The 57,671-nt window shown below is 33.2% G+C and carries 42 protein-coding genes and 3 pseudogenes (2 of these 45 cut by a window edge); 11 read left to right on the top strand and 34 right to left on the bottom strand.

The genetic code is table 11. The features are described from left to right. The 6 genes from AST99_RS02550 to AST99_RS02575 all read right to left on the bottom strand — a co-directional run. Positions 1-443, bottom strand: partial view of a hypothetical protein gene (locus AST99_RS02550; RefSeq protein ID WP_057778920.1) — the 5' end (the start) only. It extends 3,004 nt beyond the left edge of the window; only the first 443 of its 3,447 coding nucleotides appear in the window; it begins with the start codon at positions 441-443; its stop codon lies beyond the left edge, outside the window. 193 nt (positions 444-636) lie between these two features. Then, positions 637-2,310 carry a glycoside hydrolase family 16 protein gene (locus AST99_RS02555; RefSeq protein ID WP_370875282.1) on the bottom strand — a complete coding sequence of 558 codons (1,674 nt, stop codon included), beginning with the start codon at positions 2,308-2,310 and terminating at the stop codon, positions 637-639. Positions 2,311-2,322: 12 nt separating this feature from the next. Then, positions 2,323-4,416 carry a PKD domain-containing protein gene (locus AST99_RS02560; RefSeq protein ID WP_157486282.1) on the bottom strand — a complete coding sequence of 698 codons (2,094 nt, stop codon included), beginning with the start codon at positions 4,414-4,416 and terminating at the stop codon, positions 2,323-2,325. Between the two features lie 12 nt (positions 4,417-4,428). Next, complete coding sequence (locus AST99_RS02565; RefSeq protein WP_057778807.1) at positions 4,429-5,901, bottom strand: RagB/SusD family nutrient uptake outer membrane protein; 1,473 nt, start codon at positions 5,899-5,901, stop codon at positions 4,429-4,431. Between the two features lie 11 nt (positions 5,902-5,912). Next, the gene (locus AST99_RS02570) at positions 5,913-8,927 is read right to left on the bottom strand and encodes a SusC/RagA family TonB-linked outer membrane protein (protein WP_057778809.1); all 3,015 of its coding nucleotides are present in this window, start codon (positions 8,925-8,927) and stop codon (positions 5,913-5,915) included. A gap of 227 nt (positions 8,928-9,154) precedes the next feature. Beyond that, positions 9,155-11,962 (bottom strand): helix-turn-helix and ligand-binding sensor domain-containing protein, encoded by a 2,808-nt coding sequence (locus AST99_RS02575; RefSeq protein WP_057778811.1) that lies wholly within the window; start codon positions 11,960-11,962, stop codon positions 9,155-9,157. Between the two features lie 313 nt (positions 11,963-12,275). Here AST99_RS02575 and AST99_RS02580 point away from each other — a divergent pair, with 313 nt between their 5' ends. From AST99_RS02580 to AST99_RS02605, 6 genes are all read left to right on the top strand, one after another. Then, positions 12,276-13,373: an acyltransferase family protein gene (locus AST99_RS02580; protein ID WP_057778814.1), complete on the top strand. Its 1,098-nt coding sequence runs from the start codon at positions 12,276-12,278 to the stop codon at positions 13,371-13,373. Positions 13,374-13,581: 208 nt separating this feature from the next. Continuing rightward, on the top strand, positions 13,582-15,042 hold the full coding sequence (locus AST99_RS02585; protein WP_198151376.1) for an aldo/keto reductase: 1,461 nt from the start codon (positions 13,582-13,584) through the stop codon (positions 15,040-15,042). Between the two features lie 48 nt (positions 15,043-15,090). Continuing rightward, positions 15,091-15,888 (top strand): ATP-dependent sacrificial sulfur transferase LarE, encoded by a 798-nt coding sequence (larE, locus tag AST99_RS02590; RefSeq protein WP_057778922.1) that lies wholly within the window; start codon positions 15,091-15,093, stop codon positions 15,886-15,888. After that, positions 15,881-16,540: a nickel pincer cofactor biosynthesis protein LarB gene (gene larB, locus AST99_RS02595; protein ID WP_057778817.1), complete on the top strand. Its 660-nt coding sequence runs from the start codon at positions 15,881-15,883 to the stop codon at positions 16,538-16,540. Before larE ends, larB begins: the two co-directional genes overlap by 8 nt. After that, complete coding sequence (gene larC, locus AST99_RS02600; RefSeq protein ID WP_057778819.1) at positions 16,540-17,823, top strand: nickel pincer cofactor biosynthesis protein LarC; 1,284 nt, start codon at positions 16,540-16,542, stop codon at positions 17,821-17,823. Before larB ends, larC begins: the two co-directional genes overlap by 1 nt. A gap of 13 nt (positions 17,824-17,836) precedes the next feature. Further along, positions 17,837-18,022, top strand: coding sequence for a hypothetical protein (locus AST99_RS02605; RefSeq protein WP_057778821.1), 186 nt, complete (start codon positions 17,837-17,839; stop codon positions 18,020-18,022). A gap of 95 nt (positions 18,023-18,117) precedes the next feature. Here AST99_RS02605 and AST99_RS02610 read toward each other — a convergent pair whose 3' ends face one another. The 6 genes from AST99_RS02610 to AST99_RS02635 all read right to left on the bottom strand — a co-directional run bounded on the left by AST99_RS02610 (position 18,118) and on the right by AST99_RS02635 (position 22,517). Then, positions 18,118-20,190, bottom strand: coding sequence for a hypothetical protein (locus AST99_RS02610; RefSeq protein ID WP_057778823.1), 2,073 nt, complete (start codon positions 20,188-20,190; stop codon positions 18,118-18,120). A 239-nt stretch (positions 20,191-20,429) separates the two neighbouring features. Continuing rightward, positions 20,430-20,852 carry an acyl-CoA thioesterase gene (locus AST99_RS02615; RefSeq protein ID WP_057778825.1) on the bottom strand — a complete coding sequence of 141 codons (423 nt, stop codon included), beginning with the start codon at positions 20,850-20,852 and terminating at the stop codon, positions 20,430-20,432. Beyond that, positions 20,842-21,480, bottom strand: coding sequence for a GTP cyclohydrolase II (gene ribA / locus AST99_RS02620; protein ID WP_057778827.1), 639 nt, complete (start codon positions 21,478-21,480; stop codon positions 20,842-20,844). Before ribA ends, AST99_RS02615 begins: the two co-directional genes overlap by 11 nt. A gap of 70 nt (positions 21,481-21,550) precedes the next feature. Further along, positions 21,551-21,931, bottom strand: coding sequence for a NifB/NifX family molybdenum-iron cluster-binding protein (locus AST99_RS02625; RefSeq protein ID WP_057778829.1), 381 nt, complete (start codon positions 21,929-21,931; stop codon positions 21,551-21,553). Next, entirely contained in the window at positions 21,928-22,107 is a 180-nt protein-coding gene (locus AST99_RS02630; protein WP_057778832.1) for a DUF5320 domain-containing protein, read from the bottom strand. The genes AST99_RS02625 and AST99_RS02630 overlap by 4 nt, the downstream gene beginning before the upstream one ends. A 2-nt stretch (positions 22,108-22,109) precedes the next feature. Next, positions 22,110-22,517, bottom strand: coding sequence for a DUF134 domain-containing protein (locus AST99_RS02635; protein ID WP_057778834.1), 408 nt, complete (start codon positions 22,515-22,517; stop codon positions 22,110-22,112). A 169-nt stretch (positions 22,518-22,686) separates the two neighbouring features. Here AST99_RS02635 and AST99_RS02640 point away from each other — a divergent pair, with 169 nt between their 5' ends. Beyond that, positions 22,687-23,412: a metallophosphoesterase family protein gene (locus AST99_RS02640; protein WP_057778836.1), complete on the top strand. Its 726-nt coding sequence runs from the start codon at positions 22,687-22,689 to the stop codon at positions 23,410-23,412. A gap of 56 nt (positions 23,413-23,468) precedes the next feature. Here AST99_RS02640 and AST99_RS02645 read toward each other — a convergent pair whose 3' ends face one another. The 11 genes from AST99_RS02645 to AST99_RS02700 all read right to left on the bottom strand — a co-directional run bounded on the left by AST99_RS02645 (position 23,469) and on the right by AST99_RS02700 (position 39,999). Beyond that, on the bottom strand, positions 23,469-25,451 hold the full coding sequence (locus AST99_RS02645) for a tetratricopeptide repeat protein (protein ID WP_057778838.1): 1,983 nt from the start codon (positions 25,449-25,451) through the stop codon (positions 23,469-23,471). A gap of 135 nt (positions 25,452-25,586) precedes the next feature. Continuing rightward, complete coding sequence (locus AST99_RS02650) at positions 25,587-26,093, bottom strand: YqiA/YcfP family alpha/beta fold hydrolase (RefSeq protein ID WP_057778840.1); 507 nt, start codon at positions 26,091-26,093, stop codon at positions 25,587-25,589. Positions 26,094-26,411: 318 nt separating this feature from the next. Continuing rightward, positions 26,412-29,030, bottom strand: coding sequence for an exo-rhamnogalacturonan lyase family protein (locus tag AST99_RS02660; RefSeq protein WP_057778844.1), 2,619 nt, complete (start codon positions 29,028-29,030; stop codon positions 26,412-26,414). A 15-nt stretch (positions 29,031-29,045) separates the two neighbouring features. Then, entirely contained in the window at positions 29,046-29,894 is an 849-nt protein-coding gene (locus AST99_RS02665) for an ROK family protein (RefSeq protein ID WP_057778846.1), read from the bottom strand. Position 29,895: 1 nt separating this feature from the next. Beyond that, positions 29,896-31,158, bottom strand: a complete 1,263-nt coding sequence (locus tag AST99_RS02670; protein ID WP_057778848.1) for an MFS transporter — start codon at positions 31,156-31,158, stop codon at positions 29,896-29,898. A gap of 43 nt (positions 31,159-31,201) precedes the next feature. Further along, entirely contained in the window at positions 31,202-32,089 is an 888-nt protein-coding gene (locus AST99_RS02675; RefSeq protein ID WP_057778850.1) for a PIG-L deacetylase family protein, read from the bottom strand. Between the two features lie 14 nt (positions 32,090-32,103). Continuing rightward, positions 32,104-32,991, bottom strand: coding sequence for a PIG-L deacetylase family protein (locus AST99_RS02680; protein WP_057778852.1), 888 nt, complete (start codon positions 32,989-32,991; stop codon positions 32,104-32,106). A 78-nt stretch (positions 32,992-33,069) separates the two neighbouring features. Continuing rightward, complete coding sequence (locus AST99_RS02685; RefSeq protein ID WP_057778854.1) at positions 33,070-34,464, bottom strand: RagB/SusD family nutrient uptake outer membrane protein; 1,395 nt, start codon at positions 34,462-34,464, stop codon at positions 33,070-33,072. 17 nt (positions 34,465-34,481) lie between these two features. After that, positions 34,482-38,006: a TonB-dependent receptor gene (locus tag AST99_RS02690; RefSeq protein ID WP_057778856.1), complete on the bottom strand. Its 3,525-nt coding sequence runs from the start codon at positions 38,004-38,006 to the stop codon at positions 34,482-34,484. Between the two features lie 146 nt (positions 38,007-38,152). Further along, entirely contained in the window at positions 38,153-39,301 is a 1,149-nt protein-coding gene (locus tag AST99_RS02695) for a FecR family protein (protein WP_057778858.1), read from the bottom strand. A gap of 92 nt (positions 39,302-39,393) precedes the next feature. Further along, positions 39,394-39,999 carry an RNA polymerase sigma factor gene (locus AST99_RS02700; RefSeq protein ID WP_057778860.1) on the bottom strand — a complete coding sequence of 202 codons (606 nt, stop codon included), beginning with the start codon at positions 39,997-39,999 and terminating at the stop codon, positions 39,394-39,396. A 567-nt stretch (positions 40,000-40,566) separates the two neighbouring features. Here AST99_RS02700 and AST99_RS02705 point away from each other — a divergent pair. After that, positions 40,567-41,313 carry a hypothetical protein gene (locus AST99_RS02705; RefSeq protein WP_057778862.1) on the top strand — a complete coding sequence of 249 codons (747 nt, stop codon included), beginning with the start codon at positions 40,567-40,569 and terminating at the stop codon, positions 41,311-41,313. A gap of 180 nt (positions 41,314-41,493) precedes the next feature. Here AST99_RS02705 and uxaC read toward each other — a convergent pair whose 3' ends face one another. The 3 genes from uxaC to AST99_RS02720 are packed head-to-tail and all read right to left on the bottom strand — an operon-like array spanning position 41,494 to position 44,934. Next, positions 41,494-42,894: a glucuronate isomerase gene (gene uxaC, locus AST99_RS02710; protein WP_057778864.1), complete on the bottom strand. Its 1,401-nt coding sequence runs from the start codon at positions 42,892-42,894 to the stop codon at positions 41,494-41,496. A gap of 19 nt (positions 42,895-42,913) precedes the next feature. After that, positions 42,914-44,089 carry a mannonate dehydratase gene (gene uxuA / locus AST99_RS02715; protein WP_057778866.1) on the bottom strand — a complete coding sequence of 392 codons (1,176 nt, stop codon included), beginning with the start codon at positions 44,087-44,089 and terminating at the stop codon, positions 42,914-42,916. 17 nt (positions 44,090-44,106) lie between these two features. Next, entirely contained in the window at positions 44,107-44,934 is an 828-nt protein-coding gene (locus AST99_RS02720; protein WP_057778868.1) for an SDR family oxidoreductase, read from the bottom strand. A 185-nt stretch (positions 44,935-45,119) separates the two neighbouring features. Between AST99_RS02720 and AST99_RS02725 the strand changes: the two genes are divergently transcribed. Next, complete coding sequence (locus AST99_RS02725) at positions 45,120-46,172, top strand: LacI family DNA-binding transcriptional regulator (protein ID WP_057778870.1); 1,053 nt, start codon at positions 45,120-45,122, stop codon at positions 46,170-46,172. 74 nt (positions 46,173-46,246) lie between these two features. Here AST99_RS02725 and AST99_RS02730 read toward each other — a convergent pair. The 8 genes and pseudogenes from AST99_RS02730 to AST99_RS02770 all read right to left on the bottom strand — a co-directional run. After that, positions 46,247-46,486 (bottom strand): annotated as a pseudogene (locus AST99_RS02730) (DUF4861 family protein); the annotation flags it as partial. Between the two features lie 31 nt (positions 46,487-46,517). Further along, positions 46,518-46,790: pseudogene (locus AST99_RS02735) on the bottom strand (5-dehydro-4-deoxy-D-glucuronate isomerase); the annotation flags it as partial. A gap of 433 nt (positions 46,791-47,223) precedes the next feature. Further along, the gene (locus tag AST99_RS02740) at positions 47,224-48,078 is read right to left on the bottom strand and encodes a glycerophosphodiester phosphodiesterase family protein (protein ID WP_057778876.1); all 855 of its coding nucleotides are present in this window, start codon (positions 48,076-48,078) and stop codon (positions 47,224-47,226) included. A gap of 1 nt (position 48,079) precedes the next feature. Next, positions 48,080-49,624: a RagB/SusD family nutrient uptake outer membrane protein gene (locus AST99_RS02745; protein WP_057778879.1), complete on the bottom strand. Its 1,545-nt coding sequence runs from the start codon at positions 49,622-49,624 to the stop codon at positions 48,080-48,082. Between the two features lie 11 nt (positions 49,625-49,635). Continuing rightward, positions 49,636-52,896 (bottom strand): annotated as a pseudogene (locus AST99_RS18825) (SusC/RagA family TonB-linked outer membrane protein). A gap of 110 nt (positions 52,897-53,006) precedes the next feature. After that, a complete protein-coding gene (locus AST99_RS02760; RefSeq protein WP_057778885.1) occupies positions 53,007-53,945 on the bottom strand; it encodes a FecR family protein in 939 nt (312 codons plus the stop codon). Positions 53,946-54,043: 98 nt separating this feature from the next. Then, on the bottom strand, positions 54,044-54,622 hold the full coding sequence (locus AST99_RS02765) for an RNA polymerase sigma factor (protein ID WP_157486283.1): 579 nt from the start codon (positions 54,620-54,622) through the stop codon (positions 54,044-54,046). 177 nt (positions 54,623-54,799) lie between these two features. After that, positions 54,800-55,567: a DeoR/GlpR family DNA-binding transcription regulator gene (locus tag AST99_RS02770; RefSeq protein WP_057778890.1), complete on the bottom strand. Its 768-nt coding sequence runs from the start codon at positions 55,565-55,567 to the stop codon at positions 54,800-54,802. A 284-nt stretch (positions 55,568-55,851) separates the two neighbouring features. On the opposite strand from AST99_RS02770, the gene AST99_RS02775 reads away from it, so the two are divergent. Together AST99_RS02775 and glpK are read left to right on the top strand one after the other, a co-directional pair. After that, entirely contained in the window at positions 55,852-57,411 is a 1,560-nt protein-coding gene (locus AST99_RS02775) for a glycerol-3-phosphate dehydrogenase/oxidase (RefSeq protein ID WP_057778892.1), read from the top strand. A 28-nt stretch (positions 57,412-57,439) separates the two neighbouring features. Beyond that, a protein-coding gene (glpK, locus tag AST99_RS02780) for a glycerol kinase GlpK (protein ID WP_057778894.1) crosses the window boundary here: on the top strand, positions 57,440-57,671 show its 5' portion. It continues 1,265 nt past the right edge of the window; 232 of the gene's 1,497 nt are visible here — the first part of the coding sequence; it begins with the start codon at positions 57,440-57,442; its stop codon lies off the right edge, out of view.

A 57,671-nucleotide genomic window follows, 5' to 3' on the forward strand; every position in this document is an offset into this window, starting at 1 on the left:
TTCCACTCGTACTTAAATGTTAATTTTAAATCGTGATTAATTTCTTCAAACACGACTTTATTTCCGTAGCTGTTTTTATAAACATTTCTAGTGGTTTTGTATAATCCGCTTTGTCTTTCAGAGAACGGTTCCCAAATAATAGATTGTCCTTTAATATGGATTTGAAAAATAGTTTTGCTTCCTGTAATGTCTGCAAGTTCTGTAATTTTATCATCTGTATAATACGGAAACAATGATGATTCTGCATTTTTACGTCCTGCTGTCAATCCGCCATTACTTGAAATAAACATCCAATGGTTGGAATCGCTTACAATACTCATAAAAAATGGACGCATATTATCGCTGTTCGAAATTTTATAAAATGTTTCGCCATTAAGAGTTACTAATTTTGTGTCGGAATTAGTAGTGTTAGAACTATTGTTTGTTTTAGATTCTTTATGCATTGTATTTTTCATTACTCTTTTTATTTATAGGTGCTACTTAGAAATATTCAAAATTGTATATTGATGATGATGTGACTTATTTATAATCACATATTATCATGTCTTTCGTGAATGTTTTGGGGTTAAGTTTTAGTTTTTAAAGGGGCAGGCTCTGTGCAAAACACTGCCCCTAATTAAAAAACTACAAACAATATTATTGGTAAACTCTTACGTAATCAATTTCCATAGAGTCTTGCGTAAAGTCGGGATCTACATCGCCTCCTAAACTACCACCCATGGCTACGTTTAGTATCATAAAAAAGTTTTTATCATAGAATGGTAAATCGTCACTATTAGTTAACGTTACTACTTCTACATTATCTACAAGAATGATTAAATGTTCTTCAGACCATTCTAGAGTATATAAATGAAATTCTGAAGTCATGTCGCTTACTGCTAAAGTTTCTCCATAACTCGCATTTGTACTTGAACTCACATCTAGCCAATGAAATGTACCAAGAGAAGTTTCTTTATCTGCTCCAGTTTGCTCCATAATATCTATTTCTCCACAAGACGGCCATCCTACCGTATCGAAGTTAGAACCTAACATCCAAATTGCTGGCCATGTCCCTTGAGACGCTGGTAATTTTGCATACGCTTCTACGCGTCCGTATTTAAAAGATTGTAAGCCTTGAGACTTTAATCTTGTAGACGTATAGGTATCACCATCTTTAATTGCTGTAATTTTTAGTACACCATCTTCTACAATTACATTGCTAGCATCGTCTGTATAGGTTTGTAACTCTTGGTTTCCCCATCCACCTGCACCTGTATCGTAGGTCCAGTTTGTAGCATCTGGTGCGCCATCTGTATCAAATTCGTCTGACCATACTAAGTCGTTAAATTCTGACTCAAAATCTACTTCACCTTCAACTGGTTTACTTGATGTAAATACTTGGTACCAAGCCCCAAATCCAGGTTGAATGATTCTTACTCGTAACGTATTTTCTGTAACCGAAATAATATCGTAAGAACTTGCGCCAACATACCATCCCATAAATCCGCCATCAGAAATTTCAAAAGCTGTACCTCTATACGCTTCATCATTATATGAACCTTCTAAAGCTGCTTTAGATGTAGATGGTAAAAAGGATACGGTTTTAACACCATACATTGTTGTTGCTACGGTTTCATCGTAACAGGTATCTCCTGTCACTCCAATTTCATCTCCGTAAGCTCCAGGAATAAAAGCAAGACCTGCAGTTTGCTCGAATGTTAATCCTTCTTCGGTACGTGTAAATACAAACTCATCGCTGTACATACAATACTTTTCTTCATCCCAAGCTAAAATAGAACCCCACCAAGCTTCATATGCAAATTCTCCATTTCCGTAATCATCTTCAATAGGACCTAATCCTACATGTAAAGGAATATCTGCTGCCCAATACCATGTTTTAGAATCTCCTACTAATTCTCCAGACAGAAAATCTTCTGCTTCTACATCAGAAAAAGAACTATACACTTCAACTTCCATTGCTGTGCTAGATTTTACACCTCCTGTACCTACAGCATTAACCACTACGGTATAGGTATTAATACCTGTAGTTGTAAATCTGTGTTCTATTTCTCCAGATGGAGCAACATCTGTTTTACCATCACCAAAATTGAATTGGTAGGTGATTTCATTATCGGCAGTAGATGTGAAATTTACTACTCCACTTCCATCACCGTAAGGATTATCGGCATCTACACCCACAATTTCGGCTGATATAGTCACGTTTGTAGGTGTTACTATATCTCCAATACTTGTGTCGTCTTCTTGACAGCTAGTAAACAATACTGCAACTGCAAGAACAAGTCCTATATAATATTTTATGTTATTCATCATGTTTTAGTTTTTTTAGATTCTTTCCAGTTTAAATTGCCAGAATGTTCCTGAACCTGTTCCGGTTTCAATAGACACGCTAATGGTGTTATTATCTATAAAAGATAAGATATAGCTCACAGAGTCTGCTGCATCTGCTGCATCTGAAATCTCTGCAGCATTGGTTGCTTTAGCTAGTCCGATAAATGCACCTTGACCATTTAAGGTTAATACCCCATCACTGTAAGTATATGTTGCAGCATTAGATCCGTCGAATGGTGCTACTGGTGTTCCACAACCATTAAATCCGCTTTGCCATTCTTCTAACCAAGTTGATCCTCCGAATTCATTTTTAAATGTTCCATCTGCACTAAATACATAGGCATCGTCGTAATAACATGCGCGTTCTGTAACACAAGCATCGTCGCAATTCCACCAAGAGATATCGCCTATACTAGGGCCTACTCCTAAAGCTCCTGCCTCTTGAGACATTTGCCAAGTCCCCGTTAATGGAGAACTTACAACACCTTCTCTGACTAAAGTAAATTGCCAGAATGTTCCAGAACCTGTTCCCGTTTCAATAACCACCGCTAAAGTGTTTGGATCTGAGAATGTTGCAGAATAAATAATTGAATCTGGTGCATCTGCAGGATTTGTTAACTCTCCTGTATTTGTCCCTTTGGATAGTCCGATAAAAGCCCCTTGCCCATTAAGTGTAATGGTATTGGTATCGTCATCATATACATATGTTGCTGCGTTAGAACCATCGTGTGGGGCAACTGGAGTACCACAACCGTTAGATCCGCCTTGCCATTCTTCTACCCATGTTTCTCCTCCAAATTCATTTTGAAACGTTCCATCTTCATTAAACACATACGTATCGTCATAGAAACAAGCACGTTCTGTAACACAAGCATCGTCGCAATTCCACCAAGACACATCGCCTACAGCTGGCCCCACACCTAATGCACCTGCTACTGAAGCTAATTTCCAAGTCCCAACAATTCCTGTTTCAACTCCTGAAGGCACTTTGTAAAAGAATAGGTTATCTATAAATATGGTACCTGCTCCAGATTCTACACCTTCAAACTTAAATTGAATCATATTTGAGAAATCTAAAGCTCCATTTTGTTCTATAAACATAGATACAGGAATATCGAACGATGTCCACTCATCTTGAGTTAATTCTAACTCGACTGCAGTTTCGTTAGGTCCTGCACTAATTGGTGACATTTTCGCATTAAAATCGGCATTTGCTGTCCACACATCTACGTGAATAAATTCCATTGCAGACGCATCTACACTTGTTCCGCTAAAATCAATTCCTTGATATGTAATGTCTCCATATTGTATCATGTTATTTCCATTAACATTTATTTGCGTATAGGTAGTTGTTTGTCCCCAGTTTGGATTATAATCTATCCCTTCAGGGTTTGTATACGTATCGCTATAGATAGAAATAACATCTGCCTGATCTCTAATTGGCACTGGTGCCGCTTCTAAAGGCTGAAGAATTGCAGTAACTTCAAAATCTTCTGAATATTCTGTAGTTGCAATTGCAGCACTCATAGCAACCACTTTAATGGTATATGTTCCTGCTTCTTGATATTGATAAGAAATAGTCTCTTCTACATTAAGTGGCATTGGCTCTGCGTCATCATCTTCTCCAAAATATACTTCAAAACCAATTGCATAATCTGCTGTAGCCGATACATTAACTTGTTTAGAAATGGCTGCATCATTTTCTATAGTTACAACCAAGTTTTCTGGTTGTTTAAACGATACAATCACACTCTGATCTGCTGAAGTTGTTAAACCGTTTAAAGACACTGCTGTAATTGTAGCGGTATAAGTTCCTTCTTCGTATGTATGTGTTGCGCCATCACCAGGTGTAATGCTTAATTCTGGATCTGATCCATCTCCAAAACTCACATCGTAACTTACTGCGCCATCTGCTAGAGGTGTAATGGTAACTAAACCTGTATTATCTTGAGTCACACTCACTGATGCAGACACATTTTCTGGTGCAGTTATGTCGTTTACATAATCTGTATTATCGTCTTCAGCACAACTTATTGCGATAAGCACAACAAGACCTAAACTGAATGCGTATTTTATAAATTTCATCATAGTTTCTTAGTTTTAATAGTTTGCATTTTGCTCCCAGTTTCCATTAGAAAATTGAATTTCTTCAATTGGAATTGGGAATACCTCGTTTTTACCAGCGGTAAATCCGTCTATTTCTGCACCTCTTCCTGTTCTTACTAAATCAAAGAAGCGGTGTCCTTCTCCAACTAATTCTACACGTCTTTCATGCGCAATAGCAGCTGTAAGTGTAGTCCCTGTAGATGTTACATCGTTAGCTTCGCCAAAGGCTCTTTCACGTACACGGTTTAAATATACTTGTGCTTGGCTATCGCTAATTCCGCCTCGGTTATAAGCTTCTGCAGCCATAAGTAATACATCTGCAAAACGAATGGCTCTGTAGTTGTTAGGGTTTGTAAGGTTTTGATCTCCTGTGTTTAAATCGCCTTCTCTTGGTAAATATTTTCTGTTATAATATCCTGTATGATTATACCCTTCTGTATAAGTTGCATCATAAGTTGCAGCCCAAGCCACAATATCTAATATAGCCACATCTTTACGTAAATCGCCATCTTCAAACTCATCTACAACCTCTTGAGTTGGTACGTTAAAACTAAATCCTGATTCGAAAACTGGACCAGAATAATTTCTAATTCCGTTAAATCCTACAGCTACATTACCTTCACTACATTCTAAACATTCGAATCCTGCACCTTCTGCATCTGAATATTGTACTTCGAATACAGATTCTATATTGTTTTCAGTATCATTTTCAAAAATGGCATCGTAATCTTCTACCAATTGGTAAGGTCCGTTAGCGATTAAATCGTCAAACACTTCTGCCGCTTCTGTAAATTTTTCTTGATATAAATATGCTTTTCCTAAAAGCGCTTGTGCAGACCCTTTAGTCGCTCTACCAGTTTGTGGCGCTGTATAACTTAAGTTTTCGATAGCATAAGTTAAATCTGCTTCAATTAAAGCATACACATCTGTAACTGGAGAACGTGGAATTACGGTTTCGTCTCCTAATTCAAATCGTGTTTCTTTTAACGGAATAGGTCCAAACCATTTTACCAATTCGAAATAGTAATATGCTCTTAAAAAGTGTGTTTCACCAAGGATAACTTCTTTTCCGTCGAAATCTGTTTTATCTTGAAATTCTAAAATAAAATTAGCTCTGTTTACACCTGCATACATCCAATCCCATAAGTTTTTTAATTCACTATTTACGGGCGTATGAATCATCTCATCAATTTGTTGCCAAGACGTTACATCTGTAGCACTCTCTCCTCCTGCCAAGGTATTATCTGAAGCGATTTCGCCTAATATGACATTTAAGTAAGTTGATTGTAATAAATCGTAAGCACCAACTAAGGCATTATAATAATCGTCTTCTGAGTTAAAGTAACTTTCTGAATCTATGCTGTATCTATCTACTTCTTCTAAATACTCATCGCTACACGAATGAATGGCAAATAGAAATAGACATGCAAAAGCACTTATTGTTATTTTGTTTATATATTTTTTCATATTGCTAGTTTTTAAATAGATAGGTTTAATCCTAAAATAAATTGTCTTGAAATTGGGTAAAAACCATAGTCAATTCCACCTCCGATAGCATCTCCACTTGTAGCAGATGGATCGTAACCATTATATTCAGTAAATGTGAATGCATTATTTACAGACACATATAAACGGAATCTGCTGATTCCTAATTTCTGAATTACTTCATCTGATAAAGAGTATCCTAATTGTATATTTTGGATTCTTAAAAATGAAGAGTCTTCAACATAAAAGTCTGAGAATAATTTATTTGAAGTTCCACCTGTAGTTGTTCTAGGCACACTATTGCTAGTCCCTTCTCCTGTCCATCTGTCTAAATACAGACTTAAACGGTTTACATTATTTTGATCACGCTCGTAGTTACGCACGGTTTCTTTTCCTAATTCTGCATACATATAGGTACTGAAATCGAAGTTTTTATAATCGAAACTTAAATTTAATCCCATAATATAGTCCGCTTGAGGTTTACCTAAATACGTTCTATCATCTAAAGTAATTTCGCCATCGCCATTAACATCTACAAATCTGATATCTCCAGGCTGAGCTGTTGCTCCTAAATCTGATTGTGATGGATGCGCATCTACTTCTGCTTGATTTTGAAACAATCCATCTGTTTTAAGTCCGTAGAAATATCCTATTGGTTGTCCAACTTCCATTCTTGCAATGGCTGGTTGCCCCACACTAAACGAACCACCTTCTGAAACTGCTCCACTACTAACCGCAATAACTTCACTACTAATATTAGTTACATTATAACTAACACCAAAAGAAAAATTGTCTGATACCAATTGCTTATAATTTAAGAACAGTTCAATCCCTTTATTACGTGTTGTACCAGCATTTACAGTTGGTAAACCTGCACCAGGAGCACCTGCACCTAAAATACCAGATACTGGGAAGTCTTCTATTAATAAATCATTTCTGTCTTCAATAAAATAATCGGCTACTACTTCTAATTTATTATTGAATAAATTAACATCTAAACCAATATCTAATTTTTCTGCAGTTTCCCATGTCGCATCTGGATTAGGAATTCTTCCATTTGCAACACCAGTTACTAATGCATCGTCTAACACATAAGTTGCTTCCCCGCTTAATTCAGATCTATATAAATCGTCTCCAACATTATTTCCAAGAATACCATAACTGGCTCTAAGTTTTAATAAGTCGATAATACTAGAGTCTTTTAAGAAGTCTTCGTCTGAAATTTTCCAACCTGCCGTTGCCGAAGAGAAGTAATCGAATCTATTATCTGATGCGAAATCTGAAGACCCATCACGACGAATCATCCCTGAAATTAAATACTTGCTTTTATAATCGTATTGCACACGACCAAAGAAAGATGTTAATCTAGAATCGTAAATATAAGAACTCGTAGATTTAGCTTCAGAAATTCCGTTGGCTAAAGAAATGTCTGCAAATTCCCAAGAATTGTTAGGAACATCGTAACCAGTTGCACTTAAATTGTCTCCCCAAGCACGTTGTGCACTTGTTCCCAATGTAAATGAAGTGTTATGGTCTTCTGCAAATACTTTGCTATAGGTTGCAAAAGTATCCCATGTGTATGAGTTGTTGGTGTTTTTAGTTTGAGTGACACTACTTCTATCTGTATTAAACACTTTACCAGAACCGTAATCTACTATAGGAGAAAATGTTTTTCCATTATCTGAATACGATTTCACACCTATACGAGATGTAATTGTTAAACCATCTATAGGCTTATATTCTAATTGAAATGTACCTTCTATAGAGTTCCCTGAATATTTATTGTAGGTATTATTTATTTGCGAAATCGGATTTACCACTTCATTTCCTAAAAATCCAGAAGTATCTTCTTGATCTAAACTATATGTAGGTGCGTAGTTTAAGGCATTAAATAAAGGTGTTCCTAACGCATTCTCTCCAATACTTTTTCTGTTATTGTTGAAATAGTTTGCAGAGGTTGTAAACTTTAATTTATCGAAAATATCGAAGGTTAATTTTATTTTAGCGTTTGCTCTTTGGTAATTAGATTTATCGCTAGCTACAATACCATCTTGCTCCAAAATAGAAGCTCCAAAATAGTAAGTGTTCGTTTCTCCCCCACCTGAAGCAGAAATGTTGTGGTTGGTTATTGGAGCTGTATTAAAAAGCTCTTCTTGCCAATCTACACCTGTACCTAAACCACTAACATTTGGAAATGGTAAATCTTCCCCGTTAGCAGCATAACTTTCGTTTAAAAGTAAAGCGTATTCTGTTGCGTTTAAATATGGGAGTTTACGAGTTGTTTCTTGAAAACCAGTATATCCATCGTAACTAATTTTTACTTTAGTATTGTTTTTCCCTGATTTGGTTGTTACTAAGACTACACCGTTTGCACCTTCTATACCATAAATTGCAGCTTGTGCATCTTTAAGTATAGAAAACGTTTCGATATCGCTTGGGTTAATGGTATTTAAGTCTCCTTTATATCCATCTATAATAACTAAAGGACCGTTATCACCATTTGAGCTTACACCACGAATTAAAATATTATACCCTCCTCCTGGCGAACCTGAAGGTGCAGTAACAGAAACTCCGGCTGTAGTTCCTTGTAAGGCTTGAGTAGCATCAATTGGTTTTAATGCTTCAATAGTTTCAGAACTGACTACAGCAACAGCACCAGTTACATCATTCTTTTTCTGAGTACCGTATCCTACTACGATTACCTCATCTAATTCTGCTAGATCTTCTTGTAATTGAATGGTTAGTTCGTTATCACCAGAAATCACTACTTCTTTAGTTACATATCCTATATAACTAATTGAAATTGTCGAACCCATTTCAACCCCAGTTAAGGTAAAATTACCATCAAAATCTGTGGTAGTACCAGTAGATGTATTCTTAATAATGACGTTTGCTCCAGGAATAGAGAAACCAGTTTCATCTTGAACATTACCAGTAACATCTATATTTTGTGCACTAGCAAACGTTATAAAGAATAGGGTTAAAATTTTGAATAGCGTGTGTCTCATAAATATTAGTTTTTGTTTAAAGTAAAACTAACACTTAAGATTAATAAATTAATAAATCACACCGCTACAAAAAACATACATGATAATTAAAAAGCATAAATATTACGAAAACCTCAATAATAACAAGGTGTTACGCCTTAACTTTTATTTAACTTAAATCTTAAATAACCTTAACTTTTACCCTATGTTGTGGTGTTGTATAGGTGTTTTTTTTAGTTGTAGTGGTATTACAATTCTAAAATATAGTCTGTTAGGTTTGCTTCGTGAGGGAGATTCATTTTTTTACGTAAACGATATCGTTTCACCTCTACGCTTCGTGGTGAGATATTTAAGAGTGGTGCGATTTCTTTAGAACTTAGATTTAATCGTAAATAAGCACACAATCTCAAATCGTTTGATGTAAGCTCCGGATGAACCGATTTTATTTTCTTAAGGAAGTCTTTATCGGCATTATTAAAAGCTTCTTCAAACACCTGCCAATCGTCTGTATTGTTTATATTAGTGTCTATAATATGTATAACCGACTTAATATTTTTAACATCTTTTACTTTTAGTAACTCTTTTTTAAGACTGTTTAACAATTCATTCTTTTTAATAAGCGTCATGGTAGACATGCCCAATTCTCTGTTTTTACTCTCAATATCCTGACGTAATTTATCGTTATTAAATCGCATGAGTTGCTGTTTATTTTCTAGTTCTTTTAAAACCAGTTCACGATGATTATCCACCAACAGTTTTTCTCGCTGTTTTTTATAGTGACGTTTATAAGTATTGTGCATAATAAAAGAAAAAAGCAATAGTAATAAAACATATACCACTATCATGCCATTTGAAAAATACCAAGGTCTTTCAATTTGAAAACTATAAGTTTCTATATTGTCTGATAAAGTATTTCCTATGCGTGCTTTTACATGAAAGGTATATGTGCCATAAGATAAGTTTTCGAAGAGTACAGACGATTTTTTTAACCACGGACTCCATTCATTATACATACCATCCAATTTATATTGAAACTCGGGCACCAAGTATTTTTTATACTCGGGTATGTTATAATTAAACTCTACATTATTTTCTCGATTTTTGAAGGTTGCAAAACTATGTTTGTCATGCAACTTAATGGTATCGTTATTTTTAGAAGCCGTACTAGAAATGGCATTTAAATTAATTTTGAAAGCTTTATTTTCTAGTTTATCTAAATCTAATATAATATAACCGTTAGAGGTACCGTAGAGGTATTTATTGTTAAACAAATAGGTTATATTTTCGTAACCTGGAATATAACTCCTCACAAAACTAGGAAGCGGAATTTGATGAATTAAAGGCGTATTGCTTAACTTCCCTGGTGCTAAATAAGCGATACCTGATTTAGAAAACGACCATAAACGATTATTATGCTTATCGTGTATTAATTTTCCAGAAGAATATTCGTTTTCATTATACAATTCGCTAAACAAAGAATCTTTAACAAACTCCTGTGTTTTGGTTTTATAAACAGAAACTCCAGATTTATTCGCGTAAAAAATTTTATGTTGATATTTACTGAGGCTAGAATTTAAACCTTTTTCCATTCCTGGGACTTCTGCAACTTTAATGGCCTTGGTTAAATTTTTATCTAGAGTAAGCTTAAAGACACCTTTATATTCGTGATTGACTAAAACCTCATTGCTGTTTAAAAATTCAAAAGAGCGGCTAGACACATTAAATCCTTCAATTTTATTTCTCAATTGCCATGTACCTTCACGTTTTTCAAGCACATACAATCCTGAATAATTTCCTTGAAGCATAAGGTTTTCATGCACAGGTTTTATATCCCACGTTCCTAACACATCTACAATAAGATTTGCTTTATTTTTTGTAATAATAAATGTCCCTGAATTATGACCACAAAACAAAGTATCGTTAATCTTAGTTAAAGACCAAACAGCACCATGTGTACCTTCTATAAAACGAAACCCTTCATCTGTACCAAATGCTTTATAAAATAAACCCTGATTTGTTCCTAAATACAAATAGCCATTATATAAGATAGAAGAATTTACAGAACCCAACATGCCTGCAACATCATTATACACTGTAAATGGCGAATCTATATTTACACAATTAATTCCGTTTTCTAAACCTAACCAAATATTACGTTCTGTATCTTCAAATACAGAAAGAATGGTATTATTACTTAATCCATTTTTTTGATTTAAATGCTTAATTAATTCCCCTCTTCCATCAATATGAAAAATTCCATTAGAGATACTTCCTAAAATATAGCTATCATCTTTAAGTTGAAGACTTCTGTAAATCCTACTTTGAGATAAAATGCTATCTGAAGAGATATTCCATTTTTTTAAGGCATTATCCTCGAAACGATAAAATCCATGATCTTCAGTATGAAATAAAATAAGTCCATTCTGATTATAAATGTTAACTAATAAATTATTTTTTAGGATAGGATCGTTAGAGATTAATTTGGATGTGCCATTTACAATTTCATAAACGCCATCATTCACTTTCTGAAAGTAAACACTCGCATTTACTTTTACCATTTTATAAATGGTTGTGTCCGAATTTATAATGGATACAGAAGCTTTTGTTTTATTGTAAATATATATGCGGTTTAACGATTGAAACAATACCCAATCATCTATGGTTATAATATTCCAAATGTCTTCATCTTCTAAAAAAGAAACATCTAACTTGGTTGATAAAGACACATAATCCAATCGCCCTAAAGTATTACGTTCCCAATATCCAAACTCTTTATAACTCCCCGTATATATACGATTATCTTCTACCGTAACAGACCTAATTATGGTTTGGTTTGGAGATAAATACAGCTCCCATTTTGCGCCGTTAAATTCCAAAAGTCCTTTGTTATTGGCTATATAAATGTATTTATTTTTATCCTGAGAAATATCCCAGTTCTGATTATCGGCACCATAATCTGATGGAAAATACTTTTGAATAGGAGGATATTCCTGAGCATAATAGTTAGTAACTACACTAAAGAAAATGAAGAAAACTATAAATTTAATTAGTTTCAATGGTAAAGAGTTAGTTGTTTAGAACTAATATAGTGAAAACAGACACAATCAACAATAAGTTTTAGCCCTGTAAACACAGAAAAGACCTTAGATTCTAGGTGTAAGCAAATTAGCTTTATCATTCAATTTAACACTAAAAATGCTATCGTTTTTAAAGGTCTCTATTCAAATCTTAACCAAATTAATGGCACACACTATATATTATTACTAAATTTAAGGTTTTTAATATTTTTTAAACGTTGAAGTTTTAGTGGTTTCTTATGTTATTTAACTCTATTTCTGACAATTAAATTTTAATTTAAAATTATAGTCAATGAAAAGGATTGAATGGATAGATACAACCAAAGCTATTGGTATGTTCTTAGTTTTTTATGGTCATTATATTGAAGATTTAATCGAACTAGATTACAGTCAAGATATAGCTCAATTACAATTTAACTTTATTTACGCTTTTCACATGCCCATGTTTTTTGCATTATCTGGCTTTTTTGCTAAAAAAGTGACAGACAAGAAAGCGTATACTAAAAAGTTATTTTTACAACGTATCGTACCCGTTTTTTCGTTTGCTATTCTATTCTTTCCATTATGGATGGTCTATAATGCCTTAGATACAGGACAAGTATTATGGGCTAATATTTTAGAAAAAGCAGCAATGTATGCCGTTGGTAATCCGCAATTAGATTTTATTACATGGTTTCTTATCTGTTTATTTACTACAGAACTTATTGCAGCATTTTTAAACCTCGTGTCTGAAAAAAAATGGGTAAACTTGTTGTCTGGAGTGTTTTTTATAATTTTCGGATATTATAGTATTCAATACACCGATGGATTTACAGTCTTCCCTGGTTTACATTTAAACTTTTGGTATATTCAAGAAAGTATAATTGCTTTAGGATTTTACCTTATTGGAAATTGGATATTCTACAGCATAAAAAAAATAAAACATTGGGTGTTCTATATCTCTACACCTCTAGCATTAGCACTATTAATACTTTCTTTTACCTATATAGATCATACCAATAAGGTGGTAATGGCTACTTCAGATCATGGACAAATCATACCATTTTTACTCAATGCCTTCTTAGGTATCGTATTTATGATCAGTTTAGGCCATATTATTCCTCCAAACAGAGTTTTTAAATTTATTGGTGCTAACACTTTAATTCTATTAGGATTAAATGGTGTGTTTTATCATTTTATTAATGCAAAACTAGCCGCATTTATACCTAGTCATGATTCATTCTTATTTATAACATTGCAATGCATAATTGTTTCTGTTTTTTCTATTTTAATCTGTTACCCTGGTATTACGCTTTTAAATAAATATGTTCCTCAGCTTTTTGGTAAACCTTTTGCAGATGGTCCGCTATTAAAACCTATACATATTTCAATATTTAATAAACACACATAGGATATTATATTTGTCTTTTATAGTGATTCATTTGAGTTAAAAAATATTTCAAAAAAACACACTAATTATTTGCTTTTCTTACAAACAGTGTGAGAAAAGAATTACAAGGTTTTCAATCCTTAAATTCGTGTTAAAAATTTCGGTTTTCTGTTAAAAGACAGAGTCTTAAATGATAGATTTTTTAACTTCAACAAAAAAACCACAAGCTATGAAAAGTAAATATCCAGTAACAAGACGAGATTTTTTGCGGTTAACGACTACAGCGGCAGCCGGAGCCGTAATTCTACCTTTAGGAATGAGTTTTTCTGACAAAGCTCCTGCTCCAATGTTAAGACCTTTCGGGCGCATGAAAAATAAAGTGACAACATTAGGACTTGGCGGACAAGCATCCATTCAATGGACGCCAGATGATGTAGATCCAGTTTCAATTATCACAAAAGCTTTTGATCTAGGTATAAATTATTTCGACACGTCTAATGTATATGATTTAAGTCAATTACATTATCACTCGGCGTTTGAAAAAATGAACTTAATTCCAGGGAAACCGAATTACGATAAAGAACTGAGAGAATCTATTACCATTACAAGTAAAACACTAATGCGATGGGGAAAACCAGGATGGGAAGAAGTTGAAAATGTAAGAAACAAATCTAATGGTGAAGATGTGCAAACCGCTGCAGATGATATAAGAAGAACCATGACTCAACTTTTTGGTGACGGCAAAGGGAACTATCCAGAAGGTTCATACGTAGATATTGTTCTAATTCATGCGTTAGAATCTATTGAAGAAAACGATATATTATATAAAGGTATTGAAACACCAATTAAACCAGATGAAAACTTTGGAGCTTTAATTGTTTTAAAAGATTTTAGAGATGGTACTAATTTTACAGGAACTAATCCTAAAAATGAAAAATTATTAAAACATATTGGTTTTTCAGGTCATAAAAATCCTGAAGCCATGATTGATTTTATGCAACGTGATGAGTATGATTTACTTGATGCTTTATTAGTATCCATAAACTCTAACGATCATTTATATTTCAATATGCAACATAACGTTATTCCGCTTGCTAAAGCTAAAGGCATGGGTGTTGTTGGTATGAAAGTTTTTGGCGCAGGAACCATGTATAAAGAAGTCCCAGGTTTTTCTAGAAGACCAGATCAAATTTACCGTAAAGTCGGTTCAACAGCTTTACCAAGTAATGAACTTATTGAGTATGTATTAACCACTCCTGGTGTAGACACCCTTATTATAGGAATTGGTCAAGTAGATGAAGATCCGTTAAAATGTCAATTAACACAAAATTATTACGGTGCCCAAGTAAAACCAGATTCTATGTCTCAAGAAAAACGACGTAGTATTGAAGCCAAAACGGCAAAAGCAGCTGGAGAACGCACAAATTTCTTTCAGCTTGATAAAATAGATATGACGGCGCCTAGAGATGTAAAGAAAGACATGGCAAACGGATCAACTAAAATAACATGGCAAACAGCTTATGCCGCTGCAAATCCTATTTCGCATTACGAAATTATGTTAGACGATAAACTTATTGGTAAAGTAGACCATAAGCCTCAAGTACTAAAGTCGAAACCTTTTGTTTTTGAGACTAATGAATCTGGTCATTTTAGGGTATATACCGTCGATAAAGCTGGACACAGAGCCTAATTTTTAATCCTTTTGATGCCATCTGGCTTCAGAATAAAACACAAACTTATGTCTAAATTACCATTACTTATAAACTGGTTTAAAGAGCATAAAGGAACGGTTACTGCATTTTCTGGTGGTGTAGACTCTTCACTAGTCTTGTATGTATCAAAATTAGCACTTGGTGAGCAAGCGATTGGTTTAATTTCTAATTCGGAAAGTTTAAAATCTAAGGATTTTGAAATTGCAGTAAAATTTTGCCAGAAACACGATATTACTTTAAAAGTCATTAAAACAGACGAATTAAACGACCCCAATTACACCGCTAATCCTGCAAATCGTTGCTTTTTCTGCAAAACACATTTGTATGAAGCCATGATAGATATTATTAAAGCTGAATATCCGGAATACACCATATTAAATGGTACTAATTTAGACGATTTAGGCGATTATCGTCCAGGTTTAGAAGCTGCAAAAAATCATGACATACGTTCACCTTTAGCAGAATTAGGTATAAATAAAAAAGATGTCATTGCCATGGCTAGTGAATTGCATTTAGAAACGGCAGCGAAACCACCAAGCCCATGCTTAAGTTCTAGAATACCTTATGGTACGGCAGTAAACAGCATACGATTAAACCAAATTGAACAAGCTGAATATATTCTTAACCAATTTGGGTTTAACAACGTGCGTGTAAGACATCTTGGAGAAGAAGCTTCTATAGAAGTTCCTGTTTCCGACATTCAATCATTAAAAAATCAATTCGACCTTATTTCTAAAGACATTCAAGACTTGGGCTTTTCTAAAGTCCTTATAGACCAAGAAGGTTTTGTTTCAGGAAAATTAAATCGTGTATTACATGGATAAAACCTTTATTATAGATGAAGACAGAAAGCAACGTTTAGGCTTTGAAGAAGTAATTTACGGCGCTTCAAAAAGTGTAACCTTGCTCTCAGAATTAGTAAAAGACTATTCTGAAAAAAATAAAAATGTATTAATTACTAAACTACAACAAGATAAAGCTACAGTACTTCTGAATGTGTATAAAACAGCATTCTACGATGAAGAATCGGGTATATTTATGCTGTATCCTATCAATAAAGTTGAAGCACACGAAACCAAAATTGGTATTGTTTCTGCAGGAAGCTCGGATATTGGAGTAGCCAACGAAGCCTATTACACTCTAGAATATTTAGGTGTTAATTCTCGTGTAATTCACGATGTAGGTGTGGCAGGTTTACACCGTTTATTAAATAAACTAGAAGACTTAAAAACCTTCGATATTTTAATTGTAGTGGCTGGTTTTGAAGGGGCTTTACCAACGGTAATGGGCGGATTATTACCCCAACCCATTATCGCTGTACCAACTTCTGTAGGTTATGGTAGTGCAAAACACGGAGAAACAGCCTTACATGCTATGCTTACAAGTTGTGCAAACGGAATTACTGTGGTGAATATAGATAATGGTTACGGCGCAGCATTAGGTGCTTTTAGAATGTTGAAACTAATAGAAAAATAATGAATACAATATATATAGAAGCTTTTTCAGGAGCATCGGGAAATATGTTTCTTAGTGCATTTAGCGAATTACTTGGCGATTACGAACTGTTAAAAGATTTACCTCAAAAACTACATTTACCCGATGGTAAAATAGAAGTTAAACAAGTCGATAAAAATGGTATTAATTGTAAATATGTTGAAGTTATAGATCTCAATCTTGGAAAAGAAGCAGATCAAGACCATGAGCATCACGACCACGAACATTCACATAGTCACGATCATAGTCACACACATTCGCATACTCACAGTCATGATGATACTCATGAACATACTCACGACCATCATCATGGGGCACATCGTCATTTAAGCGACATCCAAAAGATTATAGACCATGCGCATATAAGTGATAATGCTAAAAAAATTGCACATGAGATTTTTTTAATGATTGGAGAAGCAGAATCTAAGATCCATGATATGCCGTTGGAAACGATCCATTTTCATGAAATAAGTGGTGTAGATTCTATTATAGACATTGTAGGAAATGCAGTTCTAATTGACAAATTAAACATTTCTAAAGTCTATTGTACACCTATTTGTACCGGCTTTGGAATTGTAAAAACACAACATGGCATGTTACCCGTTCCGGCTCCAGCAACTGCCGAATTGTTACAAGGTATGCCTATATATCCTGGAACTGAAGAAGGTGAAAAAATTACACCTACGGGTGCTGCAATTTTAAGATATTTAAATCCAGATTTTAAAAGCACCGCATACACCACTAAAAAAACAGCCTATGGTCCTGGAAAAAAGGAGTTCCATAATGCTAATGTGGTCCGTGTTTCTTTATTAGAAGTTCATGCTAAAACAGATAAAGATCTTTACATACAATTGGAAGCTTCTATAGACGATATGTCTCCTGAATATTTAGGCAATCATTTTCAAGACGGCTTGTTAGCTTCTGGCGCTTTAGATTTTAGCATCACCCAACAACTCATGAAAAAAGGTCGGTTTGCTTTTTTACTAAGTGTTACACTCACCAAAACCAATTTAACGTCGGTTTCTAATTATATTTTTAATAACACAAGTACCATTGGTGTCCGCTTTTATAACATAGAGCGCATAGAATTACCAAGAGTGCAACACACAAAACAGACTTCTTTAGGAGATGTTTTGGTTAAAGAAAGTACCACACCATCGCAACATATTAAAATTAAACCTGAATTTGATGATGTGCTGAGATTGGCAAAAGAAACCAATCTGTCACCATATCAGGTTTTAAATAAAATCAATTCTAATTCTTAAAAACTCGAACACTATGAAAAAATTAAGCTCAATTTTATTTATCGTATTAAGCTCACAAATAGCATTAGCTCATCCAGGAGGACATCATACTCATGACACTTTAATTGGAGCTTGGGGCTGGTTAATTGTTCCTTGTATTGCCATTGTTGCTATAATTTGGAAATTTTCTAAGGCCAAATCTAACAAGGCTCAACAGTAATGTAATAAAGAAACCTCAATGACTAATCTGTAAATTTCAGATTCGTCATTGAGGTTTTATTTTAAGTCTCTCTGTTTATAAATTGAAGCGGCTTATTAGTCTAACAATTGTGGCTGACTTAAGATTAATTCAATTTTCTTGATTATAACAGTGATTTGGCTCATTTGTAGCTCAATATTTCTAAAGTATAAGCTAATATCTCTATTCACCCAACTTTCAGAAATTACACGTGCTCCTAAACTAATTCTCAAAATGGCACTCGGAATATTATTTGCATATTTTACATTTACAGCTTGACCAATATGACATTTTTGAGCGGCAAGTCCAATCGTTTCTAACGGAGAATCTTTAAACTGTTCAGATAAATCTGAATTTAATAAAGTATATAATTTTTTAACCTTATCAATAGGTAAAGCTTCGTTGTCTTTTAAAACGAAAAATGGAAAGATTGTGCGAATATTTCTAATTCCAAACTCTTCATTATCGTAGCTTTTAGATTTAGATTCGTTACCATAAATAGGTTGTAAAAAGCTTGCTTCTTTTATAGAGTCTTCAACAAAATTACAGAACATTTCAATTCCCATATTTCTATAAAGTACAGGCGTTTTAAAATATCTATCCATTTCTACCATGGCAGCATTCCAACGCATATACGACCCATAATTGAAGCCGCTTGGTAAATCTTCTGCACAATACCAAGATGTTGGCCAGTCTGAATGATTATAATATTGAGTTAGTCCTACTGGCAGTTTTGTTTTTACTGCATGTATAGCATCGCTCACATCTTTAGGAAAAATTAATGCTCCAGAATATGGAGGTCCTGTAAAGTATTTACTTCCTGTAATGGTTACTATATAGCCTTTATTTAAGTAGTTTTTAACGTCTTTAGGATCTAGTCTTAATTGCGAACCATCTACAATAATTTGCATAGACAAATCTTCAAGCGTGTTTAGTCTCTGAATCAAATCGTCACTTGGTGACTGATATCCTAATTTAGACTGATCCATAGTGTGTAATACTACGTGTCTGCCTAATTTATGTGTTTCTGAAACCGCTTTATACACTTCTTCATCTAAAACTTCAGTAGACTTTAATGCGCCATTTTCATCTCTAAATGTAATTTTAATCACATCTACATCTCTAAATCCTTCAATAGAATCTCCCTTTTTAATAGGATGATTTAAAGCCGTAGTATTTTCAAAATGACACCCTTTTAAAGCGCCTGGCACACCACTTCCTGTTTCGTCTGATGCCACTAAGACATGTGTAATTTCTTTATCAGTCGTAATTTGTGTAATTCCGGCTAATTGAAGTGAAGAATCTGTTCCCGATGGCGAGAAAATAATTTCGCAACCATCATATAATTTAAATATTTTTCTAAGATTCGTTTTTAGCAATTCTGAAAAATCAATGGTAGTTTTTTCAAAACCATATTTTAAGCTATTCCCAATAAGAATGTTTCTAACTTTATCTGTTTTATCGAAAGCAAAATTAGAGACGCTTGTTGCTGTAGACGACGCAAATGTAAAGGCTTCAGGTCTTGGAAATGGACGACAACCATATTTATTTAATAACCCAACTTCATCAATATTCAATCTTAAATCTCCACCAGACATTAATAAATATTCTGTTGGCATAGCAAGATTTTCTACAATAGGCTTCCAAGATTCTTTAAATTCTGAATTTGTATTATCGATACCATGTATTGCTTGTAGTTCTTTATATTTTGTAATAGCATCGATATCAACCCCAGCTTCACTTTTAATAAAATCTAGTAGCGTAAAGTTTAAAGGTTCTAACTTCTCTTTATCATCTTTTGGTAATAATTTATAAAATATTTGTGTAACTTTTAGTGCAGCAACATCGCATAATAAAGTATCGTCTTTATTTTCTCCTAAAGCTTTGTACCATAATTGCCACTCTATTCCATATCTTAAATACACCAACGCTAAAACAGGTTTATTTAAAAATGACGTTCCAATTATAATGGCCTTATTAGGTATAATTTTAAATACATCTGGCTCCTTAGTCGAAGTGATTATATTTATATTATTAATTTTTGGTACGGTATTAAATCGTTTTAAAACACGAACTAAATAGTTCACATTTTCTTTTTCAAATAAGCTTGTTCTTTTATATTGATTCTCAAGAAGTATGTTATTAGTCATAGGGTTTAATTTAAAACGTTCGTGAGAACGTTATGCACTTACAAAATTATTTTACTGACATATGCGCAGTAAAAATTAAATGGTTTTGTTATGGTTTATGTTTTGAATATTTAAAACAGTATAAAAAAGCAACAAAAATAGAAAACGTGCCACAATATGAAGTATAATTTTCATATAAGTCACCGTTTTATTTTACAATTTATGTTGTTTTGTATTAAAATCTTCGATTATAGACTTTTTTAGTTTATTAATTCTGTTTTAAACTGAGATTTAAGTTTGTTTTCTATATAACTAGGAATGGCTTTTGGTAATCGAGTATGGCTATCTACAAAAACAACTGTAGACTTTGCCTTACATAACATAGTATTATCAGCATTACTAATTTCAAATTCAAAAGCAAATCTTACTTTTGGTAATTCTCTTATTATAGTTTTTATGGAAATGAGTTCATCAAAATGAGCTGGTTTTTTATAATTAATTTCAAATGAAATAACAGGCAATATTATTTTATTTTGTTCTAATATAATTTCATCTACACCTAATTTTCTCAGCAATTCATTTCTTGCTTGATGACAATATGAAACATAATTTGCATGATACACATATCCCATTTGATCTACTTCTCCGTATCGCGGTCTTAACTCGAATGCATCAGTGATCATGACTACACATGTTTACAGATTGATCTTCTCTAAGCAAATGGCCCATATCGTGTTCCTTAGTTTCTAAATACTGTTTATTAAATATATTAGACGGTATAATTACTGGTACGCGATCTTCAACTTGTATACCGTAATGTTCTAACCCTAATATTTTATCGGGATTATTTGTCATTAATTTTAAGGAGTTCACACCTAATGCTTTTAAAATTTCCACAGCAATTCCATAATCTCTTTCATCTGCAGCAAAACCTAATTTAATATTCGCTTCAATGGTATCTAATCCCTCTTCTTGTAGTTTATAGGCTTCCATTTTATTCATGAGACCTATACCTCTACCCTCTTGTTGTAAATACACTATTACGCCACAGCCTTCTGCTTCTATAGTTTTCATGGCTTGAGCAAGCTGTGCTCCACAATCGCATCTTAGAGATCCAAATATATCGCCAGTAGCACAAGAAGAATGAATACGAACCAAAGGTGCACTTACCGAAGTTAGATCGCCTTTAATAAGTACAATATGCTCTACACCATTTATTTTTTCTTGAAACGGAATAAGCTCAAAATGACCGTATTTTGTGGGGAGCTTAACGCGTTCGCCTTGTATCATTTTAGTATGGGTAATACTCATATATTTATATTTTTATTCAACACCACTTAACTTTACATAATTTGTAAACACCTAAATGTATGCCGTTGTATTAATTATGACAGGAATGATTTGAATGTGACTTGTGAGGTTTAACACAGTTTGAACCTCTATCTGAAATTTGGTTTTCTACATATTTTAAAATCACATCTGATGAATCTCCGGAACACCCACGAATAACTTGTATGCCTGCTTCATTAAATTTATGATATGCCTTATCTCCAATATTCTCAGACAATAAACAACTCACGCCTTTACTAGCCAATTCGTTAAAAATATCTGATTTACAAGCCCGTTTATGCTGCGTCTCTAACAACTGAATATCTAAAATTTCATTGTTACTAGAAAATAAATAAATTTCGTAAAACTTACTACGTCCAAAATGACTTTCAATTTGGTTGTCTCGCGTAATAGGGATAGCTATTTTTCTCATTTTTTAAATTTTAATCGTTCTACTTTATCACCTTTCATTTTTTTTCTTCTCCCATTACAATACGGTCTTTGGGATTCTGATACTTCCGTATTTGCAGACGTCTTTCTACATTTACCAAACATCATTCCCGTTCTTGGCCCGAGTCCTTCAGGACCTGTATGATCAAAATTCGGCATAACTACTGATTTAAGTTTATTAATTCTTCTTCATCAGACGGCGGACAATCTCCACATTCAAACGTGTTTTCTTCACCATCAATTAATTTAAAACAGCGCTTGCATTTAAACCAATCTTTATCAAACTCAAACTCGCCTCCATCAATAATTATAGATTTTCCCTCTACAAAAGCTTGACCTATTTTTTTTAATGCACTATTGTAAATTCGAGTTAATGTGGGTCTGGATACTTCCATATTATCGGCTGCAACATCTTGAGAAAGATCATCGTAGATCACTAATTTAATAGTTTCATACTCTTCATATTTCATGATGATATGTTCCGAATCACAAAATGAAATCCCAAAAGGTTTAAATCCTTGCATCTGTGGCGGATGGTTCACTTTTCTTTTTTTTCTAGGGCGTGGCATCTTATATTAATTTGATACAAAGATAATGAACTTACGTTCATAACTCAATATTTTTTTCATTATTTAATGTATGAGGTTAAAATATAATGAGATTTATAGGCTTTAATTCGCTGATACTTTTATTTTTGAATACTGATAATTGATTTAAAAAATTAAACCTATAATTCTCATGAAAATCGCTTTCTTTTCAGACATACATGCAAATTTACCAGCACTTGAATCTTTTTTTAAGGACACCGAAGCAGAACAAGTTGATGCTATATATTGTTTAGGAGATTTAGTAGGTTATAATGTTTGGCCTAATGAAGTGGTAAATGAAATTAGAAAAAGGTGTATTCCTACCATTATGGGGAATCATGATGAAGCCTTATTAAAACCGTTTGTAAAAGAAGAAACACCGTCTAACAAAGGTTTAACCAGAACGCTAATAACAGCAGAAAATAGAGCGTATTTAATTAATTTACCCAGACATTTAAAATTGTCTTTTAATACACAAAATAAACCTTTTTCACTTTTAATGACACACGGAAGTGTAAAAGCTATTAATGATTATATGGTGATAGATTATCCGGAACACGAGGTGTTAGACATGTTACATAACCAAGAGGCCGATGTGCTTTTATGTGGCCATACACACAAACCGTTTCACAGAGTAATTACAGACGGAGACACTTATAAACATGTAATAAATATAGGTTCTGTAGGAAAACCTAAAGATGGTGATCCTAGAATTTGTTATGCCATTGTAGAACTAAACCAAGAGACATCGCCAAACTCAGAACATCTTAAAGTCACTTTTAAACGTGCTGAATACGATATAGAAAAAGCTGCTAAAGCTGTTGAAAACAGTGCTTTTGATAGTGCTTTTGGAGAAGCATTACGTATTGCTAAATAAGTATAAAATAAACATTGCATTAAAATGAGGACGTAAAAAAGAGTCTGCTTTGCTATTTATAAATCTATAAACTTAGCATCTATTTCTTTTTGTGTTTTTGGACTCACGTTAAATTTTAAAGCATATCTATTTAGAATTTTACGTTCTTTTTCAGATATTTTACCATCCTCGACCATGTCTTTTAATTCTTCAATATATTGCTTTTCGTTTTCAGAATAATTGGAGACTAACACTTTATCTTCTATCGCTAAGGCATCTGCTTTAGTAAGGCCTAGTTTTTTAATCTTTCTATTTAAAATTTTACGTTCCGACACATCTATTTTACCATCATCTTCAATCATGAACAAAACCTCTTCTTCGTACTTTTCAAGATTTAATTGATACACGTCTGATTGTGAATCTGAATGAGATAAGCCACTCTGAGCTTCACTATTTGGAGGTTCTGGTAGTTTACTTGAATCTTCAAAATCGACTTTAAACATCCATTCCAACACCTTAAAATCTGCTTTAGAAAACGTATGTTTTTTACTAACTTTTACGCCTGCTTTTGGTAATAAGTGTTTTAATTCGGCATTAAGATCTGTAATATTCTGAGACGACAGTTGAGCTGTTTGTAGGCTAGAAATAATCTCGGAATATGTAACAACACTTTTATTTATACGTTCATCGACCAACTGTTGCCAATTAACTTCTGAATGGTACCACACCAAACTATTGGGTATATATGGCGCTTGTGTAGGATTAAAGTCTTGTTCTTTTTCTATTTTTAAATCGACTTCATTATTAGGACCTTTAGATGCTTTTAAATGTGTTGCCCCTAAACCTTGAAGCAAATACACAAATTCTTCTACGCGTTCTAAAAATAAAATTTCGGTATAACTTCTTAATGGTAAATAGAAATCTTGTTTATGTGGATGCCCAATATAAACTTCATTACATAACGGATGGCCTTCTAAAAATTTAATATGACTAGGTAAACTATTTTTCTTTAAAACCACAAGATTGTTTAACCGTGTAGCATAGATATCTTCGGTAACAAAAACCAATTGTCTTTCGGTATAAGGTACTTTTAAAAATTTCTTTTTAAGCTTAGCATATACTTCTTCTTTCTTGGCTTTTACCCCTTTTTTATAACCCTGATTTTCATAATTTTCTTCACTGATAGCGAAGCAATTTATAGCCGGAACATACTTTTTTTGTTTAAATAAAAGTTCTCCTTTTAACTCGTAAGTATACGATTCTATTTCTCCGCGCTCTTCGTATAATTTAATATATTCATCAATAGTAACTAAGGCCTCATCCAAGCGTCCCATACTGCGCAAGCCGAAGGTTTTATTGAAAAAATAAAAAGAGGAATCGTCTAAATCTAAATCATTTATATTATAAAATTTACGAAACTCATCTAAGGCTTCTACTCCTGCTTCATAGTCTTCTTCATTAAATAATTTTTCGATTTTTGATTGTAGTTCTGCATGCTGATTAATGGTAGTGTTTTTATATTCAATAATTTCCATTAACATGGTTAATATCTTTTGTGAAGCGCTTAAACTATCTGTACCAAATCTGTTAATATTTATATCGTGGTGACCTGAATGGTTTTTTACGTGAAATCTAAAAAAATGAAACACGTCTTCACTAGTGTTTTCCATTAATTCTACAGCGTCTATAGTATCCCATGAAAACGACAATATTAAATCTACAGCTTTACTAACCGCTGAGTTTTCTTCATGACACAAAGCCATTAAACCCGAATCTAAAATAATTGTAGACCGGTAATAATTACTTTCTGTTTTTACTGAATTTACGTCCTTAATTTTAGACAATTCATGTTTAAAAACCACCAATAAATCATCGTTTGGCGTCACTGAGCCCCCAGAGGTTTTAAGGGCATTATTAAAGTAATCTAATAACCTAATGTACTCACTTTTATCTATATCTAAACCATTTTCACCTTGGAAATAAACCGATCCTTTAAATTCCTGATCTGAAAATCCATCTGGTCCTAGATTTTTATTTATGATTTGTAATATTTTACGCATGACATTCTATAATTTTTCAGTTCAGAATCCTTTTTTTATGTTATTGTATTCTAAACTAAATACTCCATTAATTCCTCCTTTTTCTAAATCTTAAGAACCTAAACTCGATATTAATTTTAAGTTCTGAAATAAATTTTAATTATTATTAACACGATCTAGAGTATCAAAAAACACCTCAACCTCTGCTTTAAAAACTGCTAAAGGAATACGGTGTGCTAAATGGTTACGCAAATGTATGTAATAATTAGGATGAAATGGTATGGTACTGGCTAGAAACTGTAGTGTATCTTTAGCAAATACAACAGTATCTTCGCTACCTAAAACAAATTGTTTTATAGGACTTGTTTTGTATTCTATGTCTGTAATATGTTGTACAACCGGACGTTTTGCTAAGGCAGGATTAAAAAGTAACGCTGGGCATTGAAAGTGATTAGAAACATAATACCCTGCGCCCCCCCCCATACTACTGCCCATAACGATATTAACAGTTTTATCTTGATATACATTAATGATATCTGATATGCTATGGGATGCATTTTCGTAATCTATAGAGGGTGCAAAAACGTGTCCGTATGCTTCTAAAACTAATCTTTTTTCTGGACTCAAACTTCCGTTTAATCCGTGTATATATAAAATATTCATGATGTAAATTATTACACTTCAATATTGTAAATACATTACTGTATGGTTTTTAGCAGACACCATACATTTACAAGATATGAGGTTTCATAAAAATAATGAAAGTTTTAATATGTTTTGTATTTCTATAAAAGACTTTCTTAACATCTTTAATAGACGTTATTGAAAAAGGAGCTAATTCAAAAGGAAATATAAAAATAAAGGCCTCCAGTGTCCTGGAAGCCCTTATCTTACTAAAGCAAAATTGATATGAAACACTAACCAAATCCGTTTTACTCATTAACACAAATAATTTTTAAATAGGTTAGACTAATTCAAATTTTATTTGGCTTTTTCTGGTTCTAAATTACCTAACCAATACAATAAATATGGAATGTTGTTTGCGTGTGTCCACCCAAAAACTCTTAAGCCTTGGTTTAAATCCCAAATAGCAATGCGGTCTTTTTCGTCTTTTGGTAATTTAGATATTTTTAATAGGGCTTCACTGTAAGCTTTTTGAGTTGTGTTTTTATCAATTTTGATGGGAAGCTTAGATACTTTTAGTATCTCTGCCCTAGATTTTGCTTCTGTTAAAAAGGACGGATTTCCGCTTAAATCGTAACCGATAAGTAAAGGGTAAATTGTAGCTAAATACGATTCCATTTGATGGTTTAAAGGTGGTATATTTTTAACCCATCTCGCATGATCTATTAATGCTTTTTTAATATCCTCACGACCTGTTAACTGATAGTATTTATACAGTCCTTGTGCCACATAGGTTTGTGAATATCCGTAGCGGTCTAGCAATAAATTTCCTCCCTGTGCTTTTTGTAGCTCGAGCATAAGTTTTATACGCTCGTCTATTTCTGTTTTATATTTTTCAAGCTTAGTCGCATCATATAATTCAACCAAATTAAGAATAGATAAATACAAACGTCTACCTCTTAAATCATGATCTCCCCAAATTCTATTTAAATACGTATCTCCTGTCATTTTTGCGACCTCAAGAGCTCTCTGATCTCCTGTAATATAATAGGCTGCAATCCAACCCTGAATCCAAACATGCGCACTTAATAACGCAGACCAATGTTCGTCTCCATGGCGGCGACCTATACCCAAATACGGGGTAGATTCTGGTTCATTTTCATAATTCCAAAAATCTATTGCATCGTTAATTTCACCAACATAAGTGCGTTTTTTTGGCCAATGAATATTATCTACATCCATAGTATGCTTACTCATAGCCTCCGCCATATGGTAATATTTCGGATTACCAGTTCTCATAAAGTTTGTCCACAAACTAAAATCTACCGTAGGTTCGTTATTAGTCCACATGTGCCAATCGTCTTTAAAGTAATAGGTTTTAATATCTCCATAATCGAAAATACTATACCAAGATTCCCATTCTTGATTAAATGCTATCCAATCGTATTTGTATTGTAATGCATTTTCAAACTCTGAATGTTTAGTGCTAAACGGCGCCATTTTACCATACACCAAAGAAGATGTATACCATTCCGGAGCGGCATGAGCAACCGGAGGATCTAAGGCATAATCCATAGTTAACTCTATGGTCTCAATCGTTTCTGACGTATGGAAATAATATATAAACTCTGTGGTTTTTGTTATTCCTTGTGCAAAATTATCTAACATGCCACCGTCTAAATCTGTATTCTTTCTTTCAAAGCTCATGGCCTCAATACTAGATGGCCATACATAAGCATTTAGTGTCCCTGTTTTTGGATCTATCTCTAGCTCTTTAGGGTATTCTTGAAGCATATTTTTAATACCCACACTAATTCCTTTTGTTTTATCTGAAACGTCTACCCAGCCTTTAGCACGCTGTGCTTTTACTACATTTTCTTTTCCTATAAAAACCTCAGTGTTAAACCCAACTTCTCTTTGTGTGGCTGTTGAACTTTTATTTTGCTTGTTTTGCTTAGGCCCCGTTTGTAGAATTCCAGTTTTTTTATTTGATAATGGTGACGTATAAACATCATATGCCACTTCTGTGTCTAGGCGCATGTCTTGATTGGTAGACGTAGCAAACTGCACCTCTTTATCTAAATGATATTTAAATGTGAGTCCGCAACCAGAAATCTGATCGTTAGGTTGTGTCCAGCCTTTATCATCTGCAGTGTCTTCAGAAACAATAAATTCACTTTGTGTTGCAATATTACTATGTTCACCCTTTTGAATCTTGTGCTTATCTGGCACACCCGTATACGTAAGGGTGTGTAATACTTTTATATATTTTTTCCCTGCGTATGCATGAATTCGCATTGAAAAAGGAGAATCATTATTATCGTCTTTATTGTACTTATAAGTTCCTTCTACTCTAAATACAGCATGTAATGGTCCTGAACCAATTTCTCTAAACACTTCGTTTACGGTTGCTTTAGATAAATCTACTCCAGAATCGTCTAAAATATCTAGAAATGTTCCTCTAGAATCTTCGGGAGCAGAAGCTATTAATTCGTCGCTAGAAAATGACTTATCATTATTTTTATCAATAAAAACCTCGTCTAAAAAACCATGTCCTTTTTTATTAATATTAAACTGTAATGCCCCCGTATTGACTGTAATACCTCCTTGAGGTCTCATATTATTTACAGATACAATTTTACTTTCTGGTTCCATTGGATAAATATCATCGCCATATTCTAAGGTGTAATCTGTATGTTCGTCAGAGAAAAAGAAGACCCAAATCCACTTGATACTCTCATCGGCTGGTGCCCATGTGGTGACTTCTGTGGTCTGACATACAATTTCTTTCCCTTTACTATTAAGCAGTCTGACGTGATCTATTGAAAAGAGCTCGCCTTTAGGAAACGGAATCCCTAGAGTTATAGGTGCTCCCGTTTTATTATTTTCAATCTTAATAGGTATTTGTTTATTTATTTCAGCCGAACAACTCACTGCAATAAACATTACTAATAAAAAGAGTATTTTATTTCTCATGATTTATGTCTGTTTTTATTTGTTTTGAAGACACAAAGAAGCGGCACCTAGTAGCGCAGATCCCTTTGTTTTTGAAACGTCTATAATTAAATTTTCTATTTGCTTTTGATAAGCGAAACTTTTTAATCCCTCTAACATACTTTCTTTAAATAACGGATAAGCCTGACTTATAGATCCGCCTAACATAATCTTGTCTGGTGCGAACATATACAAGATGCTTTTTATGGCTTCAGCCAAGTGTATACCATAATCGTAAAAGGCTTTAAGTGCTTTTTCGTCACCTTTTTCTGCAAGCGCAGCAAGATCTTTAGCTGAAACATTATAATATTTTGTAAAGAAAAAACTACCTGTATAATGCTCTACAATGCTATCTTTATAAGCCAGCATTCCAATTTCTCCTGCACCACATAACACGCCATTATACAGCATATTATCTATAACAATACCCATCCCTAATCCGGTACCTAAAGAGAGGCCTACAAACTGTTTGGATTGATTATTTTCACCATACATAAATTCGCCAAGTGCAAAACAGTTGGCATCATTATTTATATAAACAGGAAGACTAAATTCTAATTCTAGAAGCATTTTTAAGGCTACTTCATCCCAATCATTTATATTTTGAACATCATAAACAATTCCACTAACTGGATCGACCACCGCTGGAACTCCAACGCCTATACCCACTACTCTATTTGTTAAATTCTCTCGTATAAGTTGATACAAGCTTTGTAGTGTTTCGCCTTTAGTGGCGTCTTTACGGACTAACACAGCATCTGTTTTCGTAACTCTATTATTCTGAATTACACCTAGGTTTATTGTGGTCCCTCCAATGTCTATTCCTATATATTCATCTTCTACCATATTAGCTGTCTTTTTTTAATCGAATTGTTTTGTTGGTCACTAACGGATTAGCCCAGAATCCTATAGAAAGAATAAATAGTAACGGAATCATCAAGAAAAACATTCCTGTTTTAAGATTAACAAGTTCGCCTATCCATCCCACGATAAATGGCACAATTGCACCTCCAGCAATACCTGTACATAAAATTCCAGATAACGACCCATGATGACTTTTAACTGAATTAAGTGCTAAAGAGAATATAATAGACCACATAACCGAGATAAAGAATCCAATTAATGGAAATGCAATTAATGCAATTTCGGCAGATCCTGTTACCGCTAAAATGACAGCACCTATTGTTATTAATGTAGCATAGATTAACAATTTACGACTGTCCATTACCTTAAGTAAAAGCAACCCTAAAAGACAACCTACAGTTAGCATAGCCCAAAAATAGGCTACGGTATCTGCACCTAATACTTGCGGATCTATATCATGGTATTCATATAAAAATTGCGAAATCCAATTTCCGATACCTTGTTCTGTACCAACGTAGCAGAAAATTCCTAAAAAGTATAACAGTGTCCACTTGTCTTTTAAAAGACTGAAGTACGAATTTTTATCTCCCGCTTTCTCGTCTTCGTTTTTTTGAACTTTTGGGTATTTTACAAAAAAGACAATAATTAGCATGATTGATGCTATTAGAGAAAACACAAAATACAATGACACCCATGGTAAGTGTTCTGGAACAAGTGCTCTTAAAGTACTTGCCATATCTGAAGTTTCACTACCATTAGTATTCACTAAATATTTATATAAGTAAGGACTTGCAAAAGATGCTAAACCAAAAACAAGTTGAGCTAAAACAGAATTAAATGCAAAATGTTCTTCGCCACCTGCGACTCTTAGCATGGGATTTATTACAACTTGTAACACAGCCATACAACACCCTAAACTAAATAACGTAATTGTAAAGGTGATGTAACTAGGATTGAGTGCAAACCCACAAGATGCCAACATCATGACAAAAAACGAAGCGACCAACAAGGTTTTATCTCCATATTTTTCTGCTAAAAAACCAGCAGGAATAGACATAACTCCATAAGCAATAAAAAATGAAAATGGCAATAACCCCGTTAAAGTTAGGCTTAAATCGAAACTCTGTTTTACGTCTACAATTATAGAGTTTAGAATATTTGTTATAAATGAAATGACAAAGAATACTAGCATTACCAATATAATTATATGATAATATTTCTTTGTAATGGTATTTTGGTTGTTCATATCTGTGCTGTAATTAGGTTAACGATTAACTAGGAACATCTTCTTAGTTTAACATCGGGAAATAGTATTTAATTTCTTCGTCTGTTGGCTGTTTGCCATATTCACAGATCTCAAAAAACTCGACATATTTCACTTTTGAAGCATCGGTTTCTGGATACCATTTTTTTAATGTTGCTTTACCCGTTTCATCTAATTTGGTTTCTTTTAAATAGGTGGTATTTACCCAACTTAAACGCTCCTTTTCTCCTGTTGGAATATCGCTTTCTGTCATTCCCATTAACCAAGGCATCCACTCAAAAACTTGAGATTCGTGAGATGCAAAAGCTTTCTCTTTTTTATCCATAACACCGTCTATAACCACAGCAATATCTTTTGAAAACGGATATGGTTTTTGGAATCCATCTTGCATGTATAAGAAAATAGGATTCTTCTTTAAAGCTGGAGTATCTGGCGTTACATTAGGCACAATCACTAAATATGCTGCATCTTGAACTACAATACCTGCATTTCTATGATCTGGATGATAATCGTTAGGGCGTAAACCTAAAACGATATCTGCATCCCATTCTCTAATTTTTCTAATAACTTGATGCCTTACATTTAAATTAGGAATAAGCTCTGCATCGTGATTATCTAATACATCGTATTCTATACCTAAAGCCTCGCCAGCCTTTTTAGCTTCTGCTCTACGTCTTTTTCCTAACACACCGCCACCCATACTTTGGTGTCCTGCATCGCCATTAGTTAGGGCTAAAAATTTTACTTTATGTCCCAATTGTGCATAAAGCGCTGCAGTACCTCCAAATTTCATATCACAATCGTCTGGATGTGCACCAATAGCAATAATTCTTAGCGGTTTTTCAGGTGTATCTTGTGCAAAAGCATTAAAACTAGCCACTGCCATACATATTATAAATGTTAGTTTTTTCATATCTATTCTATATATTATTTGTTTAACATGGGAAAAAGTTGTTTTATTTCTTCATCTGTAGGCTGTTTACCGTATTCACAGATTTCAAAAGCTTCTGCATATTTTGCTGCATTGGCTTTAGTTGGTCCATACCATTTTGTTAACGATTTTCTGACATCTGGAGAAATTGATCGTCCCCATATTTTAGTCAGAAATGCTCGTTTTTCCTTTTCTCCTTCAGGAACCATATCTAGCTTACCTTCTGTCCAAGGAAGCCATTCGTAGAACTGAGATTGATGAGCATCTAAACCATCCATTTTAGTTTCAAAAACACTTGTAATATCTACAGCGATATCTGCTTTAAATACATTGGGTTTCTGAAAATGATCTTGTAAATACAAGAACACCGGATTTTTCTTTAATGCAGGCGTATCTGGTGTTACATTCGGAACAATTACCAAATACGCAGCATCTTGTACTAACACACCAGTATATCTATGATCTGGGTGATAGTCTACAGGTCTATGTGTTAATACAACATCTGCATCCCAATTTCTTATTTCTCTTATTATTTGGTGCCTAACATTTAAAGTTGGAAAAAGTTCACCATCATGATTGTCTAAAACAGTGTATTGTATACCTAAACGTTTCCCAGCTTCTTGAGCTTCACTGCGTCTTATTTTAGCAAGATGACCTCCACCTTTTTCATAATGTCCAGCATCGCCATTTGTAACTGAAACAAACTTTACATGATGTCCCATTTTCGCGAACAATGCAGCTGTTCCTCCCATTTTATTATCACAATCGTCTGGATGAGCGCCAAATACAATAATATTTAGTGGTGTATTTGCTTCTTGTGCTGCACTTTGTAAGCTAAAAATTAGGCACAAGACAGCTATACTTTGAATAAACGTGTTTTTCAAAATCTTATATTTTTAAATTTGTAAATTGTAATTTAATTTAGCCACCATACTTTAGATGGTGGCTAAATAAGGAGCTATTTAATTGGAATTTTGCACAAAATTTGTGTTGATATCCATTTCTCTTTGCGGGATAAAAAACAAGTCTCTTACACTTGATGCGGCAATTATTGGTTCTGCCTCACTTACTTTTTCTGCAGCGACACCAAAGCGTTTTAAATCTGGCCATCTGTGATTTTCAAAAGCCAGTTCTAATTGTCTTTCTTCTAATAATTTTTCGCTAAAAGTTCCCGGAGTTGTAGCACTTATCGGACTTAAACCAGCGCGATCTCTAACTTGGTTAATAAGACTGTAAGATTCATCTGTTTCTCCTAAAGCTTCAGCAAGCATTAACAATACATCTGCATATCTAAAAACTATAAAGTTTATATCTGAATCGTATTCTGTTGGTGGATCACTTTCATATTTTCTAACATAATTTGCATCAATAGTTTCACCTGTTGCATTTATATAGGTTGCTCCCATTGAAGATGAAAAACGCGCATCTCCATCTACATAAGACGTTTCCATTTCTGATGTTGGTCTGTTTCTACCATAACCTGAACCTGTTTGCAGAAAAGCACTCGGAGAGAAATCGTTTGTAAAAGCACTTCCTTGTCCTATTCCTCCGCCTAAATATTCAACTTCAAAAATAGATTCTTCATTATGTTCATTAGACGCTCCCCATAAATCGGCATAATCATCTACTAAACTATAACCATAGCTCGCTTGTATTCTTCGCAATACTGTAACTGCTTCAGAATTCTGATTTGTAGTTAATAATACTTTTGCTAATAAAGTTGCTGCTGCACCTTTAGTTGCTCGTCCTAAATCGCTAGCTCCATAAGAAGAGCTTAAGTTTGCTTCGGCTGTTGTTAAATCTATAATTAATTGGGTATATACTGTTGAAGCATCGACTTGAGTTAACTCTTCCCCTGTTGTAAAAGGTTCTAATTGTAACGGAATATTACCATAAGCAACTGCTAAATGATAGTACATTAAAGATCTTAGAAATAAAGCTTCCCCTATAATTCTTGTTTTAACAGCCTCAGTCATTTCTATACCTTCAATTCTAGATAAAATAACATTACAGTTTGCTATTACAGAGTAAGATCCTGTCCATGCCGCAGTAACTTGTTCGTTTAAAGCATCTTCTGTAAATGCATTAATTTCGGTAAATTGTCTTGCTAAACCGGTACCATCTGCACCTTGATCTGTATTATCGCCACGCATTTCGAACATGGTCCAATAAGCACGACCGTAAACACCATCGTCTTGCAAACCAGCATAACTGGCATTTATTGCTGAAACAAAATCATTTTCTGTAGTATAAAAATCGGCTTCATTTCTATTAGAAATTGGAGCTAGATCTGTAAAATCGTCACTACAAGAATTCAGAGCTATTAGGGCTATAAGACATATATATATATTTTTCATATTGTATTATTTTTAAATTAAAAAGAAAGATTTAATCCCACTGTAAAAGACTTTGTTAACGGATAAGCTCCGTAATCTTCTCCAGGTGTTAAACTACTGGTTGGGCTATTACTAACTTCTGGATTGTAACCTAAATAATCTGTTATGGTAAACAAATTAGTACCTGTTACGAAGAATCGCAGTCTATCTATAGACTCTCCAAACACTTCTTTACTTGGTAAAGTATAGCCTAAAGTCATGTTTCTTAATCTTATAAAAGAACCATCTTCAACTTGAAAGGATGATATTCTGTTATTGTTACCATGATTTCCTGATAATCTATCTGCTCTAGGGATATTTCCATCTCCTGGATCCTGCTCAGATTTCCATCTGTTATTAAAAACAGCGTAAGAGTTAAAGTTAGCCTCTCCGTTTTTTAGGTGTCTAGATGTTAAGTTTAAAACTTCGTTCCCTTCTACCCCTTGAATTAAGAATGTAAAATCTACACCTTTATAGGTGAATTTATTAGATATACCCCAAGTAAAATCTGGAAAATAGCTTCCTGTAACTGTTCTATCGTCTGGTGTGATTTCTCCATCTCCATTAACATCTTTAAATCTAAAATCTCCAGGTCCTGCATTTGGTGCTTGCGTATCTACAGGTGCATTTTGTATATCTGCTTCATTTTGATAAATACCATCTACCACGTAACCGTAATAGCTTCCTATTGCTTCGCCAACCTGTGTAATATGTCTAATTCCGGCACTCCCTTCAGAATAAATAGGTTCTCCATCTCCATTAAGAGACAAGACTTCATTTTTATTTGTCGAGAAATTTAGACCTGTTTCCCAAGTAAATGCTCCAACTAAATTTCTACTCTTTAAAGCAATTTCAAAACCTTCATTTTTAACTTCACCAATGTTTTGTAAAGTGGTTTCAAAACCAGAAACCGAAGTAATACCGACATTTAACAGTAAGTCTGAAGTAATGGTTCTATAATAATCTGCCAATAAAAATATTCTGTTATTTATGACACCCAATTCAAGCCCCACGTTAGTTTGCGCAGATTTTTCCCAAGTTAATTCTGGGTTTGGAATGGTAGATTGCATTAAACCGTTGGCTTCATTTCCACTATAATTATAGTTGTTAGGAGATAATAATCCGATAGCTCCGTAGTTAGGAATTTCGAAATTCCCAGTTTCTCCCCAACTGAATCTTACTTTTAATTCTGAAACAAAATCTAGAGAACTCATAAAGTCTTCTTCGCTAACACGCCATCCAAGAGAGAATGATGGAAAATATCCTGTCTGATTGTCTTTCCCGAATCTAGATGATGTATCTGAACGAAATGTCCCTGTAAACAAATACTTATCGTCGTAACTATAATTCATTCTAAATAATGCTGAAGCCAAAGACCATTCTTCTCTAGCAGAACTTCCTGCAAAAACTTGTCCTCCACTAATAGTATGCACTAAATCGTCTGGAAAATTATCTGCTTGTACTTGTTTGATTGTAATGATATCTTTTTGAGCAGAATACCCTGCAACTGCATTAAAGTAATGCACACCATATTCTTTTTCCCAATTTAGAGTGTTTTCCCACAACCAATTTAATTCTGTAGAAGATGACGCTTGCGCATACGATTCGCCTTCTGTTGCTTCTCTGTACAATAATGTGTTTGCTCTATAAAAATCTCTGTTGTATAGGTTTACGTAAGACCCTCCAAATGTTTTTAATGTTAAGCCAGGTTGAATTTCGTAAGATAAACCTAAAGATGCTCTGGTTTGAAATTGAAATAATTTATCGTCTATAGCATCTATTATGGCAAGCGGATTACTCGCTGTTGTAGTACCACCACCCAAATGAGATTGGTTATTAGTTTGATTAGGAGATCCGTCTGAATTATAAGGACTCACTGTTGGAGATTGCACCAAAGCAGAATATACAATTCCAGGAGGTCTAGCAAAATAAGGTGCTGAAGCGGGTTGTCTTTGATTTTCTGTAATGGTTGGTGTAATTCTAAGATCTAAAGTAAATTTATCATTTAACTTAGAATTTAAATTTAGCATTAAATTATAACGTTCGAAACTAGAATTTGGAATTATTCCTTCTTGCTTAAAGTATCCTCCAGAAGCGTGATAACTTGTTTTATTAGAAAGCGGTGTATCGTAAGACAAGTTGTAACTCTGAATAGATCCTGTTTTAAAAATTAAATCTTGCCAATCGGTATCTGTTCCATCCCAGTTTAAAAAAGATTCAGGCATTTCATAATTTTCATTATCTCTATCTCCAGGTCCCATTGGATCATCTGCAGACGCATCTGGATTATCAGATAAATACGCATTGTTTCTTGAGTCTCTTGTATAGTCTATTAATTCTTCAGAGTTCATTAAATCGACCTTATTTGCAACACTTTGTACGGTATAAAACGTATCGAAAGACAATCTGCCTTTGTCTGAAGCTGTTCCGCTTTTGGTAGAAATTAATACCACACCATTACCACCTCTAGAACCATAAATGGCTGCTGCAGAAGCATCTTTTAAAATTTCTATAGACGCAATATCATTAGGATTAATTGTAGCTAATGGATTTACAGGTGGCGCTTGAAAAGAACCGCCTCGTCTCTCTAAATCTCCTTGAATTCCTAAAGTGGTTAAGTTTTTAGATATTGGAATACCGTCTACCACAAATAACGGATCGTTACCTGCAGAAATAGATCCTGAACCACGCACACGTATATTAGGACTAGATCCTGGTTCTCCAGAAACTTCTTGAACTTGCACCCCAGCAACCTGTCCTACAATAGCATTTTCTACGCTAACTACTGGAATATCTGCAATAGCACTTGGAGATACAGAGGCAACTGCACCTGTTACTCTTTTTTTAGATAAAGAACCATAACCCACCACAATCACTTCGTCTAAAGCAGCGGCGTCTGGAAGTAATGTTATTGTTATAGAAGATTTATCTGTTACATTTACTTGCTGTGTTTGGTACCCAACAAAAGACACAATAATAATAACTTCACCAGTAGGTAATTCTAATTCAAAATTTCCGTCAATATCAGAAATTACACCTGTACCTGTACCTTTAATATGGGCCGTAGCTCCTGCAAGAGGAAATCCTGTGTCGTCTACAATGGTACCTTTTAAAATATTTGGAACTGCTTCAACAGCTTTCTTTTCTGAAGTATCTACCTCATTTAAATCGTGAAGTTTTTTGGTAACCACTATTTGATTGGACGTGATACTATAATTTAAATTAGAATTCTCTGATAATTCGCGCAATAATTCTGACAAACGCACTTTATCGGATTCTAAGTTTATTTTTTTATGAACATCTATTTCTGAAGTTTCGTAAAAGAAACGATACCCTGAAGATTTAGTTATGGTTTCGAATACTTTATCGAGGGGCTTGTTTTTTAAATTAACAGACACCATCTCGTTTTGACATTTTAAAACTGTTGCATTTACATGAGTGACAAAAAGCAGAAGTATTAAAAAGGATGCTTTTGTAACCAGCGTAATATTTGGTCTTTTTATTTTGTGTAGTTTTCTTTTCATAAAGCTATTAATAATTTTTAGGTTGGAAATTCGTTTTTTTCTTGAAAGAAGAAATCTGTATCCGTTTTAAGGCGGTTATAAATTCAAATGCATTTGAATTTCTTAAAAACGTTACATCTCATGTTTATAAAGTCATATCATTAAGGTTAAGGATTAGTAATTGTTATTGTCTTCCCTTTTCTTACATAAGAAAAGTTTGTGTGCATTTTAATTGTATTTAAGATCTGTTCGATACTATCATTTTGGAAGCTTCCATTAAATCGCAATGTATTTATGTCGTCAAAATGATTATTTATCGATAAATTATAATGGCGTTCTAAGGTTTTTGTAATATCATCAAAGCGTTCGTTTTCAAAGACTAGTATGCCTTTAGTCCACCCTATATAGTTTTCAACATTTACATTTGTAATTTCGATAGCATCAGAATTTGGTCTAAGCGAAGCCTTTTGCGAAGGTGTTATTAGTTGATAATTATCTGCATCATGCAACGCCTTATTTTGTTTAACTCCTACAGACCCTTCAACCAATACTATTTCTGTATGACATTCGCCTGAATAAGAAGAGACGTTAAATTGCGTTCCATACACTTTAACTACACTGCGTTTTGAAGCCACTAAAAATGATTGTGATTTATCTTTAGCCACATCAAAATAAGCTTCTCCTTCTAAGTACACACTTCTAGCTTCATCTTTATTAAAGGCATTTGGATATTTTAAAGTAGATCCAGAATTTAAGTGTACTTGAGACCCGTCTGATAAAATAACTTTGAAGGTTTTTCCGTAAGGCACCGTTAATACATTTTGGTAATAATTAGCTGTGACTGTAGTTTGAGTATATTTTAAAATACCTTCCTGCATAACGGCTACGTGTTCTCCGTTTGAAGTAATAACCTTATCTTCTATCAAGTTTATAGATTCGTTCTTGTCATTAAGAATTTGTAATGTCACTTGATTGGGATCAAGTTGAATATCATTTAAGCGATCTTGTTTTAAAAAGTAAAATGATGCAAAACAAACACCTATTAATATAGCGGCATATTTAAGGTAAGGAATGAAGGTTTTTAATTGACGCTCTTTTTTATCCTTATGTATTTTAGTTAAGAAATCGTTGAATGCAGAATCTGAGTCTACACTTTTATATTCTAAATCTAGAAGTTGTTGTGCTTTAACAAACTCTTTAAAAATTTTTTGATTCTTTTTTGTTTCAACCCATTTGTATAGCTGTGCTTTTTCTAAAGCTGTAGCTTCAGAATCTAAATACTTTACTATGGTTTTTTTAGCGTTAAATTCTTTCATTTTTAACAAAAATATTATACATATATAGCTTAGACGTATTATTTCTTAAACACCCCCACTCTATATTGATAATATTTTTAAATAAAATGCAATTAGTTTTTTAAAAAGAAATCTTTCTTTAAATAAGTAATGAGTAAAAACAGAGATTCTGAGCTGTCTTTTAAATTTTCTCTAAGTCTTTTTAAAGCCTTAGTCATATGTCGCTCTACAGTTTTAATAGAGATATTGAGCTCTTCAGATATTTCTCTATATTTTAAACCGTCTTTTTTACCCAGTAAAAACACCTTTTTACATTGTTCTGGTAATTTATCGACTTCGGTGATTAGAAGTTGTAGCATTTTATCGAAATCAACTACAGGAGATTCAACCATCTCATTAACTACTTCGTATTTTAACTGCTCTATAAGAAGATTTTTTTGTGTGTGTTCTCGCGTTAAATCTATAAATAGATTATAGGCAATCCTAAACATGTACTTTTTTAAGGAATAGTCTATACTTAAGGATTCTCTTTTATTCCAAACTTTAATGTAAGCTTGTTGTACGATATCTTTAGACACATCCATGCTTCCAGAAATAGTACTTATATAATGACACAATTCTGAATAATACAACTTGTATAGATGTTTATAGGCGACTTCATCGCCTACTTTTAACCTATGTATAAGTATATCTTCATTATCGTAATTATGTATTATCATTCAAGTCATTGACAAATTGACTCTAAAACTACCTATTCTTTTCTTAAAATATAAGCAATCATCGATTTAATTAATAAATCAGAATTAAAAATTCATTATTATAAATAATTGGGTTGTAAATAATTTAATTATGTGATTAATACCAAACAATTCTGACAAAATGTAAGAAAAAACGCGTTACTTAATTAACCTATTTAAAATCTTTAGAAACATTTGCAATAAAAATCACTCTCAAACACCCTAACAGAACAGTCTTAATTATATGCATAATGTTTAGTGTATTTTAGTTTTAAAATTTAAATACACTATTCCTTATAATAATTTGTAGGAGAATATATCATAACATTTTGTATTGCAGATTTCGCACACAATTAAAAGTTAAATACATGAATTTCAGTACTTATATAAATATTTATCTGTAAATTTAGGTAGAATAAAATTTTACTTATGACAAACATTACTCATGATTAGAGAATTCAAATCACACTAACACAATTAATACATTAAACTATTATACATGTTTAGCGAATTTCAATAATCATATTTAACCTTTTATCTCTTTGCATTATGATAGCCATTGACAACTTATTTCGCGACATTTCCTCTGGACCTCCTAAAAAGGCAGCTTTAAAAAAAGCGACAGAGGTTAATAGATTATACGACAGATTAAAAAAAGGAACTATAAAATTATTAATTCCTGAACATTTTGAAACACCAACTACATCGGAAAAAATAATGCAGTCTATTCCGTGCAGAAAACATCTTAGAATGTCTTTTGAACATCAAGAACAAGTTAGTGATGATGAAAAAATTTCTACTTTCACTCCTGATATTCTTACAGTACATACTATGAAGATTCCGAAAGGATACGTGCCTATAAAAGCAGTTCTACATTATAAAGTATACACTAATTCTGAAGAAAATTTACGTATAAATTTTAAAATTGGTCGTAAATGCATCACTATAAAACCGGTTTCTGAGGCCCAAAAAACAGTACTAAATAATACAGCCATTGAACATGAAAATTATTCACTTTTTGATGGTGACTTAGAAATTAATTTAAAAGATATACCTGTAGATCTGGTAAACAAAACTAATGAAATGCCATTTTCTATATTTTTAAAAGCAACGAAACATTATACTTTTAACTTATTAATTGGTTGTAATCAAGAAAAAACCACAACCTCATATAATTGGCCCAAAACGTCGTATAACAGAATAAAAGACTCTTATAACAAACAACAAGAAGCTTACGAGATGAAACTTCGTGAACAACAACAATATAACGAACATTCATTATTTGACATGATCTAAAAGTGTAATAATCGCTTTTACAGCATTAATTAAATTGTTTAATTAATTTACATACATTACTTAAACTAAAACAGAACTATTGAATATGCGCTTTAAAAAGACAGATCAATAGTTCTGTTTACATATAAGCAATATTGATTTTAATAGTTAATCGGAGATATTAATTGGCTATATTTTTTATTAAAATTCAAAATAATTTTTGGCGTTATTGTAGCTAATATCAGACACCATTTTACCAATCCATTCCATGTCGTTTGGTAATTCTCCGCGTTTAATTTCATCTCCTAAAAGATTACAAAGAATTCGTCTAAAATATTCATGTCTAGGAAATGATAAGAAACTTCTAGAATCTGTTAGCATTCCTATAAAACAACTAATTAAGCCCATATTAGAAAGCGTGTTCAATTGCTTAGTCATTCCATCTTTTTGATCTAAAAACCACCAACCAGAACCCCATTGTACTTTTCCTCTCACACTACCATCGTTAAAATTTCCAATCATAGTCGCCATAACTTCATTATCAGCTGGATTCAAATTATAAATAATGGTTTTGGTTAATTTATCTTTACTATCTAAAGCATTTAAAAAAGCAGATAATTTTTCTGCTTGCGAATAATCACCAATAGAATCCCAACCTGTATCAGGACCTAAAAGTGTATGCATTCGCTTATTATTATTACGAAGTGCTCCTAAATGAAATTGTTGCACCCAACCATATTCATGATAGGTTTCGCATAAAAATACTAGTACTGCAGTTTGAAACTTTGCTGCTTCTAAACTTGTAATCGCTTTACCTTCTAATTGCTGCTTTAAAATGGAGTCTACTTCATTTTCTGTATAGTTTTCAAAATACATTTTATCTAAACCGTGGTCACATAATCGACAACCACTGTCATGAAAAAAATGAATTCTTTTAATTAAAGCATCACATAAACTGGAAAATGAATTTATATGAACTCCCGCTGATCCACCTAAAGCAATTAAATACTCATTATAACCTTCGTGAGAAATAAATATAGCTTTATCAGGTCTAAAAGCTGTACTAACTTTCACTCCAAAATTCTCTTGTGATAATTGATGATGGTATTCTAAAGAGTCAATAGGATCTTCAGTGGTGCAAACCAATTCTGCATTTACCTTTTTCAATAATCCCCTACAGCTATACGCTCCAGAATTTAATTTCATCTTGGTTTCATCCCATATCTTTTCAGCCGATTTTTCATTCAATAATTCTGTAATATCGAAGTATCTTGCTAATTCTAAATGCGTCCAATGATATAGCGGATTACGCATAGTATAGGGTACCGTTTTTGCCCAGTTTAGAAACTTATCTTTATCTGAACTGTTCCCTGTTATAAATTCTTCTTTTATCCCTAAAGTACGCATGGCTCGCCACTTGTAATGATCCCCTTTAATCCAAACATTAGTGATATTCTCAAAGGTAACATCGTCTGCAATTTGTTGAGGCGACAAGTGGTTATGATAATCTATAATAGGCTGATTTTTTGAATAATTATGATATAATTCTTCAGCGTATTTATTTTCTAATAAAAAGTTGTCGTGAATAAAACTTGTACTCATAGCTTAAAAATTTTAATCCTTAAAGAGATTTTTTTATTCCTAACTCTAACCCTCTTAACTCAGCCAAACCTCTTAATCTACCTATTCCTGAATATCCTGGATTCGTTTTTTTATGTAAATCATCCAACATTTGATGACCATGATCTGGACGCATCGGAATAATTGCATCTTCCATTCCTGCGGCTGTTCTACGACGCTCTTCAATAACAACTTCTTTAACTAAACCAAACATATCTACATCGCCTTCTAAATGGTTCGCTTCATGAAAATTTCCTTTAGCATCGCGCTGTGTACTTCTAAAATGTAGAAAATGTACCCGATTTGCAAAACGTTTAAAAATGCTTAGTAAATCGTTATCTGCTCTTACACCTAAAGATCCCGTACAAAATGTAATTCCGTTAGCTCTATCTGGAACTTGTTCGAATAAATAAGCATAATCTGCTTCTGTACTCACCACTCTTGGTAGTCCTAAAATTTGATATGGTGGATCGTCTGGGTGAATGCACATTAAGACACCATTTTCTGATGCTATTGGAATAATTTCCTTTAAAAAAGCAACTAAATTTGCTTTTAATTGCTGTGCATTTATATTAGCGTAGGTGTCTAAAATAGCTTGAAACTGCTCTAGCGTATAACCTTCTTCTGCTCCAGGTAAACCTGCAATAATATTATTTATTAGCTTCTGTTTTTCGTCTTCAGACAATGTTTCAACATAAGCTTTAGCTTCTGCTTGTAATGTCTCTGAATAGTCTTCTGTGGCACCTGGACGCTGTAATAAATACAATTCAAAAGCGGCAAATGCCACCACATCAAAACGCAAAGCTTTAGAACCGTCTTCTACTTCAAAAGCTAAATCTGTACGGGTCCAGTCTAAAACTGGCATAAAATTGTAACATACAATCTTAACACCACATGCTGCTAAATTCTTAATACTTTGCTTATAATTTTCAATGTATTCTTTAAAATTACCAGAACGTGTTTTTATATTTTCATGAACCGGAATACTTTCTACCACGCTCCATGTTAATCCCATTTTTTCAATGGCTTCTTTTCGTTTTGTAATCTCATCTACACTCCAAACGGTTCCATTAGGAATATGATGTAATGCATTAACAATTCCTGTTGCACCTGCTTGTTTTATATCTGATAAGGATACGGGATCGTTCGGACCGTACCAACGCCATGTTTGTTCCATGTTATTCTATTTTATTATTAAACACCACTATATGCACTAAATCCACCATCTATAGGAATTACAACTCCCGTAACAAATGCAGATTTTTCATCGCATAAATATAAGGTTGTACTTACTAAATCTTCTGGTACACCGTAGCGCCCCATAGGCGTCTGATCAATAATTTGCTGACCACGTTGTGTTAAACTTCCGTCTTCGTTAGTTAATAAGGTTCTGTTTTGATCTGTAAGAAAAAATCCTGGGGCTAAAGCATTGACACGAATACCAACCTTAGAAAAGTGTACGGCTAACCATTGTGTAAAATTAGAGACCGCTGCTTTTGCTCCACTATAAGCTGGAATTTTAGTTAATGGTGTAAAAGCATTCATAGATGAAATATTTAAAATACTACATCCTGGTTTTCCCACCATATCTTTAGCAAAAATTTGAGTTGGTAATAACGTCCCTATAAAGTTTAAGTTGAATACAAATTCAATTCCTTTAGGATCTAAATCAAAAAAAGTCTTAAAACCTTCTGTTGTATTTTCCAAATCAGCTTCTAATAAGTGAGGATTAGAAGTTGTGCCTAGCGGATGATTCCCTCCTGCTCCATTGACAAGAATATCACAAGAGCCTAATTTTTCATTAACCTCTAATTTAGCAGCTTCTAAAGAATCCTTTTCTAAGACATTTGCAACAACACCAATAGCAATTCCGCCATCGGCTTTAATCTCTTCTGCCACAGCATCAGCTGCTTCTTTCTTTAAATCTAAAACTGCTATTTTATGACCTTGTTTAGACAAAGCCTTTGCTAAAGTGCTGCATAATACACCACCTGCTCCAGTTACTACTACTACTTTACTCATATATTTAGATATTACTATTTTTACTGTAAATTATTGCGAAACACACATTTCGTGTGCGCACACAAAAAAATAATAAAAATTCGTGTGCGCACACAAAAATGTTATATATATTTATCAAATATTTTAAACGTCACAAATCTTATGAAATAGAGATGTGATTTAAAACCTATTTTTTATCCCTTTATATGAAAACCATAAAAGAAATCGCTCAAGAAGCTCATGTATCCGAAGGCACCGTAGATCGGGTTTTACATAATCGTGGTGGCGTTTCTAAAAAAACAGAAGAAAAAGTTAAAGCTATTATAAAAGCTTATAATTTTAGTGTTAATCCTGTAGCGAGTGCACTGGCATTAAAAAATAAATTTACTATTGCGGCTTTAATTCCCGTAAATAATAAGTCCGATTTGTTTTGGAAATCACCTCATTTAGGTATTACAAAAGCTGCTGAAGATGTTAAAACCTTCGGCACTCAAGTACACACTCAAACATACAACCAACAGAAACCAGAGTCTTATTTAGAAACCTTTCACAAGCTTTTAAAAGAACAGCCTTCAGCCTTTATAATCGCACCAAGCTTTTATAATGAAACCAAAGAAATTGTCACTATTTTAGAAGCACAAAACATTCCTTACATATTCTTAAATATTGAAATTGAAGGCTTTAACAATTTATCATTTGTGGGACAAGATTCCTTTACAGCTGGTTATATTGCTGCCAAATTGATACAACCTAAAACACTTGAAACTTCTCAGTTTTTAATCATTCAATCCCGAAAAAATATTACCTCTAATAATGCTGTATTTAAACGTATTGAAGGTTTTAAAAACTATTTTTTAAAAAATAAAATGTCTCATAATATTTTAACGCTTGAAATTGAGAGTCAGGATTCCAAAGCGACAAGGCAAACAAAAATAAATTCGTTTTTAAACGAACATCCAAATATAAAGGGTGTGTTTGTGCCTTCTAGTCGGATACACATGATTGTTGATTGTATTTCAGATCAATATCTAAATGCATTAGAATTGATTGGTTTTGATAATACACCTCAAAACATTGAGTGTTTAATGCATGATTCTGTTTCATTTTTAATCTCTCAAAAACCATTTGATCAGGGCTATAATGCGATTAAATTAATGAACGATTATTTGGTTAAGAACGTTATACCAAATCATAAAATATATCTACCAATAGATATTCTTATTAAAGAAAATGTGATTTATAACGAGAATAGTTATTAAGTTATTTATAATCTTAAAAACAGAAAGCGGTTTCAAAACCTAAATTTTGAAACCGCTTTCAATTAGTTTTGTTCTTATTTATTATATGTAACTTCTAATGGTGCATTTATTTTTTGTGAAAATTCACTTAAATAAGCTTCCCATGAGGCTTTTGTTGGATATTGTTGTGACTCTTTCCAAGCTAAACCAGCGTAATATACGACTTTATTATCATTCACTTTAAGTTGTGCATACAGATTACTACGATCTGTCAGATCTGTAACATAGTAATCTGAGGCTGTCATAACCCCTTTTGGTGCAACTACTGCTGTTCCTAACTCAGAATCAAAGTATTCAGATTCCCGTTACAGTTCCGTTTCCGCCTACATTGATAATACCCAATTCTCTACGCTCTAAAAAATATTCCGCTTTTAAAGGATCTATGGTTTCTAATGTTAAGGCTACTGAGGTGGGTACTGCAGAACCTGCAATGTAACGATCATAATGCGTATAGGTTAAATTAATTGTTCCGTCCTGCATTAAATTATCTATTAAAAATTCGGCTCTTAAAGCTTCAGTATCGTAAGTCTTTACAGTACTCGGGCTTGAGGCGTAACGCGTTTCATAATTCGTATTCATTCTAATGGGTTTTAAATATTTTCAATAATTAATCATCTGAAAAATCACCTCCAAAACACTTCGTATAATTTTATAAGCAGAGCGACTAAACTAATTGGCAAATGATAAGATGAAATTAGACATAACCAAATGTACATTAGTCTTAAAAATTACATATATACACATGTTCCTAATACCTCGTACACATGTGCCTTTCTAGAAATTATGTATCAGATTGTAACATATGTGCCAATGATTTTAAATAGATATAGACTTACTATCTTTTTATAGCATTAAACATCTTTATGTTTTTGCGAACAAAATGAATACCTTAAAATTTAAAATACTTTTAACTTTAAATACTATACAAACAACAGGTAAAAAAAAAGACTCCATGAATAACTAAATATTCACAGAGTCCAAATGAAAAAAAATCAAACAAATAATAATGTTTTTAATTTCTGTATCCTTTCATATTTAAATAATCTAAAAGTTGTTGTGGAAAATCGGTTTGAATTATGTTAATGTATTTTTTATCAAAACATTTTTCGAAACCTGTATATTTTTCTAAACGTTCTAGATCGTCATAATCTCCTAATGCGTTTACCCATACACGCATCCCTTTATCGAATGCTTTTTTCAACAACTCATCTGTATAAAACCGATCATCAACTTGAATAACCGTGACATAATCAAATTTTAAAATGTTTTCTACATCTGCTGCAGAATATGCTCTTGGCATAATTTTCACATCTGGATTCAATGCATAAACCATCGGAACTTTTTTATAATCGTACAAATAGAAAATCACTTCCTTTTGCATTCCTTTTTTCTTGATCAGCTTATAAGTGTTTTTAATAGCACGCTCGCTCTTTGCTTTAAAATCTAGGTCTAACAAAATATTACCTTTAGCTAGCTTAAAAACATCTTCTAAGGTTGGTATGTTTTCATTAGTTATACTATCTCCTATTTTAAGCTTTAAGTCTTTTAAATCTTTCCACTTTAGATCTTTAACAATTCCGGTCCCATTAGTGGTTCGATCTAAAGTACCATCGTGCATTATAATAAGTTTACCATCTTTAGTTTCTCTTAAATCTAATTCAGCAATATCAACTCCTATTCTTATAGCTTCTCTAATAGCCTCTAATGAATTTTCAGGATATGTATCATGCACAGCTCTATGCGCTACAGACAACACATAATGTTGATTATGGTAATTAGCAATTAAACTATCTAACTTTGTATTTTGAGCAAAACTTGTTAAGCTTATAACTGTTACAGCTAACAAAAAAAGTATATTTTTTTTCATTTTAGTATCCTGGGTTTTGTGGAAATTCTACATCACTTAAATCTATTTGAGACTGCGGAATGGGTCTCAGTGTATGATAGCTTTGAATGTTATTGGCTCCATTAGGATTATATGCTTTTACACGCTCTTCTAATTTACCGGTTCTTACTAAATCCATCCAACGCATTTCTTCTCCTCCTAACTCTCTTGCACGTTCGTCTAGAATAAAATCTAGAGTGACATCGCTAGCAGAAATAGTTTCTAACTCTGTATTAGATTTAGCCGCTCTTGCTCTTACAATATTAATGTAGTTTGCTGCCTCTTCTTGTTTGCCTTGATACAGTAATGCTTCTGACAGCAGTAAATACGTTTCTGACAAACGACTTACAAAAAAGTCTCTAAACCCGGCTTGATCTTGAAAACTTGCTCGTGTTGGGTCGTCATGTTTTTTCATCCCCCAATGCATCAAATCTGTATTTGGAGCTATTTTAGAATATGTGCCATCTTCGGCTTCCCAAATAACAGTATCGCCTATGGCCGCTCCTTCAGGTAAAGACTCTTCGTTATTGTAAGTCCAAGTATATCTAAACGTTTCATCGAATCGGGAATCGTTTTCTTCGAAAAGATTTCTATAAAATTCGGTTGGTCTAAATCGTGTAAATGGTCGTCCGCCTTGGGTTACATCTCTTGTTAATCCTGCATACAAATCGTAAGCCGGTGTAAAATATAAGTGACCTTGATTACCACTTCCATTACTTAACACATCTGTACCATATTGAACAGCAAAAATGATTTCACTGTTTACCTGATTATCATATTCAAAAACATCTGCATATGTATTTTGCAATTGGTAAGGGCCATTTTCTATAAGTTCAATGCCATGACTTTCCGCAGATGCATAATCATTCATTAATAAGTTTATTTTTATTAATTGATGTAATGCCGCTCCTTTAGTTATACGGCCAGTTTCTGATGCTGTCCATTCCAAATTTTCAACAGCAAATTCGGTATCAGTTTTCATAAATTCCCAAATAGTCTCTTTAGATGTTCTTACGCCATCGGTTTCTACTCCTGTAGTTTCATTTTCTTTTAAAACCACATCCCCAAATTGTAAGGTTAACCAATAGTAATAATGCGCTCTTAAAAATCTGACCTCAGCTTTAAACGTTGTTTTTTGTGCCTCAGAAATCTCTTCAACAAGATCTATCCTATCTAAAACCGTATTTGCAGCGTTTATACCTAAATAACAATTGGTCCATATATTATTAATATAGGTCATGGATGAATTTAATTCTGAAGTATACAGATCCATCGCTTTATAGCTTCCATCTTTTCCATGCCTAAATAAATCTGTTCCAAAGGTTGTAAGTGTAAACCCGGATTGAATTCCGTATAAATCTCTTAATAGAGAATATGTACCATCTACTCCACTTTCTATTCCACTAGCTGTTTTATAAATAACATCTGGTGTCGCTTCAGAAACAGGTTCTTCTTCGAGACTACATGACGTTATAAACAGACAAAAACTTAAGGTTAGGAATGCTAAAATTTTATATTCTTTTTTCATTTTTAAGCAAGTTAAAAGGTTAAATTTAATCCCATTGAAAGGGTTTGAACAGAAGGATATAAGGCTCTATCTCCATCAGATTCAAATTCTGGATCTAGTCCCTCGTAAGACGTAAATGTGAACGGATTATCTGCTGTAATATTAAAAGACAGATCTTTTATTTTCAATCTATCTAATACAGGATTAGGTATAGAATAACTAAACACTATGTTACGCACACGAACAAAACTGACATCTTTATATGTTAAGGTAGAACCTAAGTATACACTTTCTTGGCTAACGTTTGGTCTTGGATTTGCGTTTGTTGGATTTTCTGGTGTCCAATAATCTACATCTATATTATTATATCTACCTGCCAATCTGTTATTGTTTTCATACCATCTAGAATAAGTTTTAGCATTTTGTCTGGTGTATATTACAAAAGAGAAACCAAAACCTTTATAATTAATTCTATTGGTTAAACCACCAATCCAATCTGGTGTTTCGGATCCTAAAATGGTACGATCGTCTGCATTAATTATTCCGTTATTATCTATATCTTCTACTTTAATTTGGCCAGGCTCAAAACCATAACTTTCTGCAAGTTCGGCTTCATCTAACTGCCATATCCCTGTTTTTTTATAGTCATAAAATACATTTATAGGATTTCCTAAAAACCATTCATTACCAATATCATCTAAACCATCTCCATATAATTCTGTAATTTTATTGGTGTTTTTAGAGAAGTTTAAATCTACATTCCAATTAAAGTTATCTGTATTTATAATATTTTTTATAGACAAGTTAACTTCAATTCCTTTATTTTCTGTAGATCCAATGTTTTCAAACACGGTAGAAAACCCTGAACTAGAAGGTAAACTACGTGGTAACAACAGGTCTTCTGTTTGAGCGACATAATAGTTTATAGAACCACTTAACTTTTGTTTCCAAATCTCGAAGTCTAACCCCACATTAAATTGTTTAGTAGTTTCCCAAGTTAAATTTGGATTAGAGACCGTGTTAGGTATAAACCCAATAACACCACTATCTCCAAACATATATTCTACTTTTTCTAAAACACTAAAGGTTTGGTAAGGTTCTATTCCCGTATTCCCTGTTTCCCCATAACTCACTCTTAATTTTAAGTCTGAAACAGCTTCTTGAGATACATTAAAAAAAGACTCTTCAGACAGTCTCCAAGCTAATGCAGCAGAAGGAAAGAATCCCCATTTATTACCTTCCGAAAATCTAGAAGATCCATCTGCTCTTGCTGTAAAAGTTAACAAATATCTATCGTCGAACTGATAATTTAATCGGCCAGTAAAAGACAATAAATCCCAATGTTTATAATTACTTCCTACTCCAGATACTTCTCCCGCTGTTGATAGATTGTTATAAGACTGAGAGTCGTATGGCAAGTTTGAAACATTGGTATAACTACTTTTAGTTGTTTGAGTTTGAAAACTGTGTACAGCCGTTGCTGAAAACTCATGCTTATCGTTAAATGTATTAGCATAATTTAATATGTTTTCGATAGTAAATGAAAACACATCAGAATCACTTACACCTGCAGTAGATAAACCACCCTGATTGTTTGTTGTCTCACTACCATAAAAATACCCGCGATTTCCTATTTCTAAATCTGGTCCAATATTTAATCTGTAACTTAAATGATCGTTAAAATTATATGTTCCATAGATACTTGCAAACACATGAGTTACATAACGCTCGTCTACAGAATTTTGTAAATCTGACAACGGGTTTACTCGCTGACTTTCATCGTTAGTCGGTCTAAATCTTGCAGTACCATCATCATTATAAGGAATACCTAGCGGATTTAATCTTAACACATTATCTTACAAATCGTTCTGAACAACATTTTGTTTAGATCGGCTTAAAAAAGAAGACACTCCTATTTTAAATTGATTGACTTTATGATCTAAGTTGATTCTTATAGATCCCCGTTGGTAATTTGCATGATCTACAATTCCTTTTTCTTGATAAAAATTTAAAGACGTCGCAAATTGTGTCTGCTCTTTTCCTCCGTTAATGGACAACTGATAATTTTCTTTACTTCCAGGATGATAAGTAAAATCTTGCCAATCTGTATCTGTACCATTTGCAAGAGATGCTAAAGCAATATTATCAAAAATATCTTCATCGTCTGGGTAAATCTCGTTGTCTGATACCGTTCGGTTTGCTTCACGTCTTAATTGAGCAAACTCTTCTCCATTCATTAAATCTAATTTATTAATTGGTGTTGTTAACCCGTAAAATGAAGTAAAAGCAATACGAGTTTTTCCAGATTTACCACGTTTAGTCGTGATAAGAATAACGCCGTTTGATGCTCGAGACCCATAAATTGCTGTTGCAGAAGCATCTTTAAGAATTTCCATAGATGCTATATCATTTGGATTAATCTCATCAAAACCTGTATTTATAGGAATACCATCTAAAACAATTAACGGACTATTATCTGCTCCTATAGAGTTATTTCCACGAATACTAATATTAACAGAACTACCTGGCTCATTACTTGAATTGAATACATCTACACCAGCGACTTTTCCTTTCATTGCACTTAATGGATTTGACACTGGAATCTCCTCAAAATCTTTCTGATTTATTGAAGATACTGCTCCTGTAACATCCCTTTTCTTTTGCTGACCGTATCCAATAACCAGAACCTCATCTAGCCCAGTAATATTCTCTACCAATATAACTTTGTTATACGACGTCGCTTTAATCTCTTGTTGATCGTACCCGATATGATTAAAAAGTAACACATCTGTATTAGGTGTAGCTAAAATTTCAAAATTTCCATCAAAATCGGTGATTGTGCCTACATTAGTGCCTTTAACTAAAACATCTACACCTGGGAGCGGAAAATTATTAACATCAACCACCATACCTTTACATAAGATTTGCTGTTGTACCTCTAGCTTATTTTCAATTTTTACAGAGACTATATTATTAGAAATACTATATCCAATTTGCATTTGGTCTGCCAATTGGTTTAACACTGTAGAGACACGCTCTGTAGTATTAGAAAATGAAATGGTTTTTTTAATTTTTCTAACCTCATCGGAAAAGATAAAATCTAAAGAAGTTTGGTTTTCTATAGATTCGAAAACCTGAATTATAGTTGCATTTTTAAGATTTAACACCACTACGGTGTCGTCTTTAATATTTGGCATTAAAGTTGTTGCATGAATAACCTGAACACAACAAATACAGAAGTATACAATTGCCAATTGTAATGGTTTTATACTTTTTTTTGAAACAAAATACATATTTTGAATATATTTGATATTTAAATTAATTTTTACGGATTAGTTTAACTCCGCTCGATATTGGTTGCACCCTTTATCGAGCTTTTTTTGGTCTAATTTTCACATAGGCTTTAGTTTTTACTAGGTTTTGCGGTAATTTCTATAGTTTTATTATTAATATGTTTATACTTGATATCGTAGATAAAATGTAGACTCTCTAAAATATCTGCTAATGATTTATTCTTATATGTACCACTAATTGTACAATCTAAATAGACGTCTGATGTAATTATAATATCCTTATCGAATCTCTGATTTAAAATATTTACAACCTCGATTAAATTTGATGTATTAAATACAATAGACCCATCTACCCAAGCAGTATATCTTGTGGCTTGCACATGAGTTTTAAGAAACTTATTTGTCTCTTCAGACCACTGTACGCGTTCATTTTTAACTAACAGAACCGATTGTTCAGGATCTTTTATATTAGTTACTTGTACTTTACCAGAGCTAACCGTAACAGAAGGCGTAATACTATTATAATTTGAGACGACAAACTGAGTTCCTAACACTTGAGTTTTAAACGCAGCCGATGTTACAATGAAAGGTTTCTTTGGATTAGATTTAACTATAAAAAAACCTTCCCCTTCTAACATCACTTCTCGTGAATCTGACTTGAATGTTTTAGGATATTTTAATGAGCTTCCTGAATTTAAATACACTACAGAAGAATCACTTAAAAGAACTTTAGACTGTTCTCCTTTATGTGCAATAACTTCTATGTAATCTGAATTCTTATTGAAATAATATATAATAGATGAAGACACCAATAATAAAACCATAGCTGCGGCTACCGTTCTAAAATTGAATACACGAACTTTTTCTTTCTTTTTAGAAATTTTAGAATAGATATTATTCTTTATGGCAAGATTATACGTAACATCTGCTTCTTGTAGGCCTTCATTTTGAAACTTTTCTAAATAACGTTCTATCACCAAAGACTCTTTTTCTGAAGTCGTCCCTTTTTGATATTTGTTAAGTAAAGCTTTAAATTCGTTATCAGTCATAAATACTCTGTTTTCTACTAAGTATCTATATTTAAAAATACACCTACGTATTTTTTAAGGCTTAACGATTGCTTAAAGTTTTTAACGCTGAATTAACGTTAACACATGGCTGAGTAATGATGAATTAAAATAAGCATACTTATTTTAAGATTAAGATCGGAGTGTGATCTTAAAATACGAAGCGCTTTGTACAATTGATTTTCTACTGTACTTATAGACAAATTTAAACGACTTGCAATATCTCTAGGACTAACATCATCATAATACCTAAGTTTAAAAATTTCCTTACATTTTGAAGGTAAAGCCTCCTCTATAATACGTTCTAGTGCACTTAAAATTTTAGTATCGTAAGTCAATTCAGTCGGGAGCTCCTCTTGTAAAAATAACGCTTCAATATACTGTAAATCTACTGAAGTAAACTTTGATTTTTTTAATTCACTTATACATTGGTATTTTACCGCCTGATATAAATAAGCTTTTACATGAGTAATATTAGTAGTACACGATCTGCGCCAATAATCCAGAAAAACCTCCTGTACAATATCTTCAGAAACCGTTTGATTTTTTGTAATGTTGAAAGCATAAACATACAGCCCGCTCCAATGCGTGTTGAAGAGATTATCGAAATCAAGCTCTGTTTGCTGACTCATGTAAGTGGTTGGGTTAACTTTTTTCAAAGTTAACAACTTCAAGAACCTATAAGATTAAGCTTATGTAAAGTATTTGTTTAGGGATAATTATAAGAAGCATCTAAATTGTATCGCTCACAGAGACTTCTGTATACACTATAAAACCTATGCTATTATAAAAAAAGAGGTACACCCGTTCTTAAGACATGTATATATGGTAAAAAATTAAATAATAATTAATTCCATACCCATATCTATTAATTTATTTTTAGTGCGTTCATCGATCCCAGAATCTGTAATAATTTGATCGACATCTTCAAGACCACAAATTCTGCCAAATCCTTTTTTATTGAATTTTGATGAATCTGCCAATACTATAATTTTTTGAGAAGCTTTTATCATTTCTTTATTTAAAGATGCTTCCATTAAATTGGTAGTAGTAAGTCCGTAATCAAGATCAATACCATCTACGCCTAAAAATAATTTGGTAAATGTAAATTCCGCCAACATGCGCTCCCCAATTGGTCCAATTACAGAGGCTGAACTCGATCTTACCATACCTCCTAATTGCATTACATTAATCTCTTTATAATTTACTAATATCACAGCGGTATTTAGTGAGGCTGTTAATACGGTTAATCCTTCTAGAGGTTTAATATGTCTAGCAAATTCAGTAACAGTAGTCCCCGAAGCAATGATGACACTATCGTTTGCTTCTAACAACTCTGCTGCAGCCATGCCTATTTTCCTTTTTTCTTTCGCATGAATCTTCTCCTTAATATTTACAGAGTGCTCTGTAATATATGGATTAACCAGAATGGCTTTCCCGTGCGATCTAAATAGCAATTTCTTTTCTTCAAGAAGTTTTAAATCCTTCCTAATTGTTACTAATGACACTTTAAACTCTTCACTAAGTGCATTTACACTTACAAATCCGTCTGCTTCAAGTTTTTCTAATATCAGTTTATGGCGATCTATAATATTTAGTGACATTTGGTTTCGTTTTATACAAAAATAAAGATTACTACTATTATAATACCTACTAAAATCACATTTTTTGATAATTATCAAAAACCGAAACGAAACTATTATTAAATATTTCTCAAAATAGAAGCGCAAAATCATAAATACCTCACAAAAACAGAGCAATTATTATTAAAATAATCATAAAAAACACTTTGATTCAAAAAATAACAATTAAAAAGTTTTGTTTTGTTTCGTTTTGTTGTAAATTTATTCAAAATTAAAAAGACACTAAGCAATTAAACCAAGAAATCATGGATAGAAAATTAATGATAGATAAGTTAAAAGAAGATTCTAAAACTTACGATTTCGTCATAATAGGAGGTGGAGCAACAGGTATTGGTATTGCTCTTGAAGCTTCAGCAAGAGGTTATAGTGTTGCTTTACTTGAAAAATCAGATTTCACAAAATCGACCTCAAGTAAATCAACAAAACTAATGCATGGTGGTGTTAGATATTTAGCTCAAGGAGATATTGGATTAGTTCGCGAAGCTGTTGTAGAGCGTGGATTGATGTTGAAAAACGCACCACACATCACTAAAAGTCAATCATTTATCATACCAACCCATGGATTGTTTGATGAAATACTTTATACCGTTGGATTAACCTTTTACGATTTACTAGCTGGTAAATTAAGTCTTGGAAGATCGAAACGTATTTCGAAAGCCAAAACCTTAAAACGTATTTCACTAATTAATCCTGATAAAATCTCTGCTGGTGTCGTGTATTACGATGGTCAGTTTGATGACTCGCGTATGGCCATTAACGTATTGCAATCTGCTGTAGAAATGGGCGCACAGGTTGTCAATTATTGTGCTGTAGATAATTTAACAAAAGATGCCAATGGAAAGATTACAGGTGTTAAAGCTCATGATGAAACAGACGGTACTCAATTCGAAATAAAAGGAAAGCAAATTGTAAATGCAACTGGAGTTTTTGCCGACGATATTTTACAAATGGATAAGCCTGGAACAGAAAAAACAATAGCACCTAGCCAAGGTGTACACTTAATGTTAGACAAGTCGTTCTTACCAGGAGACGATGCTATTACTATTCCAAAAACAGATGATGGACGCGTGTTGTTTTTAGTACCATGGCACAACCGAGTTATTGTAGGAACCACAGATACTCCATTAAAAAAAGAGTCCTTGGAACCTGTAGCTCTTGAAGAAGAAATAGGTTTTATTTTGAGCACAGCTGGCAGATATTTAACAAAAGCTCCACAAAGAAGCGATGTTTTAAGTGTATTTGCAGGCTTACGTCCTTTGGCAGCTCCTAAAAGTGAAGGCAGCAAAACAAAAGAAATTTCGCGTAGCCATAAAATCTACACATCAGATTCTGGATTATTAACCATAGTTGGAGGAAAATGGACCACATTCAGAAGAATGGGGCAAGATCTTGTAGACGAAGCAGAGCAAAATCACGGATGGAAACATATCCCTTCAAAAACGAAACATTTAAAAATACACGGTTATAAAATAAATCCAGATTATAACGACCCCTTATATTTCTACGGTAGCGATAAAGCACCACTCTTAGAACTATCTCAACAGAATGGATGGAATACATCGCTTAGTGAATCTATGGGCGTGATAGAAGCTCAGGTTATTTGGGCTGTAAGACACGAAATGGCTTTAAGTATAGAAGATTTTCTAGCCAGAAGAGTACGTTGTCAATTATTGAATGCAAAAGAGAGTATTAAAATGGCTCCTAAAGTTGCTAAAATAATGGCAAACGAATTAGATAAAGATGATGCTTGGCAAACCAAACAAGTAGCAGACTACATAGAGGTTACCTCTAATTACATTTTATAAGTTAAATAAATCAAACAACTAAATTGACATGAAAAGTAAATTAATTTTAGCATTTGACCAGGGGACAACATCGTCTCGAGCTATATTGTTTAACCATGATGGAGAAATTGTAAGAGTGTCTCAAAAACCATTCGAACAAATTTTTCCAAAACCAGGTTGGGTAGAACATAACCCTAACGATATCTGGTCTTCACAAATATCGGTTGCTGCAGAAGTTGTTGCACAACACGGTATAGACGGAACAGACATTGCTGCGATTG

It is taken from the genome of Formosa algae, assembly GCF_001439665.1.
GTDB lineage: Bacteria > Bacteroidota > Bacteroidia > Flavobacteriales > Flavobacteriaceae > Formosa > Formosa algae.

Coding starts and splice junctions, on each gene's coding strand:
- AST99_RS02555 (WP_370875282.1), bottom strand. CDS start 2,310: ATGATGAATAACATAAAATATTATATAGGACTTGTTCTTGCAGTTGCA.
- AST99_RS02560 (WP_157486282.1), bottom strand. CDS start 4,416: ATGATGAAATTTATAAAATACGCATTCAGTTTAGGTCTTGTTGTGCTT.
- AST99_RS02565 (WP_057778807.1), bottom strand. CDS start 5,901: ATGAAAAAATATATAAACAAAATAACAATAAGTGCTTTTGCATGTCTA.
- AST99_RS02570 (WP_057778809.1), bottom strand. CDS start 8,927: ATGAGACACACGCTATTCAAAATTTTAACCCTATTCTTTATAACGTTT.
- AST99_RS02580 (WP_057778814.1), top strand. CDS start 12,276: ATGAAAAGGATTGAATGGATAGATACAACCAAAGCTATTGGTATGTTC.
- AST99_RS02585 (WP_198151376.1), top strand. CDS start 13,582: ATGAAAAGTAAATATCCAGTAACAAGACGAGATTTTTTGCGGTTAACG.
- larE (WP_057778922.1), top strand. CDS start 15,091: ATGTCTAAATTACCATTACTTATAAACTGGTTTAAAGAGCATAAAGGA.
- larB (WP_057778817.1), top strand. CDS start 15,881: ATGGATAAAACCTTTATTATAGATGAAGACAGAAAGCAACGTTTAGGC.
- larC (WP_057778819.1), top strand. CDS start 16,540: ATGAATACAATATATATAGAAGCTTTTTCAGGAGCATCGGGAAATATG.
- AST99_RS02605 (WP_057778821.1), top strand. CDS start 17,837: ATGAAAAAATTAAGCTCAATTTTATTTATCGTATTAAGCTCACAAATA.
- AST99_RS02610 (WP_057778823.1), bottom strand. CDS start 20,190: ATGACTAATAACATACTTCTTGAGAATCAATATAAAAGAACAAGCTTA.
- AST99_RS02615 (WP_057778825.1), bottom strand. CDS start 20,852: ATGATCACTGATGCATTCGAGTTAAGACCGCGATACGGAGAAGTAGAT.
- ribA (WP_057778827.1), bottom strand. CDS start 21,480: ATGAGTATTACCCATACTAAAATGATACAAGGCGAACGCGTTAAGCTC.
- AST99_RS02625 (WP_057778829.1), bottom strand. CDS start 21,931: ATGAGAAAAATAGCTATCCCTATTACGCGAGACAACCAAATTGAAAGT.
- AST99_RS02630 (WP_057778832.1), bottom strand. CDS start 22,107: ATGCCGAATTTTGATCATACAGGTCCTGAAGGACTCGGGCCAAGAACG.
- AST99_RS02635 (WP_057778834.1), bottom strand. CDS start 22,517: ATGCCACGCCCTAGAAAAAAAAGAAAAGTGAACCATCCGCCACAGATG.
- AST99_RS02640 (WP_057778836.1), top strand. CDS start 22,687: ATGAAAATCGCTTTCTTTTCAGACATACATGCAAATTTACCAGCACTT.
- AST99_RS02645 (WP_057778838.1), bottom strand. CDS start 25,451: ATGCGTAAAATATTACAAATCATAAATAAAAATCTAGGACCAGATGGA.
- AST99_RS02650 (WP_057778840.1), bottom strand. CDS start 26,093: ATGAATATTTTATATATACACGGATTAAACGGAAGTTTGAGTCCAGAA.
- AST99_RS02660 (WP_057778844.1), bottom strand. CDS start 29,030: ATGAGAAATAAAATACTCTTTTTATTAGTAATGTTTATTGCAGTGAGT.
- AST99_RS02665 (WP_057778846.1), bottom strand. CDS start 29,894: ATGGTAGAAGATGAATATATAGGAATAGACATTGGAGGGACCACAATA.
- AST99_RS02670 (WP_057778848.1), bottom strand. CDS start 31,158: ATGAACAACCAAAATACCATTACAAAGAAATATTATCATATAATTATA.
- AST99_RS02675 (WP_057778850.1), bottom strand. CDS start 32,089: ATGAAAAAACTAACATTTATAATATGTATGGCAGTGGCTAGTTTTAAT.
- AST99_RS02685 (WP_057778854.1), bottom strand. CDS start 34,464: ATGAAAAATATATATATATGTCTTATAGCCCTAATAGCTCTGAATTCT.
- AST99_RS02690 (WP_057778856.1), bottom strand. CDS start 38,006: ATGAAAAGAAAACTACACAAAATAAAAAGACCAAATATTACGCTGGTT.
- AST99_RS02695 (WP_057778858.1), bottom strand. CDS start 39,301: ATGAAAGAATTTAACGCTAAAAAAACCATAGTAAAGTATTTAGATTCT.
- AST99_RS02700 (WP_057778860.1), bottom strand. CDS start 39,999: ATGATAATACATAATTACGATAATGAAGATATACTTATACATAGGTTA.
- AST99_RS02705 (WP_057778862.1), top strand. CDS start 40,567: ATGATAGCCATTGACAACTTATTTCGCGACATTTCCTCTGGACCTCCT.
- uxaC (WP_057778864.1), bottom strand. CDS start 42,894: ATGAGTACAAGTTTTATTCACGACAACTTTTTATTAGAAAATAAATAC.
- uxuA (WP_057778866.1), bottom strand. CDS start 44,089: ATGGAACAAACATGGCGTTGGTACGGTCCGAACGATCCCGTATCCTTA.
- AST99_RS02720 (WP_057778868.1), bottom strand. CDS start 44,934: ATGAGTAAAGTAGTAGTAGTAACTGGAGCAGGTGGTGTATTATGCAGC.
- AST99_RS02725 (WP_057778870.1), top strand. CDS start 45,120: ATGAAAACCATAAAAGAAATCGCTCAAGAAGCTCATGTATCCGAAGGC.
- AST99_RS02740 (WP_057778876.1), bottom strand. CDS start 48,078: ATGAAAAAAAATATACTTTTTTTGTTAGCTGTAACAGTTATAAGCTTA.
- AST99_RS02745 (WP_057778879.1), bottom strand. CDS start 49,624: ATGAAAAAAGAATATAAAATTTTAGCATTCCTAACCTTAAGTTTTTGT.
- AST99_RS02760 (WP_057778885.1), bottom strand. CDS start 53,945: ATGACTGATAACGAATTTAAAGCTTTACTTAACAAATATCAAAAAGGG.
- AST99_RS02770 (WP_057778890.1), bottom strand. CDS start 55,567: ATGTCACTAAATATTATAGATCGCCATAAACTGATATTAGAAAAACTT.
- AST99_RS02775 (WP_057778892.1), top strand. CDS start 55,852: ATGGATAGAAAATTAATGATAGATAAGTTAAAAGAAGATTCTAAAACT.